We start from the raw sequence: 57671 nt of genomic DNA on the forward strand, positions 1-57671 counted from the left end.
ATCCATGCATTGAACGGGCTCAGGGTCGGGCCGGCCGTGCGCAGGAAACCCACCACTTCTTTCATCTGCTCGCTACGCCCCGCCACCACACCGCCCATGCAACGGCCTTGGCCGTCGATGAACTTGGTCGCCGAATGCACGACAACATCCGCACCCAGCTTCAACGGCTGTTGCAACGCCGGCGTGCAGAAGCAGTTGTCGACCACCAGCATGGCGCCTTTGGCATGCGCGACTTGCGACAGCGCGGCGATGTCTACCAACTCGGCCAGCGGGTTGGACGGCGACTCGACGAACAGCAGCTTGGTATTGGCTTTGATTGCTGCATCCCAGCCGGAAAGATCCGCCAAAGGCACGTAGTCCACTTCAATACCGAAGCGCTTGAAATACTTTTCGAACAGGCTGATGGTCGAACCGAACACGCTGCGTGACACCAGCACATGGTCGCCGGCGCTGCACAAGCTCATGACCACCGCCAGGATCGCCGCCATGCCGGTCGCCGTGGCGACCGCCTGCTCAGCGCCTTCCAGTGCGGCGATACGCTCTTCGAACGCGCGCACGGTCGGGTTGGTGTAACGGGAATAGACGTTGCCCGGCACTTCACCGGCAAAACGCGCAGCGGCGTCGGCAGCGGTGCGGAACACATAGCTGGAGGTGAAGAACATCGGATCACCGTGCTCGCCTTCCGGCGTGCGGTGCTGACCGGCGCGCACAGCCAGGGTATCGAAAGCTACGCCATCGAGGTCGCTGTCCAACCGACCGGCATCCCATTCCTGACTCATGCTGCGACTCCTTACTCAATGCTTTGTTTAAGATACAAAACCGGCCCCTCAGGGCCGGTGTTTACTCAATTGTTGTACAGATCGATGATCGCACTGACCGCCTGGGTCTTGATCTTCGACGAGTCGTTACGCGCCTGCTCGATCTTGTTCAGGTAAGCCTCATCGACATCACCGGTCACGTATTTGCCGTCGAACACCGCGCAGTCGAACTGCTCGATCTTGATCTTGCCACCGCCGACCGCTTCGATCAGGTCGGAAAGGTCCTGATAGATCAGCCAATCGGCACCGATCAGGTCGGCTACGTCCTGGGTCGTGCGGTTGTGGGCGATCAGCTCGTGGGCACTCGGCATGTCGATGCCGTACACGTTCGGGTAACGCACGGCAGGCGCGGCGGAGCAGAAGTACACGTTCTTCGCGCCAGCTTCGCGGGCCATCTGGATGATCTGCTTGCAGGTGGTGCCACGCACGATGGAGTCATCCACCAGCATCACATTCTTGCCGCGGAATTCCAGTTCGATGGCGTTGAGCTTCTGACGTACCGACTTCTTGCGCGCCGCCTGGCCAGGCATGATGAACGTGCGGCCGATGTAGCGGTTCTTGACGAAGCCTTCACGGAACTTGACGCCCAAGTGGTTGGCCAGCTCCAGCGCAGCGGTACGGCTGGTGTCCGGGATCGGGATCACCACGTCGATATCGTGCTGAGGGCGCTCGCGCAGGATCTTGTCGGCCAGCTTCTCGCCCATGCGCAGGCGCGCCTTGTACACCGAAACGCCGTCGATGATCGAATCCGGACGCGCCAGGTAGACGTGTTCGAAGATGCACGGAGTGAGTTTCGGCGCAACAGCGCACTGACGGGTGTGCAACTTGCCATCTTCGGTGATGTACACCGCTTCGCCCGGTGCCAGGTCGCGGATCAGGGTGAAGCCCAGCACGTCCAGGGACACGCTTTCGGAGGCGATCATGTACTCGACGCCTTCATCGGTGTGACGCTGGCCGAACACGATCGGACGGATGCCGTGCGGGTCACGGAAACCGACGATGCCATAACCGGTGACCATCGCCACTACCGCGTAACCACCGACGCAACGGTTATGCACGTCGGTGACGGCGGCAAACACATCTTCTTCGGTCGGCTGCAGCTTGCCGCGCTGGGCCAGCTCGTGAGCGAACACGTTGAGCAGCACTTCCGAGTCAGAGTTGGTGTTGACGTGGCGCAGGTCAGATTCGTAAATCTCCTTGGCCAGCTGTTCAACGTTGGTCAGGTTACCGTTATGCGCCAGGGTGATGCCGTAAGGCGAGTTGACGTAAAACGGTTGAGCTTCGGCCGAGGTCGAGCTACCGGCAGTCGGGTAACGCACATGGCCAATGCCCATGTGCCCGACGAGGCGCTGCATGTGACGCTGATGGAACACGTCACGTACCAGACCATTGTCCTTGCGCAGGAATAACCGGCCGTCGTGGCTGGTCACAATACCGGCAGCGTCCTGGCCGCGGTGCTGGAGGACGGTTAGCGCGTCATACAGCGCCTGATTGACGTTCGACTTACCGACGATACCGACGATGCCACACATGCGACGCAACCCCTACTTAATGAATCTTGACTGAACACTGCTTACTGAGGCGTTTTGGCCGGTAAGAGGTGCTCCTTGAACGGAAGATCAGCGGGTATGCTGATCCCGCTGGCCAGCCACTGACTGCTCCACCCCAAAATGAGGTTCTTGGACCAATCTGCAACCAATAGAAATTTTGGCACGAGTACCGACTCCTGCCACCACGAATCCTGCTGTACTGGCCCCAGGCTCAACAGCCCGACCGCCACGACCACCAGCAACGCGCCACGCGCAGCGCCGAAGGCCATGCCAAGAAATCGATCGGTCCCGGAGAGGCCGGTGACACGTATCAACTCGCCAATAAGATAATTGACCATTGCTCCCACCAGCAGCGTGGCGATGAACATGATGGCGCAGCCCGCGATGACGCGAGCCGAAGGTGTCTCGATGTACCCGCTCAAGTAGACCGACAGCGAACCGCCGAACATCCAGGCGACGACTCCTGCAATGATCCAGGTCAGCAACGACAGTGCTTCTTTTACGAAGCCGCGGCTTAGACTGATCAAAGCGGAGATGGCGACGATTGCGACGATCGCCCAATCAACCCAGGTAAATGGCACGGTGCAGCCTACAGACGGATAAGGCGGCGCATTTTAGCAGAGCGCCGGGCTATCGGTAAGCTGTGATTGCGGGTGCTTTGCAAAACAATAGTTTGTGACGAGTTAAGCGCATTTCAAGGCCCGCACAAAACCAAAGTGGGAGGGGGCTAGCTCCCGATGGCGGTGGGTCAGTCAGCACAACCGATACTGATCGACCGCCATCGGGGGCAAGCCCCCTCCCACATTTGACTGCATTCCAAGCTGAAAGCGGCGTGAACTCAGCCGCGTTCAGGCTGGAAACGCACCACAAAACCGTTGAGATTCTGCTGACGCCCCAACAAATCGCGCAGGCGGTCCGCCTCGGCACGCTCGATCAACGGCCCGATAAACACGCGGTTCTTGCCATCGGCGCTGCGGATGTAAGCGTTGTAGCCCTGACTGCGCAGTTTTTTCTGCAAGGCCTCGGCGCTTTCGCGATTGGCCAGGCTGGCCAACTGGATCGACCAACTGATCGGCAGGCCATTCGGGTCGATGCGGCTCTGACCCACGTCCGGTTTGCCCGGCGCGGCAGGCTGCGGCACGACCGGCTTGGGGGCAGGCGCTGGCGTGGCAGGCTTGGCAGCGACGGCAGGCGCCGGCTTGACCACAGGCACACTCGGCTGCACCGGCATCGAAGGGGCCGGCTGCGCGGCCAGCTCCTCATCGGCCGGCACCGGCTCTTCTTCAGGCAATGCCTGCGGCTCAGGCACCACCACCGGCTCAACCTGCACCTGAGGCACGACCGGCGCCTGGGGCGCTGCCGGGGCCTCAACGACCACCTGGCGCTGTTCGTCCTGACGGGAAAACAGCATCGGCAGGAAAATCACCGCCAAGGCCACCAGCACCAGGGCTCCGACCATCCGCTGCTTGTATGCGCTATCCAGTAATGCCATGTGCAGCTTCCTCCGTGGAGCGCCGGGCCAACCATTCGAGCGCCTCGGCAACACAATAAAATGACCCGAACAACAGAATCTCATCCTCGGGCGTGGCAACCGCACACTGCGCTTCAAGGGCCGCAGTGACACTTGCATACGACGCCACGCGCGCACCAAGGTTCTGCAGGGCCGCCTCAAGCTCCGCGGCCGGACGGCTGCGCGGCGTGTCCAGGGGCGCCACGGCCCAGGCCTGGACATTCCCCAGCAACGGCGTCACTACGCCCTCCAGATCCTTGTCGGCCAGCAAGCCGAACACCGCCAGGCGGCGACCGACCGGCGCTATACGCGACAGGCGTTGCGCGAGGTATTCGGCGGCGTGGGGGTTGTGCCCCACATCCAGCAGCAGGTTCAGGCGCTTGCCCTGCCAATCGAAGGCACGGCGATCGAGACGCCCGACGATCCGCGTCGCCAGCAATGTACGAGCAATCTGCGCAGGATTCCACGGCAGATCCAATAGCAGATAGGCTTGCAGGGCGAGCGCGGCGTTTTCCATCGGCAGGTTCAGCAGCGGCAGGTCATGCAACGCCACGAGCTGGCCGCGCGCATCACGCCCGCGCCACTGCCAATGCTCAGCACCGACCTCAAGATTGAACTCACGCCCGCGCAGGAAGAATGGGCAATCCAGCTCCCGCACCCGGTCGAGCAACGTCTGCGGCGGGTCCAGATCACCGCACAGCGCAGGCTTGCCCTGGCGGAAGATGCCGGCCTTTTCATAGGCCACGGATTCACGGGTATCGCCCAGGTAGTCGACATGGTCGACACCGATGCTGGTGACCAGCGCCAGGTCGGCATCCACCACGTTGACCGTATCCAGGCGCCCGCCCAGGCCCACTTCAAGCACGACCACGTCCAGGCGCGCCCGTTCGAACAGCCAGAGCGCCGCCAGAGTACCCATCTCGAAGTACGTCAGGGAAATCTCACCGCGCCCGGCATCGAGCGCGGCGAAGGCTTCGCAGAGCTGCTCGTCAGTGGCTTCCACACCATTGAGTTGCACCCGCTCGTTGTAGCGCAGCAGGTGCGGCGAGCTGTACACGCCGACCTTCAGGCCTTGGGCCTGCAGCAGCGCTGCGACAAAGGCACAGGTCGAGCCCTTGCCGTTGGTCCCCGTCACCGTGATCACTCGCGGCGCCGGGCGGCCCAACCCGAGGCGGGCCGCTACCTGTTGCGAGCGCTCCAGGCCCATGTCGATGGCGGACGGATGCAACTGCTCAAGGTAGGCGAGCCATTCGCCCAGGGTACGTTGGGTCATAGGTTTGCAGGCACCGGCGGCACGACGATCGGCTCAACCTTCGGCGCGATGTAGACCGGCGTCGGCAGGCCCATCATTTGCGCGAGCAGGCTACCCAGGCGTGGACGCAACTCGCCACGGGCGATGATCATGTCGATCGCACCGTGCTCCAGCAGGAATTCGCTGCGTTGGAAGCCTTCCGGCAGTTTTTCGCGAACGGTCTGCTCGATCACACGCGGGCCGGCAAAGCCGATCAGGGCCTTGGGCTCGCCGACGATCACGTCGCCCAGCATCGCCAGGCTGGCGGAAACACCGCCGTACACCGGATCGGTCAGCACGGAGATGAACGGAATGCCCTCTTCCCGCAGACGCGCCAGCACCGCGGAGGTCTTGGCCATTTGCATCAGGGAGATCAGGGCTTCCTGCATGCGCGCACCACCGGAGGCTGCGAAGCAGATCATCGGGCAGCGGTTTTCCAGGGCATAGTTGGCGGCGCGCACGAAACGCTCGCCGACGATGGCACCCATGGAACCGCCCATGAAGGAGAACTCAAACGCCGACACCACGACCGGCATGCCCAGCAGCTTGCCGCTGACCGAAATCAGCGCGTCTTTCTCACCGGTCTGCTTCTGTGCAGCGGTCAGGCGGTCCTTGTACTTCTTGCCGTCGCGGAACTTGAGGCGGTCAACCGGCTCCAGGTCCGCGCCCAGCTCGTTACGGCCGTCGGCGTCGAGGAAAATGTCGATGCGCGCGCGAGCGCCGATACGCATGTGGTGGTTGCACTTAGGGCAAACGTCCAGGGTCTTTTCCAGCTCCGGGCGGTACAACACCGCGTCGCAGGATGGGCATTTGTGCCACAGACCTTCAGGAACCGAGCTTTTTTTCACCTCGGAACGCATGATCGAAGGGATCAGTTTGTCTACTAACCAGTTGCTCATGCTTTCTTTCTCCAGTACCGGTGGCTTGAACACAGCCCCGCGTATGCCCTTGAGCTAAATTCATATGTGGCGATGACACATGCAGGACGGGGTCAGACGTTCGACCAGCCATTTCCCGCATGTTTCCTCAGCCTTCCAGACAACCTGCCCGTGCAGGGTTGCCACTTCATTTCCGGGCCTCCCGCAGGTGGCACCGGGCTGTTTTACACAGTGGTAGTTATGGACGGCGGCAGACTGCCAGCCGTCACATCACGCCATCGCTGTTGCGCACAGCCTGCATGAATGCGCGAATCTTGCCGTGGTCCTTGATGCCCTTGCCCTGCTCTACCCCACCGCTGACATCCACGGCATACGGCCGGACCTGCTCGATCGCCGCCGCGACATTGGCGGGGGTAAGCCCGCCGGCCAGGATGATCGGTTTGCTCAACCCCTCGGGGATCAGCGACCAATCGAAGGCTTCGCCGGTGCCGCCGGGTACGCCTTCGACGTAGGTGTCCAGCAGTATCCCGCGCGCGCCGGTGTAGGCGGCGCAAGCGCTGGCGATGTCATCCCCAGCCTTGACTCTCAACGCCTTGATATACGGACGCTGGTAGCTTTCGCATTCGTCAGGGCTTTCATCGCCGTGAAACTGCAACATGTCCAGTTGCACGGCATCCAGGGTTTCGTTGAGTTCGCAGCGGCTGGCATTGACGAACAAGCCCACGGTGGTCACGAACGGCGGCAGTGCGGCGATGATCGCCCGCGCCTGCAGCACATTCACCGCCCGCGGGCTCTTGGCATAAAACACGAAACCGATGGCATCCGCCCCCGCTTCGACTGCCGCCAGCGCGTCTTCTATGCGGGTAATCCCACAAATCTTGCTGCGAACGGCTGACATGTCGTGGAAACCTCAGGGGTTGAACCGAGAAAGTCCCGGATGGTAACAAAAGCTTTTCCGGGCGTCAGCCGCCAAGTTCGCTGAAACCTGTGAGGAAGTGTGGCCCGATGAAGCGCTGCGGCAGCTCGAACTCGTCGCGGTACTCCACTTCCACCAGATACAGGCCAAACGGATGCGCCGTGACGCCGCCGGTCCGCCGAATACGGCTTTCCAGTACTTCCCTGGCCCACTCCACCGGGCGCTCGCCGGTGCCGATGGTCATCAACACACCGGCAATGTTGCGCACCATATGGTGCAGGAACGCTCCGGCGCGGATATCCAGCACGATCATCTTGCCGTGACGCGTCACCCGCAAGTGATGGACTTCCTTGATCGGTGACTTGGCCTGGCACTGGCCGGCACGGAACGCGCTGAAATCGTGGACGCCAACCAGATGCTGCGCGGCTTCGGCCATGCGCTCGGCATCCAGCGGGCGGTGGTTCCAGGTGATTTCTTCGTTGAGGTGCGCCGGGCGGATCTGATCGTTGTAGATCACATAGCGGTAACGCCGGGCGATCGCCTTGAAGCGCGCATGAAAGTGCGCCGGCATGACCTTGGCCCAACTGACACTGACGTCATGGGGCAAATTGATATTAGCGCCCATCACCCACGCTTTCATCGAGCGCTCGGCCTGGGTGTCGAAGTGAACCACCTGGCCGCAGGCGTGGACGCCCGCGTCGGTACGCCCGGCGCACATCAGCGATACCGGCGAGTCGGCGACTCTGGACAGGGCCTTTTCCAGGGTTTCCTGCACCGTCAGCACGCCGGACGCCTGGCGCTGCCAGCCGCAATAGCGCGAACCTTTGTATTCCACGCCCAGGGCGATGCGGTAAAAGCCTGCAGCCGCCATTTCGGCAGCCGGGTTATCTATATTTGCCAAGAACTGAGAGCCTGATGAGTTGCGCAAAGGCGGGCATTATAAGGCGCTGCGCCCCAGACGCCATGTGTTTGGTACCGGCAATGCAAAACGGCGGCCCGAAGGCCGCCGTCTGGGTCATCCCGTGGCGATTACACCAGTCGGCCAAGCATTTCCTTGGCCTCGCCGCGCTGGGTTTCATCGCCCTCGGTCAGCACTTCGGAAAGGATATCCCGCGCGCCGTCCGTATCGCCCATGTCGATATAGGCCTGGGCCAAATCCAGCTTGGTTGCGACCTCATCGGTGCCGGAGAGGAAGTCGACCTCCGGTTCGTCACCGCCCAGCGCCGCATCTTCGGCGGTGAAGGACGGCTCGATCGGCGGGTTTTCCAGGCTCTGGGACAGACGATCGAGCTCGGCGTTGACGTCATCCAGCTCCGAGGCGAACGCATCGGGTTTGGCCGCCGGGGCGTCCGGCTCGTCAGCCAGGGACAGGTCGAAGTCTTCCGGCAGGTCGAGGTCGTCCAGGGCGGCCGGGGTCAGGGTCGGCGGTTCGACCGGCGACACGTCCTTCATCTGATCTTCAAGCCCCGAAAGGAAGTCGTCATCGGACTGGGACGCCGGCGGGTCCAGTTGCAGGTCGAGGTCAAAGTCCGACAGATCTTCCGGGCTTGGCTTGGCATCGGTCTGTTGCTGCAGCAGCGCTTCGAAGGTCTGCTGATCGGTCTTGTCCAACGCCGCTGGCGAAGCCGCCTCCAGCTCGTCCAGACTCAGATCGAAATCAGTATCGAACGGCTCCGCTTCTGCCGTCGCTTGCGGCGCGGCGGCCGGCTTGTCTTCCAGCAGATCCTTGACGTATTGAGCGTCCATCGCGGCGGCGGCCACGGCGGCACTCACTCCCGCCGCCAACACGGCCATGGCCGGGAAGCGCGACTTGAGCTGCTCGACCTGGGCATGGTTTTCACCATTGGCCACCAACTGACGCTCCTGGACGACAAAACCGTCCTTGTCGTTCTGCAGGCCGTAGACTTCCATCAGCTTCAAGCGCAGGTCGCTGCGCTTGGGTTCGTACTTGATGGCTTGTTCCAGCACATCGGCCGCCTGGTTCAAGTGACCGCGGTCGATATGGGATTGGGCCTGGACCAGCGCATCATTGGTGTTTTCCGGCGCTACGGCGCCAGCCAGTGGCGCAAGCACCGAGGCCGCGCTTGGTGCCGCTGCCGGCGCGACCACAGGTGCCGGCGCAGGCGCAGGCGCGGCGGTCAACGTCACGTTCGGTGCCGGTACTTCCAGGCCAGCGAAGCTGTCCGGTGGCAGATCAAGGTCGATGTTCGAAGCGAATTCCGGCTCTTCGGACAGGGCCCGCGCCATGCGCAGGTGCTTTTCTTCTGCGCGACGGGCATTGCGATGACGCGCCCACAGCAACAGGAGCAACAACGCCACCACGCCGGCCGCGCCGCCGATGACGCCAAGCACAATCGGGTTGGTCAGCAGTTCGTTGAATTTGTCTTCGCTGGTCGCAGGCACGGCGTCGGGCTTGATCGGCTCGGCCACCGGGGTCGCGGTGGCGGCCGGCTCAGCGGGCGCGACTGCAGCGGCCGGCGGCTCACCTGCCAACTGCGCGGGCATGACCGCAGTCGCCGGGGTTGCCGGGGCGCCTTTTTCAGCCTGCAACCTGGCCAGTTGATCGTTTTTCAGCTGGATCAGCTTTTGCAGCTTGTCCAATTGGCTCTGTAGGTCTGCGGCGCGGCTTTTCAGTTCTTCGTTGTCACGGCGGGTGGTGTCGAGCTGTTCCCGGGCCATCGCCAGCTTGTCGCTCAGGGCCTGGCCATCACCCGCCTTGCCCTTCGCGCCCTTCTTGGCGGAGTCGGCCGAAACCAGACTCAAGTTGTCCTTGGCGTTGGTGCTCGCCGGTGCATTGCCAGCCTGGGTGCGCTTGGTGGCGTCCAGTTGTTGCTTACCGGCCGTCTGATGGGGCGCGGCACGGCGGCCCTGGCGCCAGGCGACGTTCTGCGCGGTCACTTCGGCAATGGCCTTGGGCTGCGGTAACGCCGTGCTTTGTACGGTATCCGGCAGGCGCAGCACATGGCCGGTTTTCAGACGGTTGATGTTGCCGCCGATAAAAGCGTCAGGGTTGAGTGCCTGGATCGCCAGCATGGTCTGCTGCACAGAAGCGCCATTACGGTGCTTCTCGGCGATTTCCCACAGCGTGTCACGGGCCGTGGTGGTGTGCTGGGCCGGCACGCTCAACGCGGGCGCGCTCAAACGCGGCGTGGCTGCGCTGTTGGTCGGCGTCGACTGGTCGAACTTGGCCGGGTCGAGCAGCACGCTGTAGTCACGCATCAAGCGGCCATTGGGCCATTGCACTTGCAGCAGGAACCGCACGTAGGCATCAGGCAACGGCTTGCTGGACGTGACACGCACCACACTGCGCCCGGCCGGGTTGATCACCGGGGTGAACGTCAGGTCATTGAGGAACGCCTGGCGATCGACGCCGGCATCGACAAACGCCTGGGACGACGCCAGGCTCGGGGTGATCTCGGAGGCCGTGAGGCCGCCGACGTCGAGCAATTCGATTTCCACCGACAACGGCTGGTTCAACTTCGACTTGAGGGTCATCTCCCCCAGCTGCAGCGCCTGCGCCATACCGGAGGACAGCGCCGAGGCGGCCGCTATTGCTAACACCAGTTTGCGAACTTGAACCATAGCCTCATCCTTTGTTTGAACACTCCCCGGCCTGCGAGAAGGTTGGTAACCGTTGCCATAAGGCACGGCGAGCCGATAGGTCACCGACACGCAACTGTTCCTGCTTGGGGCCAAGCATAGCGCCTGGTTAGAATCAATCTACAAATTGCCGCCAAGTATCTTTTACACAAGGCCTTTTATCAACAACTGCGCCAGCTGCACCGCATTCAGCGCGGCGCCTTTACGCACGTTATCTGACGTCAACCACAGATTTAGTTCCGCCGGATCGTCCACCCCCGCACGCACTCGTCCGACGTAGACTACATCCTGGCCGACGGCATCACCCACGGCTGTCGGGTAATCCCCCTCCTCCACCCGCTCGATACCCGCTGCGGCGTCGAGCGCACGGTTGACGGCGGCAAGGTCGACCGGCGAACCCAATTGCAATGACACAGTCAAGCTATCGCCAAAAAACACCGGGGCTTGAACGCAAGTCGCAGAAATCTTTAGTAAAGGAGTTTCCAGCACAGCGCGCAGTTCGTGTACGAGACGTTTCTCCAGCGCTGTATGACCTTGGGCGTCCGGCGTGCCGACTTGTGCCAACAGGTTGAATGCCATCTGCCGATCAAAGAACTTGGGCTCCAGCGGGCGCACATTCAACAACTCGGCGGTTTGGCGCGCCAGCTCGCTGACCGCTTCACGGCCCTGGGCAGACACCGCCAGATTGGCGGTAACGCTGACACGCTGGATATCCAGAATCCCACGCAGCGGCGCCAGCACCACCGCGAGGTTGGTCGCGGACGGGCTCGGGCTGCCGAGCTGGAACGGCTTTTTCAAGCCCTCCAGCACATGGGCATTGGCTTCCGGCACCACCTGAGGCGCTTGCGCGGCCGGCAATGCGCCCGACAAATCGATCACCGAACAGCCGGCCGCCGTGGCGCGTGGGGCGAAGCTCAGGGTCACCGCCGGGCCGGCGGCGAAAAACGCCAGCTGCGCCTTGCTGAAGTCAAACTCATCGACTTCCCGCACGCGCACGTTCTTGCCACGGAACGGCACCGACGCGCCCGCGGAGTTGCTGCCCGCCAGCAGGTACAGGGTGCCCACCGGGAAAGCCAGCTCTTCGAGGATCTGCACCAGGGTTTCACCGACGGTGCCGGTGGCGCCGATCACGGCGATATCAAAGGTCTGGGTCATGGGAGCTGCCTCGGGCATTGCGGGGGGAGCGGCACTTTACCGGGTGGTGGGGGGTGAGGCAATTGGGCTGGGCCTTGCGGTGCGACGATTCGACTTGCTCCCGATGCCTTCCTGAAAGCCAACAAAAAACCCGCGCCTGTCACCAGTCGCGGGTTTTTCTTAGTGCCTCAAGCGATCAACGCTCCAGCAGAATCCGCAGCATGCGCCGCAGCGGTTCGGCCGCGCCCCACAGCAACTGGTCGCCGACGGTGAACGCGCCCAGGTACTGGGTGCCCATGTTCAGCTTGCGCAGACGCCCCACCGGAACATTCAGGGTGCCGGTAACCTTGGTCGGGCTCAGCTCCTGCATGCTGATTTCGCGGCTGTTCGGCACCAGCTTGACCCAAGGATTGTGCTGGCTGATCAGCCCTTCGATATCGGCGATCGGCACGTCTTTGTTCAGCTTGATGGTCAGCGCCTGGCTGTGGCAGCGCATGGCGCCGATACGCACGCAGATGCCGTCCACCGGGATCGGGCTCTTGAAGCGACCGAGGATCTTGTTGGTCTCGGCCTGGGCCTTCCACTCTTCACGGCTCTGCCCGTTCGGCAGTTCCTTGTCGATCCACGGGATCAGGCTACCGGCCAACGGCACGCCGAAGTTCTCGGTCGGGTAAGCGTCGCTGCGCATGGCTTCGGCCACACGGCGGTCGATGTCGAGGATCGCGCTGGCCGGGTCGGCCAGTTGATCGGCGACCGCCGCGTGGGTCGCGCCCATCTGCTTGATCAGTTCGCGCATGTTCTGCGCGCCGGCGCCGGACGCCGCCTGATAAGTCATGGCGCTCATCCACTCGACCAGGCCGGCTTCGAACAAGCCGCCCAGGCCCATCAGCATCAGGCTGACGGTGCAGTTGCCGCCGATATAGTTCTTGGTGCCAGCGTCGAGTTGCTGGTCGATGACCTTGCGGTTGACCGGGTCGAGCACGATCACCGCATCGTCCTGCATGCGCAGGCTGGACGCGGCATCGATCCAGTAACCCTGCCAGCCGGCTTCGCGCAGCTTGGGGAACACTTCGCTGGTGTAGTCGCCGCCCTGGCAGGTCAGAATCACATCGAGGGTTTTCAGCTCTTCAATGCTGTAGGCGTCCTTGAGCGGCGCAATATCCTTGCCCACGGACGGCCCTTGGCCACCCACGTTCGAAGTGGTGAAAAACACCGGCTCAATAAGATCGAAATCCTGCTCTTCCAGCATCCGCTGCATGAGCACGGAACCGACCATACCGCGCCAACCGATCAGACCTACACGTTTCATCGCAACTACACCTTGTTAAAAAGTGGGCCGACTTGCAGCAACAACTGCAAGCGGGCCCGAGAGATTACAGATTCCGCAACGCGGCGACTACTGCGTCGCCCATTTCTTGCGTACCGACTTTGGTGCAACCCTGCGACCAGATGTCTCCGGTGCGCAAGCCCTGGTCCAACACCAGGCTCACGGCCTTCTCGATGGCATCCGCCGCGTCGCCCAGGTTGAAGCTGTAACGCAGCATCATCGACACCGACAAAATGGTCGCCAGCGGGTTGGCGATGCCAAGGCCTGCGATGTCTGGCGCCGAACCGTGGCACGGCTCGTACATGCCCTTGTTGTTAGTGTCCAGGGACGCCGACGGCAGCATGCCGATGGAACCGGTGAGCATCGACGCCTGGTCGGACAGGATGTCGCCGAACAGGTTGTCGGTGACGATCACGTCGAACTGCTTCGGCGCGCGCACCAGTTGCATGGCGGCGTTGTCGACGTACATGTGGCTGAGTTCGACGTCCGGGTAGTCCTTGGCGACTTCTTCGACGATTTCGCGCCACAGCTGGCTGGAGGCCAGGACGTTGGCCTTATCGACCGAGCAGATCTTCTTGCTACGCACGCGGGCCATGTCGAAACCGACCCGGGCGATACGGCGGATTTCGCTCTCGCTGTACGGCAGGGTGTCGTAGGCCTGGCGCTCGCCATTCGGCAGTTCGCGCACACCGCGCGGCGAGCCGAAGTAGATACCGCCGGTCAGCTCGCGAACGATCAGGATATCCAGGCCCGCCACCACTTCCGGCTTGAGGCTCGACGCGTCGGCCAGTTGCGGGTAGAGGATTGCCGGGCGCAGGTTGCCGAACAGGCCCAGTTGCGCGCGAATCTTCAGCAGGCCGCGCTCAGGGCGGATGTCACGCTCGATCTTGTCCCATTTCGGGCCACCCACGGCGCCGAGCAACACGGCGTCGGCCGCACGGGCGCGGTCCAGGGTCTCGTCGGCCAGGGGCACGCCGTGCTTGTCGATGGCCGCGCCGCCGATCACGTCGTGGCTCAATTCGAAGCCCAGGTTGTACTTGGTGTTGGCCAGTTCCAGGACTTTGACCGCTTCGGCCATGATTTCCGGACCAATACCGTCGCCTGGGAGAATCAGAATCTGCTTGCTCATGCGTTCCTCATTTCATCATGCGACCCGCCCTGGGGCAGGTCGGGAAAAATACTCAGCGTTCGGCCCAAACCACCAGCACGTCGGTGCTGAAGGTGCCGTCGGCTTGAATTTCGTAATAATCGCGGACTTCCTGGCCCATTGCCTGTTGCAGCTCAAGGATCGCCGCACGCAAAGGCGCTGGCGTACGCATGCGCTCGACCCACGAGGTGTATTCCAGGCGCAGGCGCTGGCGGCTGCTGTTGCGCACATGCAGACCGGCTTCGCTGAGCTGGCGCATCCATTCGGCGGCGGAGTAATCGCGCACGTGGCTGGTGTCGCGCAGCACTTCGACGGTTTGCAGGTAAGTGTCCAACAGCGGGCTGCCCGGTGACAAGACATCGACAAACGCCGCCACGCCACCCGGCTTGAGCACCCGGCGCACTTCGCGCAGGGCCAGGCCGAGGTCGCTCCAATGGTGCGCCGAATAGCGGCTGAACACGAAGTCGAATTCGCCATCGGCGAACGGCAAGCGCTCAGCAGCGCCGTGGACCGTGCGGATATTGCCCAGGCCACGGTCTGCGGCAGCGGCGGCGACCACGTCGAGCATCTGCTGCGACAGGTCGTAGGCCACCACTTCTTTTACCAGCGGCGCCACATGGAAACTGACATGACCGGCGCCGCAGCCCAGATCCAGCAGTCGCGCAGCGCCGTGCCCGGCCAGTTCGGCCTGGAGCAGCGCAAATTCAGTACCTTGGGCGTGTACGGCACTGCTCAGGTAGGCCGAGGCCTGTTCACCGAATTGTTTTTGCACGACTTGGGTGTGGGCGGTGTGGGTCATGGGAGTTTCCTCAATGGGCCTCGCGGTGTTTGTTCTGGCCCCATCGGGGGCAAGTCGAATCGTCGCACCGCCCCTCCCACATTTGAAGGTGTTCACACATCAAAATGTGGGAGGGGCTTGCTCCCGATGGCGGCGGTCCTGCCTACATCACATCAAGCGTCGCGAAACAACCAAGGCTGGCTGGCCCGGTGCTTGGTTTCAAACGCGGCAATCGCATCGCCGTCCTGCAAGGTCAGGCCGATGTCGTCCAGGCCGTTGAGCAGGCAGTGCTTGCGGAAGGCATCCACTTCAAAGTGGTACACCTTGCCGTCCGGACGGGTCACGGTCTGCGCGGCGAGGTCGACGGTCAGTTCGTAGCCGGGGTTGGCTTCCACTTGCTTGAACAGTTCATCCACTTCGGCATCGCTCAAGATGATCGGCAGCAAGCCGTTCTTGAAGCTGTTGTTGAAGAAGATGTCGGCGTAGCTCGGCGCGATGATGCTGCGAAAGCCATATTCTTCCAGGGCCCACGGCGCGTGTTCGCGGCTGGAGCCGCAGCCGAAGTTTTCCCGCGCCAGCAGCACGCTGGCACCCTGGTAACGTTCGGCGTTGAGCACGAAGTCCTTGTTCAGCGGGCGCTTGGAGTTGTCCTGGTAGGCGTAGCCCACGTCCAGGTAGCGCCACTCGTCGAACAGGTTGGGGCCGAAACCGGTGCGCTTGATCGACTTCAAGAACTGCTTGGGGATGATCTGGTCAGTGTCCACGTTGGCACGGTCCAACGGCGCGACAAGACCAGTGTGTTGGGTAAAAGCTCTCATCGGGTATTCCTCAGATCAATTCGCGAACGTCGATGAAACGACCGTTGACGGCAGCGGCGGCGGCCATGGCCGGGCTCACCAGGTGAGTACGCCCACCGGCGCCCTGACGCCCTTCGAAGTTACGGTTGGAGGTCGACGCGCAATGCTCGCCGGACTCCAAGCGGTCCGGGTTCATCGCCAGGCACATGGAGCAGCCCGGTTCACGCCATTCAAAACCGGCTTCGAGGAAGATCTTGTCCAGGCCTTCCGCTTCGGCCTGGGCCTTCACCAGGCCCGAACCCGGCACCACGATGGCCTGCTTGATGGTCGAGGCGACTTTGCGGCCCTTGGCGATCACTGCCGCGGCGCGCAGGTCTTCGATCCGCGAGTTGGTGCAGGAACCGATGAACACGCGATCCAACTGAATGTCGGTGATCGCCTGGTTGGCTTTCAAGCCCATGTACTTCAAGGCGCGCTCGATGGAACCGCGCTTGACCAGGTCGGCTTCCTTGGCCGGGTCCGGCACGTTCTGGTCGACGGCCAAGACCATTTCCGGCGAGGTGCCCCAACTGACTTGCGGCTTGATCTGGCTGGCGTCCAGTTCCACCACGGTGTCGAACACGGCATCGGCGTCGGAGACCAGGTCTTTCCAGGCCTCAACGGCGGCATCCCAGTCGGCGCCTTTGGGGGCGAACGGACGGCCTTTGACGTACTCGACGGTTTTTTCGTCCGCCGCCACCATGCCCACGCGGGCACCGGCTTCGATGGACATGTTGCAGATGGTCATGCGGCCTTCGATGGACAGGTCGCGAATGGCGCTGCCGGCGAATTCGATGGCATGGCCGTTACCGCCGGCGGTGCCGATCTTGCCGATCACGGCGAGCACGATGTCCTTGGCGGTCACACCGAAAGGCAATTGGCCTTCGACGCGCACCAGCATGTTCTTCATTTTCTTGGCGACCAGGCACTGGGTGGCGAACACATGTTCCACCTCCGAGGTGCCGATGCCATGGGCCAGGGCGCCGAACGCGCCGTGGGTGGAGGTGTGGGAGTCACCGCAGACCACGGTCATGCCGGGCAAGGTCGCGCCCTGCTCCGGGCCGATCACGTGGACGATGCCTTGGCGCACGTCATTCATCTTGAATTCGGTGATGCCGTATTCGTCGCAGTAGTCGTCGAGAGTCTGCACCTGCAAACGCGACACGGTGTCGACAATGGCGTCGATCCCGCCCTTGCGCTCCGGGGTGGTCGGCACGTTGTGATCCGGGGTGGCGATGATCGAGTCGACGCGCCAAGGCTTGCGCCCGGCCAGCCGCAGGCCTTCGAACGCTTGGGGCGAGGTCACTTCATGGATGATGTGACGGTCGATATAGATCAGCGACGAGCCATCGTCGCGCCGTTTCACTTCATGGGAATCCCAAAGCTTGTCGTAAAGCGTTTTGCCGGCCATCAGTCGGTCCTCATCAGCGGTCTTTCTATGCCCCGGGTCTTGAGACATTCAATAACCCTTTGGCTTGTGAGGCTGATGGTATGGCGCTACATTAAATAACTCAAATTCATATTTTTTATGCTTTGGATTACCAACTGGAATACCACAATGGACCTGGCCAACCTCAATGCTTTTATTGCCATCGCCGAGACCGGCAGCTTCTCCGGCGCCGGTGAGCGCCTGCACCTGACCCAACCGGCCATCAGCAAACGCATTGCCGGCCTCGAGCAGCAACTGAAGGTGCGCCTGTTCGATCGCCTGGGCCGTGAAGTCGGCTTGACCGAAGCCGGGCGCGCCCTGCTGCCGCGCGCCTATCAGATTCTCAACGTCCTGGACGACACCCGGCGCGCCCTCACCAACCTCACCGGTGAAGTCAGCGGGCGCCTCACATTGGCCACCAGCCACCACATCGGCCTGCATCGCCTGCCGCCGATCCTGCGCACCTTTACCCGGCAATACCCCAACGTGGCGCTGGATATTCAGTTTCTCGACTCGGAAGTGGCCTACGAAGAGATCCTGCATGGCCGCGCCGAAGTGGCGGTGATCACTCTGGCGCCCGAGCCGCACAACCTGGTGCGCGCCACCCCGGTGTGGGACGACCCGCTGGATTTCGTGGTGGCGCCGGAGCACAGCCTGACCCGCAACGGCTCGGTCACCCTGGCGGACATCGCCGGGCACCCGGCGGTTTTCCCCGGCGGCAACACCTTTACCCATCACATTGTCAGCCGTCTGTTCGAGGCCCAGGGCCTCACGCCGAACATCGCGATGAGCACGAACTATCTGGAAACCATCAAAATGATGGTGTCCATCGGCTTGGCGTGGAGCGTATTACCGCGCACCATGCTCGACGATCAGGTGACAAGTATCGCTTTGCCGGGCATACAACTCAGTCGCCAGCTAGGCTATATCGTGCATACCGAAAGGACGCTGTCGAACGCTGCGCGGGCTTTTATGAGCCTCTTGGATGCACAGGTCGAGCTGCCAGGGACACCGGCATGAAGCTGTGCGGCCTCAAGGCCTGAATAAAACCGCGCCGAACGCCCATCGAGCCAAGGCTTTTTGATAATGCGCAATCCCATCGACCCTATGCCACCCCTGCCCCGCATTTACGCCCTGGACCCTGAAGAGGCGGAACAAAGCTGGGACAGCGCCCCGCAACTGCTGGCAGCGCTTAACGCTGCACGGCTGGGTGCATGGTGCTGGGAAATCGATACCGGGCGTATCAGTTGGTCGCGGGGCACCCAGGCGCTGTTCGGCTTCGACCCGCGCCAACCGTTGCCCAAGGATCTGGAGTACCTGGACCTGCTCGCGCCGCAAGACCGCGCCCGGGTGATACGCGCGTTTCACGCGGTGCTGGCCGGCGAGCCGTTCGAGCAGGCCATGCACCACCACATCCAGTGGCCGGATGGCAGCCAGCACTGGCTGGAAATCAACGGCAGCCTGGCGCCGGACAAAACCGGCCGGCGCCGCATGATCGGCGTGATCCGCGAGACCACCCGCCAGCGCGAGCGGGAACACGCCCTCAGCCACTCCGAAAAGCGCTTCGCCACGCTGTTTCACCTGTGCCCGAACATGGTCCTGCTCACCCGCCAGTCCGACGGCTTGATCAGCGAAGCCAACCAGTATTTCCAGATCCTCTTCGGCTGGCCGGTCGCCGACGCCATCGGTCGCACCACCCTGGACCTCGGCCTGTGGCTCCACCCTGAACAGCGTGCGCAGTTGGTCAGGGCCACCCAGCGCAAGGGCGAACCCATCACCATGGAAGTGCAATTCTGTGCCAGCAACGGGCAGATCCACGATGGCACGCTCTGCGCGCAGAAGGTCGAGCTGGACGGCGAGGCCTACCTGATCAGCACCTTTCTCGACACCACCGAGCGCAAAAACGCCGAGCAAGCCTTGAAAGACAGCCAGGAGCGCCTGGACCTGGCCCTGGACTCCGCGCAATTGGGCACCTGGGACTGGCACATTCCCACCGGCATGCTCTACGGCTCGGCCCGCGCCGCCCAACTGCACGGCCTGCCGGCGGAAGCGTTCCATGAATCGTTCGAGGCGTTTTTCGAGGGCATGCCCAAGGAAGAGCGCGAGAGTATGCGCAACGCCTATCGCACCCTGCGCGAAGGCCCGGCCGGCAACTATCAGCTGACTTACCGTGTACAACTGGAAGACGGCAGCCCGCGCTACCTGGAAAGCCGCGCACGCCTGTACCGCGACGAAAAAGGCGCGCCACTGCGCATGGCCGGCACCCTGCTGGACATCACCGACCAGGTCGAGCGCGAACAACGCCTGAGCGCCTCCGAAGAAAAATTCGCCAGCCTGTTCCAGGCCAGCCCCGACCCGATCTGCGTCACCCGCCTGGACAACGGCGAGTTCATCGAGATCAACCCCGCGTTCACCCAGACCTTTGGCTGGACGGCCGCCGAAGTGATCAACATGAGCGCCGAACAGATCGGCCTGTGGGACGAGTCGAGCCAGCGCCTGCAACGCATCGAACAGGTGATTCGCGACCAGGCGCTGAACAACGTGGCCATCATCGCGCACCACAAAAGCGGCCAGGCCCTGACCTGCGTGATTTCCAGCCGGATGATCAAGGTCGGCGACCAGCCGTGCATCGTCACCACCCTGCGCGACATTACCCAGCAGCAACGCTCCGAGGCCGCGCTGAAGGCCAGCGAAGAAAAATTCGCCAAAGCCTTCCATTCCAGCCCCGACGCGATTTCCATCACCGAACACGACACCGGCCGCTATGTGGAGGTGAACGACGGGTTCTGCCGCTTGACCGGTTTTCGTGCCGAAGACGTCATCGGCCTGACGCTGTACCAGGTCGGCATCTGGGCCGATGAAAACCAGCGCGCGGTGCTGCTGGCCGAACTGCAACTCAAAGGCCGTATCCGCCATTTGGAAATGCTCTGGCACAACAAGCGCGGCGATGTGCTTGCGGTGGAGGTTTCAGTCGAGCCGATCACCCTCAACGAAACCCCTTGCCTGTTGCTGACCGCGCGGGATGTGAGCCTGTTGAAAAACGCCCAGGCGCAGATCCGCCACCTGGCCTACCACGACCCGCTGACCAACCTGCCCAACCGCGCACTGCTGATGGACCGCCTGAGCCAGCAGATCGCCCTGCTCAAGCGCCATAACCTGCGCGGTGCATTGCTGTTTCTCGACCTCGACCACTTCAAGCACATCAATGATTCCCTCGGTCACCCGGTGGGCGACACCGTGCTGAAAATCGTCACCGCGCGCCTCGAAGCCAGCGTGCGTATGGAAGATACCGTGGCGCGCCTGGGCGGCGATGAGTTCGTGGTGCTGCTCAGCGGCCTGGATGGCACGCGCACCGAAGTCAGCGCCCAGGTTCAGGAACTGGCCGACACCCTGCGTGAATTGCTCTCCGAACCGATGTTCCTCGACGGCCAACGCCTGCAAGTCACGCCGAGCATCGGTGTGGCGCTGATCCCCGATCATGGCTCGACCCCGGCCGACCTGCTCAAACGTGCCGACATCGCGCTGTACCGCGCCAAGGATTCGGGGCGCAACGCCACGCAGATGTTCCACAACAGCATGCAGAAAACCGCCAGCGAACGCCTGCGCATGGAAACCGACCTGCGCCTGGCCCTGTCACGCGGCGAATTCAGCGTGCATTACCAACCCCAGGTGGACGCGCGCGGCAATAAGATCGTCGGCGCCGAGGCCCTGGTGCGCTGGCAGCATCCGCAACTGGGCGCGCAGGCGCCGTCCGAATTCATCAAGGTGCTGGAAGACAGCGGCCTGATCCTCGAAGTCGGTACCTGGATACTCGACGAAGCGTGCGCCGCCTTCGAGCAATTGATCAAAGAAGGCAAGGTGGACCCGCTGAATTTCAGCCTGTGCGTGAACATCAGCCCCCGGCAGTTCCGCCAGAACGACTTTGTCGAACGCGTCGAGCACAGCCTCAAGCGGCATTCACTGCCTTACTGCCTGCTGAAACTGGAAATCACTGAAGGCATCGTGATCCAGAACCTGGATGACACCATCAGCAAAATGCGTCGCCTGAAAAAACTCGGTGTGAGTTTTGCGATGGACGACTTCGGCACCGGTTACTCATCGCTCACCTACCTCAAGCGCTTGCCGGTGGATGCGCTGAAGATCGACCAGTCATTCGTGCGCGATGCCACCCACGACCCCAACGACGCCGAAATCATCCGCGCCATTGTGGCCATGGCGCGCAGCTTGAACCTGGAAGTGATCGCCGAAGGCGTCGAAACCCCGGAGCAACTGGCGTTCCTGCAAAAGCTGGGCTGCCACTTGTTCCAGGGCTATTTGCACAGCCGGCCCTTACCGATAGAAGGGTTCAGGCTCTTGCTGGATTGAGGCTCAGACCAGCTTCAGGGCCCGGAACCCCGAACTCATCCAGCGCGATGAGGCCAGGTCCTGCTTTTTTCCATAGAAATCCAGCGCCCCATCGATCACCGCCACCGAATGCCAGTTGTCTGCCAGGGTGCCGATCGCCCCGTTGGCCAACTCTGCGACCGTGCTTTCACGCACGTAGCCAAACAACCCCAGGCGGCGCAGCGCTTCGCCAGGGTACTCGCCATCGTTGAGGGTTTGCAGAGCCGTCGTGTAACTCTGGCGGGCACGAAAATCGTTGTTCTCGATCTGCGCGCGCTTGGCACTGACTGCGTACAAAAAGTGCGCGGCATTCAGCAACTGTCGATTATTGCCATGAAAGTTCGACTCGGCGGCAGCCTGGCGCACTTCCTCGTGGGTCAGTTGCAACCGGAAGGCATCTCGCATGACCACGTCAAACCCCGTCGGCGTGATTTGAACCTGCTTATAGATCGCCCTCGGGTCTTGCCCGAACCGGATCATCGCCGCCTTGATCGCCGAGACCGTGACGCAATTGCCTTCGACCCCCTGGTAAAACCCGCTCCAGATGTCCGCGGGCCGGACGCTCGCGACCACAGGGGCGGCGCCGCGATTGCTCGGCGGCGGCAGTTGATCATCGAACAAGACATACCCATAGCCCCGATCAGCCGTTCGTGGTGTCCCGCCATCATGCCTGACCCCCTCGCGCACCAGCGCCGACCCGCGGTTATGGGTCTCCAGCACCCCTACCGCGCCCTTGCCCGCCATATCGCTCACCGGGACGAACTGCGACAGGCCGAACACCCCCATGCCTTGCAGACAACGCTGGGTGGTCTCGCCCTCGAGCGTCTTCGCCAAGGCGGCTTCGAACGTGGCATAGCCCCCGGTCAGTTGCTTGCGTTTGACAAAGGCGGCAAACATGAAATTGGCATCCTTTACCACGCCGCTGTCCGCCCCCGTGAAGCGGGAAGCCTGCGACGCCTGCTGCAACTCCTGGCGGGACAGGTGCAGCTTGAATTCATCCTTCATCGTGACGTCGTACCCATCGCCCGAGGGTAGCAACTCGTTAAACATCGCGGCTGGACGCTGACCGAACGTCATCATCATCAACTTGATCACCGCCGCGTGGCTGCTGCAATCAAAACTCTCGCCGAAGCGCCGCTCGCTCGTGTGGAATGCCGAAGCGATATCAGCCGGCCTTTCACCTGCGGGTTTCACCGGAAATACGGGAGAAGCCCCGCGCTGCTGGGCCGTTTCGATCATCGAACGGCTAGCTGTGGAGATATACATGCACTGGGTTCCTGACGCTTGTAAAAAATAAGCAGCCGAACGGGCAGCCAGGTTTGGGCTGACTGCCCCGTTCGCAGCCCTTCAATTCAACGGATTCACCAATAGGGCTATGGCACCAGAGCTATGGCATCGCCGTGCGTGGGCGCTTTTCCCTGTCGCCCCCATAGCTCTTCGCGACCGTTGATGACCGCCACCGAATGCCGGGCCCGATTGCACATGCCCAACTGCCCCTTGGCGAGCTCACGCACGGGGACCCTCTTCATGTGCTTGCTCAGCCCCAGCCGCTTCAACCCCTCCCCCGGCCCTCGCTCATCCTCGCCATCATTCAGGCTGCGGATCGCCGCACCGAAACTGCGTGCCGCCCTGCCATCGTTGTTTTCGTCCTGGGCACGCTTGGCGCTGATCGCGAAAAGAAATTGCGCGTCTTTGAGCATCTCTTTGTCAGCCCCGACAAATTTTGCCCCACGCGCACCTTCGGCGAGCTCCCGGTCCGTCAGGTTGACAGTTACGTCATCGCGCATGACCACGTGATAACCACGCTCGGTTTTTTTCACCTCCTTGAAAATATCCGTAGGGCTTTGGCCAAACTGGTACATCGCCGCCTTGATGGCCGATACCGTCACGCAGTTGCCATCCGGCCCTTGGCGAAAGCCGCTCCAGATATTGTCGGGCTTCGCGCCGTTGCGCTTCTTCGAAAGGCCCGCGATCATCGCCGCAGGCTCGGGTTTTGGCGGCGCAGGCGCAGGCACCACAGGCGTAGTGACCTCCGGCCGCGATGGGGATATTCCCGGCAGCGGCTTCTCTTTGTTATCAGAGACCAAGTTAATCAGCTGAGTCAAAAACGAAGTAAACAGCGTCATTAACTTATCGAGCGGCTCTGAATTATTCGCCACGCCATGAGTGTTTTCCCGCACGTGCTCCAGTACCCCCTGGCTCGCCGGAGACGGCACACTCAAGAAACCGCTTAATTGCGCAAACTGTTCATTTTTTGCTTTCATGGAATCGACAGGAAGTACCTGACGAACATCCACAACACGCGCAATATTATTAATTGAACAACATGACATACGGGCCTCCACTTGCAGGCACTTCCCGGAACATCAGCCCCAAAGAAGTGCACATCCAGTTCAATACGTATAAAGGAAGTTGCTGACGTCAGGCTCTGAATGCAGGCCGGCGGCTGGTCCGCCAGTCGCGCATATCAGATTGAGGTTCAGCCGGGCCGGGACTGGTTATATCCGGGGTAGGCGTATCTGGTTGTGGCTGTGGCTGTGGTTGTGGCGTGATCGCCGGTACTTCCGGGGTGGCCGGTCGCGGCTTGACCTCAAGCGCATGCACACCCGGCTTGGGTGCCGGCATGACCTCCGGCGTAGGTGTGTGCTTGTGCGTAGGCGTGGGCGTAGGCGTGGGCGTGTGCGTAGGCATGGGCGTAGGCATGGGCGTAGGCGTGTGCGTGTGCGTAGGCATGGGCATAGGCGTAGGCATGGGCGTAGGCGCAGGCGTGTGCGTGTGCGTAGGCATGGGCATGGGCGTAGGCGTGTGCGTAGGCGTAGGCATGGGCGTAGGCGTGTGCGTGTGCGTAGGCGTGTGCACAGGCACCACTTCAACCTTGCGAGCGGCTTCCGGCATCGGCATGACGCGAGGTAAAACCGCTGCCGCATTCGGTTTCGTTTCGCCGCTCAGCGCCTTCGTATCGGGGCAATGACAATGACCGACGTTAACGTTCACTTGCACCTGATTGTCGGCATCCTTGATCACGGAGGCAGCGGATTGATGCATGTGGGGTGACACCGGAAGAGCCGGCTGGCCTCGCCGATCAGCCGTCAATGCGAGGTGTCCAGGCTTCTCCGGCAGCTTGCTCGCATCCACTGGAATGGCGGGCGTTTTATCCGCCCCAGGCAACATGCCGGACACCATGTTCCTCCCCGAAAACATCTCACGCACGGTTTTGACAACCTGCTCCAGCATGTCAAGCAAGCGTGCAAGCCCGCCTGTCTCGATTGTCATGTTGCTGTTCGAAACCTTGAAAGGGTCATGAGGCACGCCAGGGTGAGCCACAGTCGTATTGGCCCCCAATGTGCCGGTTTGCGTGAAGGTTTTCGACATGGATGGCGACAACCGCTCCATGGATGTTGTATCGCCGTTGAACAAAGGTGAATGATTAATCGATAGCGACATCAGTAAGTTCCTTATTGGCACGGCCCGGCTCGGTTAATCAGCGGGGCAGGCGAGAGTTTTTTATCGACTGGAAACAACCCTTGCTGCTTCACAGTCGATACTTTCGTGGAATACGAGGCTATCGAGTTCCAGAAATCGCGACTCATATAAGGAAACCAAATCAAACTTTCGGACTTTTCCCCCTGTTAATTTTTAAAAGACCGCAAACCAAGTAGCCTTAGCCAGATCCGACTGGACACACACGCTAATAAACCACCCTCGGGGCAACTTACCGACACAACCCCAAAACCTGCACGGCATCCGGCTGTGTTATTTCGCCCCGACTTCCTCGCGCAAAAACGCAAAATGCCCCGCATCTTTCGATACGGGGCATTTTCCTCAAACAAACGAGCGGCGCATTCAAGCGCAACGGGTCACCCCTCAGACGCGGCAGGATGGGCCATCCCCAACAACCGGCTCACCTGCTCCAAATCCGTCTCCCGACGCATGGCGGTGAACAGCTCGACGGCCTCCGGGTAATTGCGCGTCAGCATCGCCAACCACTGCTTCAGCCGCCCGGGCGCCTGGCGTTCGGTCAGTTGGGCCACCGACTGGGTCCAGAAATCCTGGAGCATCGGCTGCATCTGCGCCCAGGTCATTGCCACGACGTCTTCGCCGGCGCGTGCCGCCGCGATCTGCCGCGCAAGATCCGGACGCGCAACCAGCCCGCGACCCAGCATGATGTCTTCGGCGCCGCTGACTTCGCGGCAACGCTTCCAGTCTTCGACGCTCCAGATATCGCCATTGGCGAACACTGGCACCTTGACCACATCCTGCACGCGTGGAATCCACTCCCAGTGAGCCGGCGGTTTGTAGCCATCGGTCTTGGTCCGCGCATGCACGACGATATGCGCCGCGCCGCCCTCGGCCAGCGCCGTCGCGCATACCAGCGCGCCATCCGGGCTGTCGAAGCCCAGGCGCATCTTGGCGGTCACCGGGATATGCGCCGGCACTGCGCGACGCACATGCTCGACGATGCGGTTGAGCAGCTCCGGCTCCTTGAGCAGCACCGCGCCGCCACGGGACTTGTTGACGGTCTTGGCCGGGCAGCCGAAATTCAGGTCGATCACCTCGGAGCCCAACTCGCAGGCCAGGGCCGCGTTCTCTGCCAGGCACACCGGGTCGGAACCGAGCAACTGCACACGCAGCGGCACGCCAGCGGCGGTGTGGGCACCGTGCAGCAGTTCGGGGGCGAGCTTGTGGAAATAGGCCGGGGTAAGCAGGCGGTCGTTGACACGGATGAACTCGGTCACGCACCAGTCAATACCGCCCACGCGGGTCAACACGTCCCGCAGGATGTTGTCGACCAACCCCTCCATGGGCGCCAAAGCAATTTGCATGGAAAACACTCAACAAAAATCGTGGCGCAGTTTACTGGGTTTCCCGCCGCGACCGTTAACCCCCTGTCAGGGCGGCGCCGTAGCCGTCGAGAAACTCCGCCGGCATGCGCTTGGGCTTGCCGCTGGACAGTTCGATGCAGACAAAGGTGGTTTGTGCGCGCAGCAGGGTCGCGCCGTCGCGAGGGCGTACCAGCTGGAAACGCCGGGTCATTTTCAGGCGCTGGTCCCAGTCGACGATCCAGGTCGCCAGTTGCAGCTCGTCGCCTTCATAGGCCGCCGCCAGGTAGTCGATCTCATGGCGCACCACGGCCATGGCGCGGTCCAGTCGCCGGTACTCGGTGAGGTCCAGCCCCAGGCGCTGGGAATGGCGCCAGGCGCAACGCTCCAGCCAGGACACGTACACCGCGTTATTGGCGTGCCCCAGGCCGTCGATGTCCTCGGCGACGACCTGCAGATCGATGATAAACGGCGTTGCCAAATCCCAGCCCATGCCTTGCTCCTGTCGATTGATGTCGGCAGGGCAGTGTATCAGGCAGTTTGGCGCGCCTGTAAACAGCTGCCCGCCAGCAGCGCCAGCACCGCCTCGACCACCCGCGGATCGGCCAGCACGCGCTGGTGCCCGCCCTGCTCCAGGCGCAACAGGCGACTGTCGAACCAGGCGTCGTGGATAACCTGGGAAGCGCTGACCGGCACGAAGGTATCGTCTTCGGCATGCACGATCAGGCCGGGGAGGTCCATCTGGTAATGGGCCACGTCCAAGTGCTTGAGCGGCATGCCCAGGGTCAGCTCGACTTCCTGGATAAACGCTGAGCGCGCCCGCGACGGCAAACCGACCATCCCGGCAAACCCGCCGAGCACATCAAGGAAGCGCGACGGCGCGGCAATGCTCACCAGCGCTTCGGTACGCAGCCCCAATTGCACCGCCAGCATCGCACTGGCGCCGCCCATGGAGTGGCCGACCACCGCATGCAACGGCGGCAGCTCGGCCGCCGCTTCAAGCATCGCGCGGGCAAACAGCAGTACGTGGGCTTCACGCCCCGGCGAACGGCCATGGGCCGGGCCATCGAGGGCGAATACCGAATAGCCGTTCTGCACCAGCGCAGTGATCAGGCTGGCGAACTGGGTGGGCCGGCCTTCCCAACCGTGCATCAGCAGCACCGCCGGGCCCTGGCCCCAGCGCAACGCCGACAGGCCGAAACGCAAGGTGACGCGCTCTGCGTGCGCCAGCAGCGGCAACTCCCAATCCCGCGGCGGCAGATCCCGCGGGGTCATGAAGACCCGCCGCATGCTGTTGGCCACCGTGTGCGGCGCCAGGCGCCCCAAGGTGCCGTTGACGCCACGAATCCAGGTCAATGCGCCCATTTTTATAACCCCTCTTAACGTATGGCCGACTTGGCGGCACGCAACACACGATCGGACAATTCACCCGGCCCCAGGGCACGCGCCAATGCCAGCCCACCGACCATCAAGGCCATGTCCGCCAGGGCCTTGTCAGTGTCTTCCGGGCTGGCGGCCAGTTGTGCGGCCATCAGTTCCACATGTTCGTTGAGGACATCGCGAAAGGCGTCCGGCAGGCGGCCCATCTCACCCACGGTTGCCGGAATCGGGCAAGCCTTGGCCGTGGAGTCGCGGTGCTTGCGCGACAGGTAGAACGCCGCAACCAGGGCACGACGCTCTTCGCCGGTGAGTTGGGCATCCATGTCGTCGATCGATGCACGGCGCTGGGCCAGCAATTGGCTGAAGGCTTCCAGCATCAGCGCATCCTTGCTTTCAAAGTGCGCGTAGAAGCCGCCGACAGTCAGCCCCGCCGCCCCCATGACCTCGCCAACGCTCGGCTCGGCCGGGCCACGCTGGACCAACGCGGCACTGGCGGCTTGCAGGATACGTTCGCGGGTTTGCGCTTTTTTATCGCTCATCGTGTGCCTCCGACTCTCATGGGTTAAATATTATAACCATAATAATATTTCGCAAGCGAGCGGCACGACCATTGGTCAGAAGCCCGGAGGGGCAAGGGAAGGGAGAATTGGCCAAACGCCAGACAAACAAAAGGGCCATTCAATAATTGAATGACCCTTAAAAATCCCGCAGAGCGGGTAATCGTGGCGTCCCCTAGGGGACTCGAACCCCTGTTACCGCCGTGAAAGGGCGGTGTCCTAGGCCACTAGACGAAGGGGACACAAACCTTCTATACAACTGATCAGGCTGAGACTGATCGATCCAAGGGCGGCGTGGCCAAAACCTTGAACCTGTAAATTGGTGGAGCTAAACGGGATCGAACCGTTGACCTCTTGCATGCCATGCAAGCGCTCTCCCAGCTGAGCTATAGCCCCGGATTTTTCGCCTCGCGGCGCAGCAGGCCTTGCGAACTGCTTGTTGAAACTGGCGTCCCCTAGGGGACTCGAACCCCTGTTACCGCCGTGAAAGGGCGGTGTCCTAGGCCACTAGACGAAGGGGACAAAACCTTCTGTACAACCTGATCAAGCTAGGCCTGATCGATTCAAGGACGGTGTGGCCAGACCTTGAACCTGTAAATTGGTGGAGCTAAACGGGATCGAACCGTTGACCTCTTGCATGCCATGCAAGCGCTCTCCCAGCTGAGCTATAGCCCCTCATCGGTGAGGACGGGGCGAATCTTAATGGCGCTTTGGGAACGTGTCAAATTTATTTTCAACAATTTCCAAAATTTTTTGCCGGGATAACAATCACTTACCAACCAAACCCCGAAAAACCGGGGTTTGGCCGCCACAAGTGCTGACTCAGGCGATCGCGCCCAGCAGCTTCTCCCACTCTTTGTTTTCTTTCTTCGACACACCACCAAGCAAATCAAGGGCTTGGCGCAGACGGAAACGCGTAAGGTCCGGGCCGAGAATTTCCATCGCGTCGAGTACCGACACCGAACTGGCCTGCCCGGTGATCGCGGCAAACATCAACGGCATGGCATCGCGCAATTTCAGCTCGAGGGATTCGACCACGGCCTGGATCGTCGCGGTGATGGCGTCCTTCTCCCACTGGCGCAGGCTTTCGAGCTTCCACAGGATCAGTTGCATCAACTGGCGCACCTGATCGGCGGAGAGTTTCTTCGACTCAAACAGTTTGACGTCCGGGTTCACGCCACCGGCGAAGAAGAAACTGGCCAACGGTGCGACCTGGCTGAACGTCTCCACCCTGCCCTGCACCAGCGGCGCGATCTTCATCATGTACTCGGGGTTCAACGCCCACTGCTGCACGCGGCTGGCGAACTCTTCCACCGGCAGGTCACGCAGCCACTGGCCATTGAGCCACGACAGCTTCTCGATATCGAAGATCGGTCCGCCCAGCGACACGCGGGACAGGTCGAAGTTATCGACCATTTCCTGCAGCGAGAACTTCTCGCGCTCGTCCGGCATCGACCAACCCATGCGGCCCAGGTAGTTGAGCATCGCTTCGGGCATGAAGCCCATGCGCTCGTAGAAGGTCACCGAGGTCGGGTTCTTGCGCTTGGACAGCTTGCTCTTGTCCGGGTTGCGCAGCAGCGGCATGTAGCACAGCTGCGGTTGTTCCCAGCCGAAGTACTCGTAGAGCAGGATCAGCTTCGGCGCCGAGGGCAGCCATTCTTCCCCGCGCAGCACATGGGTGATGCCCATCAGGTGGTCATCGACCACGTTGGCCAGGAAGTACGTCGGCAGGCCGTCGGTCTTCATCAGCACTTGCATGTCCATGCGGTCCCACGGGATCTCGACGTCGCCGCGCAACATGTCCGGCACCACGCACACGCCTTCGCTCGGCACCTTCATGCGGATCACATGGGGCTCGCCGGCCGCCAGGCGCGCGGCCACTTCTTCTTTCGACAGCAGCAGCGCACGGCCGTCGTAGCGCGGGGTTTCGCCACGGGCCTGTTGTTCGGCGCGCATCTGGTCCAGTTCTTCGGCAGTGCAGAAGCAGGGGAACGCATGCCCCATGTCGACCAACTGCTGGGTGTACTGCTTGTAGATGTCGCTGCGCTCGCTCTGGCGATACGGGCCGTGCGGGCCGCCGACGTCCGGGCCTTCCGACCAGGTGATGCCCAACCAGCGCAGGGCATCGAAAATCTGCTGTTCGGACTCGCGGGTCGAACGCAGTTGATCGGTGTCTTCGATCCGCAGGATGAATTCACCGCCGTGCTGCTTGGCAAAGCAGTAGTTGAACAAGGCGATGTAGGCAGTGCCGACGTGGGGGTCCCCGGTAGGCGATGGCGCGATGCGCGTGCGGACGGTGGTCATGGCTGGTCTCGAATGGGCGATATAACTGAAATTGAAACAAGGGGCGAATGGTAACAGCCATGGGCACTTAGGCTCCAGCGTCCTCCGTACCGAGCATGGCATATAGGCCAAGTTTGAGCCTGGAGACTCGCCATAGCTATTTGCCAGCTGGCTGGCTGGTTATATTCCATTACCTCTTGTTACAGACTCCGCGCCCATGCCTGCCCCACTGAAACGCCGCCTGCTTATCTTCGTATTGATCGTGAGCCTGATCGCCCTGGGTTTCTTCGCCCATTGGTTCCTCAGGGGCCGCTTCTACGAAAGCACCGACAACGCCTACGTGCAGGGTGAGATCACCCGTGTCTCCAGCCAGCTCGGCGCGCGGATTGTCGAGGTGCTGGTGGGCGACAACGAACACGTGCAACAAGGCCAGTTGCTGGTGAGGCTTGAAGACGACGACTTCCACCTCGCCGTGGACCGCGCCAACGCCGCCCTCGCCATGCGCGAAGCCGAGCGCACCCAGGCGCAGAGCAAGTTGACCCAGCAAGCCAGCCTGATCGCCGCCGGCGAAGCCAAAGTCGCGTCCAGCCAGGCCAGCCTGGGCCGCTCGCAGATCGACCTGTCCCGCGCCCAAACCCTGCGCAAACCCGGCTACGTCTCGGAAGAACGGGTGACCACCCTCTCCGCCGACAACCATATCGCCCGCTCCCAAGTGGTCATGGCCCAGGCCGACCTGCAGGGGCAGCGCCAGCAGGTCAACGCGCTGAATGCCGAGATCAAGCGCCTCGACGCGCTGATCGCCAACGCCAGAACCGACCTGGCCCAGGCCGAGCTGAACCTGACCCGCAGCGAAATCCACGCGCCCATCAGCGGCCTGGTCGGCCAACGCGCCGCGCGCAACGGCCAATACGTACAGGCCGGTGCCTACCTGCTGTCGATCGTCCCCGACCAGGACATCTGGATTCAGGCCAACTTCAAGGAAACCCAGATCGGCCACATGCAGCCTGGGCAAAAGGCCGAGCTGACGTTCGATGCTTACGGCGATACGCCGATCGAGGCGCGGGTCGACAGCCTGTTCGCGGCCTCCGGGGCGCAGTTCAGCCTATTGCCGCCGGACAATGCCACCGGCAACTTCACCAAAGTCGTTCAACGGATTCCGGTGAAACTTACGTTTGCTGCGGATAACCCGCTGAAGGGCAAGATCCGCCCCGGCATGTCCGTCACCGTCAAAGTGAACATCAAAGATCAGCCTGATGGCCGGTGATCAACTGCTGCGCCCGGTCGGCGAACCGACCCGGCGCGACTGGATCGCGGTGATGAGCGTGATGCTCGGCGCCTTCATGGCGGTGCTCGACATCCAGATCACCAACTCGTCCCTCAAGGACATCCAGGGCGCACTGTCGGCCACCCTGGAAGAAGGCTCGTGGATTTCCACCTCCTACCTTGTGGCCGAAATCATCATGATCCCCCTCACCGCCTGGCTGGTGCAGTTGCTCTCGGCACGGCGCCTGGCGGTGTGGGTATCGGTGGGGTTCCTGATCGCCTCGCTGATGTGCTCCATGGCCTGGAGCCTGGAAAGCATGATCGTGTTCCGCGCCCTGCAGGGGTTTACCGGCGGCGCGCTGATCCCGCTGGCGTTCACCCTGACCCTGATCAAGCTGCCCGAGCACCACCGCGCCAAAGGCATGGCGATGTTTGCCATGACCGCCACCTTCGCGCCGTCCATCGGCCCGACCATCGGCGGCTGGCTCACGGAAAACTGGGGCTGGGAATACATCTTCTACATCAACGTGCCGCCCGGGCTGCTGATGATCGCCGGGCTGCTCTACGGCCTGGAAAAAAAGGCGCCCCACTGGGAGTTGCTCAAAAGCACCGACTACGCCGGCATCGTCAGCCTCGCCATCGGCTTGGGCTGTTTGCAGGTGTTTCTGGAAGAAGGCCACCGCAAGGACTGGCTCGAATCGAACCTGATCGTCAGCCTGGGCAGCATCGCCCTGCTGAGCCTGATCACCTTCGTGATTGTGCAGCTGTCCAAACCCAACCCGCTGATCAACCTTGGCATCCTGGCCAATCGCAACTTCGGCCTGTCGAGTATTTCCAGCCTGGGGATGGGTGTCGGCTTGTATGGCTCGATCTATCTGTTGCCGTTGTACCTGGCGCAGATCCAGAACTACAACGCGCTGCAGATCGGCGAAGTGATCATGTGGATGGGCATTCCGCAGCTGTTCCTGATCCCGCTGGTGCCCAAGCTGATGAAATACGTGTCGCCCAAATGGCTGTGCGCCGTAGGCTTCGGGCTGTTCGGCCTGGCGAGTTTTTCCTCGGGGGTACTCAACCCGGACTTTGCCGGCAGCCAGTTCAACCAGATCCAGATCATCCGCGCCCTCGGGCAGCCGTTGATCATGGTGACCATCTCGCTGATCGCCACGGCCTACATCCTGCCGCAGGACGCCGGGTCGGCTTCCAGCCTGTTCAACATCCTGCGCAACCTCGGCGGCGCCATCGGTATCGCACTGCTGGCGACCTTGCTGGATGCGCGCACCAAGACCTATTTCGATTATTTACGCGAAGCGATCGTGCCGACCAACCCGCAGGTGGCGGAGCGGCTGGCAACGCTGACGGAACAGTTCGGCAACCCGACGGCGGCGCTGGGCAAACTCAGTGAGATTACGCACCAGCAGGCGCAGATCATGGCCTACAACGATGCGTTTCACTGCGTGGGGTTCGCGTTGGGGGTAAGCATGCTCGCGATCTTGTTGACCAAGACGTTGCCGGCGGGGCTTAAGGCTGGGGGGAGTCATTGAGACCGTGTCGCGCCTATCGGGAGCAAGCTCCCTCCCACATTTGATCGGGTTCCAACGTTGAAATGCAGTCAAATGTGGGAGGGGGCTTGCCCCCGATGAGGCCAGTACCGCCACCACCGATCAAACCGCCAACAGGCGCTCACGTAACTTGCCGATTTCATCGCGGGTTTGCGCCGCCGCTTCGAACTCCAGATCCCGCGCCAGCTGGTACATTTTCTCGCCTATCGGGAGCAAGCTCCCTCCCACATTTGACGGCATTTCAAAGTTGGAACCCGGTCAAATGTGGGAGGGGGCTTGCCCCCGATGAGGCCAGTACCGCCACTACCAATCAAACCGCCAACAGGCGCTCACGCAACTTGCCGATTTCATCGCGGGTTTGCGCCGCCGCTTCGAACTCCAGATCCCGCGCCAGTTGGTACATTTTCTCGCCTATCGGGAGCAAGCTCCCTCCCACATTTGATCGGGTTCCAACGTTGAAATGCGGTCAAATGTGGGAGGGGGCTTGCCCCCGATGAGGCCAGTACCGCCACCACCGATCAAACCGCCAACAGGCGCTCACGCAACTTGCCGATTTCATCGCGGGTTTGCGCCGCCGCTTCGAACTCCAGATCCCGCGCCAGCTGGTACATTTTCTCTTCCAACTGGCGGATACGCTTGGCGATCTCGCTCGGCGAGCGCAGTTCGTTTTCGTACTTGGCGCTTTCCTCGGCGGCCTTGGCCATGCCTTTGCGCTTCTTGCTGCGCGAGCCGGGCACGGTGGCGCCTTCCATGATATCGGCGACGTCCTTGAACACGCCTTTGGGCGTGATGCCGTTCGCCAGGTTGAAGGCGATCTGCTTGTCGCGACGGCGCTCGGTCTCGCCAATCGCCCGCTCCATGGAGCCGGTGATGCGGTCGGCGTAGAGAATCGCCCGGCCATTGAGGTTACGCGCCGCACGGCCGATGGTCTGGATCAGCGAACGCTCGGAGCGCAGGAAGCCCTCCTTGTCCGCGTCCAGAATCGCCACCAGCGACACTTCCGGCATGTCCAGGCCTTCGCGCAGCAGGTTGATCCCCACCAGCACATCGAAGGTGCCCAGGCGCAGGTCGCGGATGATCTCCACGCGCTCCACGGTGTCGATGTCCGAGTGCAGGTAGCGCACGCGCACGCCGTGGTCGGCCAGGTAGTCGGTCAAGTCTTCGGACATGCGCTTGGTCAGCGTGGTGACCAGCACCCGCTCTTCCAGGGCCACGCGCTTGCTGATTTCCGAGAGCAGGTCGTCGACCTGGGTCAACGCCGGGCGGATTTCGATCTGCGGGTCGACCAGGCCGGTCGGGCGCACCAGTTGCTCGATCACGCGCCCCGCATGCTCAGCCTCATAATTGCCGGGCGTCGCCGAGACGAAGATGGTCTGCGGGCTGATGCGTTCCCATTCGTCGAAGCGCATCGGCCGGTTGTCCAGCGCCGACGGCAGGCGAAAGCCGTATTCCACCAGGGTTTCCTTGTGCGAACGGTCGCCCTTATACATTGCGCCGACTTGCGGCACGCTGACGTGGGATTCGTCGATCACCAGCAGCGCGTCGTCCGGCAGGTAGTCGTAGAGCGTCGGCGGCGGCGCTCCGGATTCACGGCCCGAGAGGTAGCGCGAGTAGTTTTCGATGCCGTTGCAGTAACCCAGTTCCAGGATCATCTCCAGGTCGAAACGGGTGCGTTGTTCCAGGCGCTGGGCTTCCACCAGCTTGTTGTTGGCGCGCAGGTATTCCAGGCGCTCGGCCAGCTCGACCTTGATGCCCTCGACGGCGCCCATCAGGGTTTCGCGCGGCGTGACGTAGTGGCTTTTGGGGTAGAAGGTGAAACGCGGCAGTTTGCGGATCACTTCGCCGGTCAACGGGTCGAACGCCGACAGGCTCTCGACTTCATCGTCGAACAGCTCGATGCGGATCGCTTCCAGGTCGGACTCCGCCGGGTAGATGTCGATCACATCGCCGCGCACGCGGAAGGTGGCGCGGGCGAAGTCCATGTCGTTGCGCGTGTATTGCAAGCTCGTCAGCCGACGCAGCAGTTCGCGCTGGTCGAGTTTGTCGCCACGGTCGACGTGCAGCACCATCTTCAGATAGGTTTCCGGGCTGCCGAGACCGTAGATGCACGACACCGTGGTGACGATGATCGCGTCCTTGCGCTCCAGCAGCGCCTTGGTCGCTGACAGACGCATCTGCTCGATGTGGTCGTTGATCGATGCGTCCTTCTCGATAAAGGTATCGGAGGACGGCACATAGGCTTCGGGCTGGTAATAGTCGTAGTAGGAAACGAAGTACTCCACCGCGTTGTTCGGGAAGAACGCCTTGAACTCGCCATACAACTGCGCGGCCAGGGTTTTGTTCGGTGCCAGTACCAGGGTCGGGCGGTTGATCTGCGCGATCACGTTGGCGATGCTGAACGTCTTGCCCGAACCGGTCACCCCGAGCAGCGTCTGGTGCGACAGGCCCGCTTCGATGCCTTCGACCATCTGGCGAATCGCTTCGGGTTGATCGCCGGCGGGTTCAAAGCGGGTGACGAGCTGGAAATCCGACATAACGTACCTCTTTCAAGTCACCCCCGGCTGCACTCCACCAAGGACGAAAAAAGCTCAGCGACCCGCGAATTTTCATCGCAGGTTGCAGGAAAAAACCATGATAGCTGTAGAAGTGGTGACGAATGTGCCGGGTTTCAAGGCAATCGTCCGACCTGCCGTCTACGCTCAAGGTTGGATTAAGACTGACGGTCGGTAAATAAACCGAAAAACTTGGCCGAAAAGCCGTTTCGGTTGTCGCCCTTGACCGTGATGGCCTCTATACTAGCTCCCCGTTTGTGCACCGCTCTAGTGCATTCGGCTGGAGCGCGACACGTCCCTCCTTTCCCCCAAAGAGCTGCCGCAAAAATGAGCCTGTTCTCCGCTGTCGAAATGGCACCACGCGATCCAATCCTGGGCCTCAACGAAGCATTCAACGCCGATACACGAACCACCAAGGTCAACCTTGGCGTGGGCGTTTACTGCAACGAGGAGGGGAAGATTCCACTCTTGCGTGCCGTTGCCGAAGCGGAAGCCATTCGCGTGGCGCAACACGCCGCCCGTGGCTACCTGCCGATCGACGGGATCGTGGCCTACGACCAGGCTGTGCAAAAGCTGCTGTTTGGCGCTGACTCGCCGCTGCTGAGCGCTGGCCGTGTGATTACCGCACAAGCGGTCGGCGGCACCGGCGCGCTGAAGATCGGTGCAGACTTCCTCAAGCAACTGCTGCCCAATGCCGTGGTTGCCATCAGCGACCCAAGCTGGGAAAACCACCAGGCGCTGTTCGAAAAAGCCGGCTTCCCGGTGCAGACCTACCGCTACTACGACGCCGCCACCCACGACGTGAACCGTGCTGGCCTGCTCGCCGACCTCAACGCCCTGCCGCCGCAATCGATCGTGGTGCTGCACGCCTGCTGCCATAACCCGACCGGCGTCGACCTGAGCCCGGCCGACTGGCAACAAGTTCTGGACGTGGTCAAGGCGAAAAACCTGGTGCCGTTCCTCGACATGGCCTACCAGGGTTTTGGTGATGGCATTTACGAAGACGCCGCCGCGGTGCGCCTGTTCGCGGAATCGGGCCTGACGTTCTTTGTATCGAGCTCGTTCTCCAAGTCGTTCTCCCTGTACGGCGAACGCGTGGGCGCGCTGTCGATCGTCAGCGAATCCAAGGAAGAAAGCGCGCGCATCCTGTCCCAGGTCAAGCGTGTGATCCGCACCAACTACTCCAACCCGCCGACCCACGGCGCGGCGGTCGTGGCCGCAGTGCTGAACAACCCTGAGCTGCGCGCCCAGTGGGAAGCCGAGCTGGCGGAGATGCGCCTGCGCATCCGTGGCATGCGCGAGCAGATGGTCGCCGAACTGGCCAAGGCTGCGCCGGGCCACGACTTCAGCTTCGTCGGTCGCCAGCGTGGGATGTTCTCCTACTCCGGCCTCACCGTTGAGCAAGTCACCCGTCTGCGCACCGAGTTTGGCATCTACGCGCTGGACACCGGACGTATCTGTGTGGCCGCGCTGAACCAATCGAACATTGGTGCGGTAACGAAGGCGATTGTTCAGGTTCTATAAACCTGGCGGCGCTGAACGAAGGGAAGCTACGGCTTCCCTTTTTAATGCCTGTCAGAAAACGCCCTGCTCCCCTAGACTGAACCCCGACTGCCCCTTTGCTGTGAGAGCCCTATGAGAAACGACGACCTGGACCTGCGTGCCGACCGCGACGAACTGGACCACTTCACCCCGCGCGCGCCGCAAGCCAAGCGCCAGAAAAGCCTGGTCTTGCAAGTGGCCCTCGGCGTATTCCTCGGCGGGTTGGCCCTGTGGCTCGTGCAATTGGGTGCGACAGCGATAATGGCCAAATTGGCGATGGGTACCCTGCAATTCGGCGGCTGATGATGATTGAAAGGTGGGAGGGGCCTTGCTCCCGATCGCGGGGTATCAGTGATGGGTGTATTGGCTGACCCAGCGCTTTCGCGGGCAAGCCCCCTCCTACATTGGTTTATGGGGTTGCCAGGACGCGTTCCTCCAGTAACCTTACGAAGCTGTTCAGGCTCTGCGACACCGTGCCTCGGCGCCAGATCAACCAAGTGTGCAAGACGCGGAAACTGTCCGTCAGCGGCCACACACTCACCGTGGTAAACCCCGGCATGCTTTCCAACATGCTGCGCGGCATCAGCGCTAGGCCGGCCCCGGCGCTGACGCAGGCAAGCATGCCGTGGTAGGACTCCATCTCGAAAATCCGCCCCGGCACCGCGCCGTCCTGTGCGAACCAGCGCTCGAAGTGGTGGCGGTACGAACAGTTGGAGCGAAAGGTATAGATGCTTTCCCCGTTCACATCCTGCCCGCGGGTGATCGGCGCGTGATGCAGCGGTGCAATCACCACCATCTCCTCCTCGAACACCGCCAGGCCCTCCAGGGTGGCATGCAACACCGGCCCATCGACGAATGCCGCCGCCAGACGCCCCGACAACACGCCTTCGATCATCGTGCCTGAGGGCCCGGTACTCAGGTCCAGCTCGACCTTGGCGTGCTTCTGGTTATATGCCGCCAGCAGTGCGGGAATACGCACCGCTGCGGTGCTTTCCAGCGAACCGAGGGCAAACGCGCCCTGGGGCTCCTCCCCCGCCACCGTCGCACGGGCTTCCTGTACCAGGTCGAGAATACGCCGCGCATAGCCGAGGAAATTCCACCCGGCCGGTGACAGACGCAGGCGGCTCTTCTCGCGGATAAACAGCGCCACGCCAAGATCCTGCTCCAGTTGCTTGATGCGTGTGGTCAGGTTGGACGGCACCCGATGAATCAACTGCGCGGCGGCGCTGATGCTGCCTTGCTCGGCAACGGCCTTGAAGATTTCCAGCTGCACCAAGTCCAAATCATTCTCCAATCGTGAACGTATTGCTTAATATTATTCACTTTCCAGAAAAGATATAGCCCCTTACGCTGATTCCAATCCAAACCTTCAGCAGGACGGTGCCATGAACGCTATCGCTCACCAGACCCACGCCCTCTCGATCAACCCCGCCACCGGCGAAACGGTCGGCAGTTACCCGTATGAAAACGAGAGCCAGCTGGACGCCACCCTCAACCGTGCGACCGCCGCTTTCCGCACCTGGCGCCGCCAGCCGCTCAGCCAGCGCGCAGAGCGGTTACAGGCCCTGGCCGGCGCGCTGCGTGAGCAAGCCGAAGCCATGGCGCAGATGATCACCCTGGAAATGGGCAAACCCATCGTCCAGGCCCGCGCCGAAATCGAGAAATGTGCGCAACTCAGCGAATGGTACGCCGCCCACGGTCCAGCCATGCTCGCCGCGGAACCGACGTTGGTGGACAACGGCAGCGCGCACATCGAATACCGCCCGCTGGGCCCGATCCTCGCGGTGATGCCGTGGAACTTCCCGGTCTGGCAAGTCCTGCGCGGCGCCGTGCCGACGCTGCTCGCCGGCAACACTTACGTGCTCAAACACGCACCGAACGTGATGGGCAGCGCCTACCTGATGAAAGCGGCGTTCCACAAAGCCGGCTTTGCCGAAGGCCTGTTCGAAGTGCTCAACGTGACCCAGGACGGCGTTTCCAAAGCCATCGCCGACCCACGCATCGCCGCCGTCACCCTCACCGGCAGCGTGCGCGCCGGTATGGCCATCGGCGCCCAGGCCGGTGCCGCGCTGAAGAAATGCGTGCTCGAACTGGGCGGCTGCGACCCGTTCATCGTGCTCAACGACGCCGACCTCAACGCCGCCGTCCAGGCCGCGGTGATCGGCCGCTTCCAGAACAGCGGCCAAGTCTGCGCCGCAGCCAAGCGCCTGATCATCGAAGCCGGCGTGGTGGACGCCTTCACCGCCAAGTTCGTCGAAGCCAGCCGCCAACTGGTGATGGGCGACCCGACCTCGACCCACACCTACGTCGGCCCGATGGCCCGCTTCGACCTGCGCGACGAACTGCACGGCCAGGTCCAGGCGACCCTGGCAGAAGGCGCGACCCTGCTGCTGGGCGGCGACAAAGTGCCCGGCGCCGGCAACTACTACGCACCGACCGTACTGGCCGACGTCACCGACCAGATGACCTCGTTCAAACAAGAGCTGTTCGGCCCCGTCGCCTCCATCATCAGCGCCCGCGACGCCGATCACGCCGTGGCCCTGGCCAACGACAGCGAGTTCGGCCTGACCGCGAGCATCTTCACCCGCGACTCGGCGAAAGCACGCGAGATCGCCGACCAGCTGGAAACCGGCGGGATCTTCGTCAACGCCTTCAGCGTGTCCGACCCGCGGGTGGCGTTTGGCGGCGTGAAGAAAAGCGGCTTTGGGCGGGAGTTGTCGCACTTTGGCGTGCGGGAATTCTGCAATGCGCAGACGGTGTGGCTGGATCGCAAATAATCCACAGCAACCCCTGTGGCAAGGGAGCGTGATCCCGCGGGCTGCGCAGCAGGCTCAGCAGCGGATATGCCGGCGCACGCACTGCACCAGCCCGTCCAGCGCCTCTGACTTCACTGGCGCGAGCACACAGACAGTGTGCTCGCGTTCACCTTCGGTCACGGTCAGGGTGTAATGCACCTGGCCTGGATTACCGGGTTCCGGCGCGGTGCTTTGCGGCAACTGAAAGAAGTGTGAAGCCTCGATCAGTTGCCGCAACTCTTGCTGGTCAGCCTCGGGCAGCGTCTCCAGTTCCACGGTGTTCGGTCGGGCCAGGCCCGGGAAAAACGCGGGTCCCCCAATTTCCTTGATCGAAATTTGCATGGCTGTTCCTCACCGCCCAGGCGGGTTGTCAGACGTTAATGCCCACTGCTTTCCAGCCTTCCTTCACCGCCTTGTGCTCGGCCTTGCCAGCACCGTACAGCCGACCGGCAATGTCGTAGGTGATGCGCGCGAAACGCAGGAACCCCGCGTTCGGCCGCAACCGCGCATCGCGTAGCGCGTCATACCAGATACGCCCTGCGCGCTCCCAGGCAAACCCGCCGATCTTCGTGGCTACCTGATAGAACGCATGGTTGGGAATACCGGAATTGATATGCACCCCGCCGTTGTCCTCATAGGTCTGCACGAAATCGTCCATATGCCCCGGCTGAGGGTCCTTGCCCAGCAGCTTGTCATCGAACGCGGTGCCCGGCGCTTTCATCGAGCGCAACGCAGTGCCTTTGATTTTCTTGGTAAACAACCCTTTGCCGATCAACCAATCCGCATCTTGCGCCGTTTGCTGCAGCGCGTACTGCTTGATCAGTGAGCCGAACACGTCGGACAGCGACTCGTTCAACGCACCGGATTGATTGAAATACATCAGCTTGGCCTCATCCTCGGTCACACCGTGGGCCAACTCATGGCCAATGACATCAAGGGCTATCGTGAAACGGTTGAATAGTTGCTGATCGCCATCACCAAACACCATCTGGCTCGAGTTCCAGAATGCATTGTTGTAGTTCTGGCCAAAATGAACGGTCGCGTCCAACGCCATACCGGCGTCGTCAATCGAGTTGCGGTCGAAGACCTGATCGAAAAAATCGAATGTGGCGCCCAACCCATCGTAGGCCTCGTCCACCGCCACATCACCACTGACGGGCTGCCCTTCGCCACGGATCAACTTGCCCGGCAGGCTATCGGCGCCCTCGGCGCTGTAGATCGAACGCCGTTTTTCGGCGCCCATGGGCAGGGCCATGTGGGCAGCCCCTTTGGCGGGTACGGCAACCATGCGCAACGAACGGAACGTGCTGTCTTTGGCGCGTGTGCGTAACGCGACTTCCCGTTGCGCTTTATCGCCGTTGCGGGCGATCTGGTCGAGCATGTATGGCGGGATCAGGCAGAAAATCGGGTTGCGATGCTGGCGAACACACATTGGCTGGCTCCATTTTGGCGTGGGGTGAACGTCCGGGTAACCGTTCAAGAATAGTCCTGCCGTGGCGGCTTGGGCCAAATTGTCATGAAGCTATGCTGCAGTAGTGTTAATCCGAGGACTGCGAGGAACTTACAATGCCCCCACGCGCCACCAAAATCGACCTTTCGCACCGCCCTCGGCTCGCCGATCTGCGCCCGTTGCTCGCGGCCGGCCCCAGCCTCATGGAGGCCAGGGCGGCGACTGCGCGTGTCACCGCGGCCAAGGACCTGCAGGACCGGCGCGGCTACGCTGAAGCGTTTCTCGACCGCTTCGTGGTGCCATGGCCCACGGTGGATGAAGCCCTGCTGGCTGACGTACAGCCGCTGCGCCTGGACTACACGCATTTCTCAGTGACCATGTCGCGCTCGAGGCGACTGGCACTCTACGTGGGCGCCAATATCGATGGCGCACAGCATGTGGATATCATCCGCAGCAACGACGCCTGGGCCTACGACGGCCGCCTGCCCATCAGCGCACAGGTGGGCGACGCGCTCTACACCGACAATGGCCTGGACCGCGGTCACCTGGTGCGCCGACAGGACCCCAACTGGGGCGACGCGGCCAACACCGCCAATGCCGACACCTTCCACTTCACCAACTGCTCACCGCAGATGAGCGGGTTCAACCAGAAGACCTGGCTGGAACTCGAGGACTACATTCTCGATAACACACAACGCTGGAAAGCCCGGGCCACGGTGTTTACCGGCCCGGTGTTGGCGGACGACGACCGCGTCTACCGGGGCGTTAAAATCCCCAAAGCGTTCTGGAAAGTGGTCGCCTACCTCAGCGACGACGGCAAGCCCTGCGCCAGTGCCTACATGATCGACCAAAGCCGCGAGCTGGGTCAGCTCGACCTCATGTTCGGCCAGCTCAGAACCTACCAGCGCAGCGTGATTCAGATCGAACGCTTGACCGGTATCCGCTTCGCCAACCTGGCCGACTACGATGGTTTCAGCAATGAAGAGCGCGCCACGGGGACGCGAATTGAAGCGCTGATCCAGGGCCCTGAAGATATTCGTCTGTAACCGGGCGACCTAAGGCTATATCGCCCCGCCGTGATCGACTACCATACCGCGCCGGTTCCCAAACGGGACTAATAGGGAATCCGAAGCGCGGTACACCGCGCCAATCGGAACTGCCCCCGCAACTGTAGATGCCGAGCCCGCTCCCCCACTGCCACTGGACCCCGTCCGGGAAGGCCGGAGCGTGGCGACGACGCATCAGTCAGGAGACCTGCCGGCCCAGCAAAATCACTAACCGGCGGGGTGTCCGGGAAGGACATCCTTGCCTGCCTCACCCGCAGCGGTCGAGGGCGTGTTTCCGAACCGTACACCCCCTGTTCCAGGTACGGCTCCAAGGAGATTGCCCAATGCTGCCACGCGTTACCGCCCTGCTCACCGGCCTGGGCCTGTGTGCCCTGGCCCAAGCGGCCCCCACTCAGTACCCGCTGACAGTGGAGAACTGCGGCAGCAGCCTGACCTTCGCGCAAGCGCCCGCCCGCGCCGTGACCATCGGCCAGGCCGCCACCGAAATGCTCTATGCCCTCGGCGTGGGCGATAGAGTGGTCGGCACGTCGCTGTGGTTCAACAACGTGCTGCCACAGTTCAAGGCGCTGAACGACGGCATCGAACGCCTGGCCAATAACGAACCGAGCTTCGAGTCGGTGATCGCCAAGCGCCCGCAACTGGTGGCGGCCGAGCTGGAATGGGTGGTCGGCCCGCAAGGCGTGGTGGGCACCCGCGAGCAGTTTCATGAGTTGAAGATCCCCACCTACCTGCTGCCCTCCGACTGCGAAGCCAAGAACAACCGGGTGGGCGCCGACGGCACGCGGCTGGAGCCGTTCCGCATCGACACGATCTACAAGGGCATCCGCCAGTTGGCGGAGATTTTCGACGTGCAGGATCGCGGCCAGCAACTCAACGATGAACTCAAGGCACGCCTGGCCAAGTCCGTCGCCACCGTGCAAGGCAAGGGGCTCAAGCAGGCCAGCGCGCTGGTGTGGTTTTCCAGCGCCGAGATGGCCAGCGATCCCTACGTGGCCGGTCACAAGGGTGTCCCCGAATTCATGCTGCAAACGCTCGGCCTGCGCAACGTGGTGCAGTCCGATGAGGAATGGCCCGCCGTCGGCTGGGAAACCATCGCCAAGGCCAACCCCACCGTGCTGGTGATCGCCCGCATGGACCGCCGCCGCTACCCGGCCGACGATCATGCACAGAAGCTCGCCTTCCTGCGCAGCGACCCGGTGACGCGCAACATGGACGCGGTGAAACACAACCGCATCATCATCCTCGACGCCATGGCCCTGCAGGCCAGCGTGCGGACCTTCGAGGGTCTTGAACAACTGGCTGCGGCCATCGACGGCTACGACCTGCCGAGATGATACGAACCCTACTCGCCCTGGCATTGCTACTGATCGCCGTGCTCGCCGGCGTGGCCATCGGCGAAACCGCCATCGCGCCGCAGGTGGTGTTGCAGGTACTCGCCAACAAACTGTGGGCGGCCGGCTACGTACTGGACCCGATCGATGAAGGCGTGGTGTGGAACTACCGCCTGACCCGCGCCCTGGTCGCCGCCGCATGCGGGGCCGGGCTGGCCACCTGCGGGGTGATTTTGCAGTCGTTGTTGCGCAACCCCCTGGCCGATCCTTACCTGCTGGGCATCAGCGCCGGCGCTTCGACCGGCGCAGTCCTGGTGGTGCTGATGGGCGTCGGCGGCGGCTTGGTTTCGCTGTCGGTCGGTGCGTTCGGCGGGGCGATGGCGGCGTTTGCGCTGGTGGTATTGCTCGCACGGGCCAGCGGTTCGTCCAGCGGCACCGGGCAGATCATCCTCGCAGGCATTGCCGGCTCGCAGTTGTTCAATGCGCTCACCGCGTTCCTGATCACCAAGTCGGCCAGCTCCGAACAGGCGCGCGGCATTCTGTTCTGGCTGCTGGGCAACCTCAGCGGCGTGCGTTGGCCGTCGGTGTGGCTGGCGGTGCCGGTGGCGGTCGCCGGGTTGGCGGTGTGCCTGTGGCATCGTCGGGCGCTGGATGCGTTCACCTTCGGGCGCGACTCGGCGGCCTCCCTCGGCATCCCGGTACGCCGCGTGCAATGGGTGCTGGTGGGCTGCGCGGCATTGGTCACGGCGGTGATGGTGTCGATTGTCGGCTCCATTGGTTTTGTCGGGCTGGTGATTCCCCATGCCGCGCGCCTGCTGCTCGGCACCGGGCACTCGCGCCTGTTGCCGGCCAGCGCATTGGGCGGCGCGCTGTTTTTGATTGCAGCGGATGTACTGTCGCGCACCTTGATCAAGGGCCAGGTGATTCCGGTGGGCGTGGTCACTGCGCTGGTCGGCGCGCCGGTGTTTGCACTGATTCTGATCGGCCGGAGAAACCCTCGATGAGTGCGCCGGTATTGAGCTGCAGCGGGCTGGGCTTCAAGGTGCGGGAAGCCGAGTTGCTGCGGGATATCCACCTGGAGGTGGCGCCCGGCGAAACCCTCGGGATCGTCGGCCCGAACGGCTCGGGTAAATCCACCTTGCTCAAACTGTTGGCCGGGTTGCGTACCCCCGCTCATGGCGAAGTACGCCTGGGTGGCGAGCGCCTGGGCGAACTGCCCCGCCGCACCGTGGCACAACGTCTGGCCGTGGTGGAACAACAGGCCGACACCGACGATGCCATTCGGGTGTTCGACGCTGTCGCATTGGGCCGCACCCCGTGGCTGTCAGCGCTGAGCCCGTGGTCCGAGGCAGACGATCGCATCGTGCGCCAGGCGCTGCACGACGTGGACGCCATGCACTTGAGCAACCGCGCCTGGCGCAGCCTCTCCGGCGGTGAGCGCCAACGCGTACACATCGCCCGCGCCCTGGCGCAACGGCCACAGATTCTGGTGTTGGATGAGCCGACCAACCACCTGGATATTCAGCATCAACTGTCGATTCTCAAGGGCGTGCAGGCGTTACCCGTGACGACCCTGATCGCCCTGCACGATCTCAACCAGGCACTGACCTGTGATCGCCTGGCCGTGCTGGACCGCGGGCGTTTGGTGGCGCTGGGCAAGCCGCAGGACGTGCTGACGCCGCAGCGGCTGCAGGACACCTTCGGGGTGCAGGCGCACTACCTGACGGACCCGTTTGACGGGGCGCAGATTCTGCGACTGCGCGCTTAACGGCAACACCGTTCAAATGTCGGCGCTGTCGAGCCCGGCGAGGCGGCGATGGGATCAGCGCGCAGCACCTGCCGAACTGCCGCGTGCGCTGGGCTAATCCTCGACAATCCTCAGCCAAGGCCACCGCGCCTGATAGCTGCGCGCCTTCTGCGCAAACAACTCCGGCTCAGGATTGATCGGGTTGATCCTGAGCAGGCCCTGCTCCATATCAGTCAAACCAAACGGCGCATACACCTCGCCCGTCGCCACATCCAGCCCAATGCACGTCCCGGCCACCAGGTAACGATCAATCCCGGCGCGCGCGGAGTGCAGCTGCGGATACGGTCGGCCAAACCGCTGGCCATACCAAAGGTGAACGCGCGCCTGATTCTTCACTTCAATTTCTACATCCAAATCCTCGAACAGCCGCTGTGCAGCGCGAATGACCGCGTCTTCGGCCTCCCAGGAAAGGTCCGGGTCGAAGTAAAAAACGTCGTAGTCCTTTACCCCCTGGTCAGCAGGCAGATTCGACTGATGATTCCAAACAGCCTGGAACAGACAGCCCGCGGTCAGCATGCACTGGTTCACACCAAGGGCCGGCAGGCGCGCGGTGATCTCGGCGTTGATGGGGTTGGCCATGGCCAACTCGAGAAAGGTTTCGACGGTCAATGTCATGTTCAATCCTTTGCAGTGGGCACCTGTCCTGGGGAGCCAACAGTACAACAACGCGGGTTACGCTTTCACGTAACGGCCTCTTCTTCACGTCATCAAAATTCGCTAAGGTGCCTCGACACACCGCTCCCCTATTGCCCTCACCGAGACGCCGACCTTGGCCCATTCCCCGACTGATCGCCCCGCCAGCTCCTGGTCGGTGTTTCTGATTTTCCTGCGCTTGGGGCTCACCTCCTTCGGCGGCCCCGTCGCACACCTGGGTTACTTTCGCGACGAGTTCGTCACCCGGCGCCGCTGGCTGAGCGAGCGCAGTTATGGGGATTTGGTCGCGCTGTGCCAATTCCTGCCCGGCCCGGCCAGCAGCCAGGTAGGTATCGCGCTGGGCCTGTCGCGGGCTGGCTACGGTGGGGCGCTGGCGGCATGGTTGGGGTTTACGCTGCCGTCGGCCGTTGTGCTGATCCTGTTCGCCTTGGGCATTGCCCAGCACAGCACGGCGCTCCCGCCGGGTGCGCTGCATGGCCTTAAGGTGGTGGCCGTCGCCGTGGTCGCCCAAGCCGTGTGGGGCATGGCGCGCAATCTGTGTAGCGACGCCGCGCGCATCACCGTGATGCTGATCGCGGCGTGCGTGGCCCTGCTGCAAACCTCGGCGTGGGGCCAGGTCGCCGTGATTAGCGCGGCGGCGCTGGCGGGCCTGCTGCTGTTCAAGCCCACGCCACCGGCCGCGCACGATGCATTACCCGTGACGCTCAGCCGCCGCGCGGGGGCGATGTGGTTGTCGCTGTTTGTGCTGGTGTTGGCCGGCCTGCCGATCCTGGCCCAACTGATCCCCAATCAGGGCCTGGCGATGACCGACGCGTTCTACCGCAGCGGTTCGCTGGTGTTCGGCGGCGGCCACGTGGTGCTGCCACTGCTGCAGGCCGAAGTCGTGCCCACCGGCTGGGTGAGCAACGATGTCTTCCTCGCCGGCTATGGCGCCGCCCAGGCCATGCCCGGCCCCTTGTTCACCTTCGCCGCGTTCCTCGGCGCGTCGATGAGCCAGGCCCCGAGCGGCTGGCTCGGTGGCCTGCTCTGCCTGCTGGCCATCTTCGCCCCGTCGTTTTTACTGGTGCTGGGCGCACTGCCCTTCTGGGAAAGCCTGCGCCGCAGCCCGCGCACCCAGGCCGCCCTTGCGGGCGTGAACGCAGCGGTGGTGGGGCTGTTGCTGGCGGCGCTGTACCAGCCGGTATGGACCAGTGCGATCTTCAGCGCACGGGATTTCGGCCTGGCCCTGGTCGGCCTGGTGGCGTTGATGGTGTGGAAGCTGCCACCGTGGCTGGTGGTTGTCGGAAGCGGCGCGCTCGGATGGTTATTGAGTCTTGCCCTGTAACACGTCCACCGCGCCTTGCTGCTTGACCTGTCCGAAGACCTCGGCGGCTGACGACTAGCCCTTCAACTCACTCGCGCGATTGCTCGCCGCGTCGTCGTAAGCCACATACAACGACTCGGCGATTTGGCTCTTGATGGCTTTGGTGGACTCAAGGCCCAAGACAAAACCTTCGGCTTTGCCGCCGGCACGGTTGAGTTCTTCGTGGGTGGAGGCACCGGTGATGGCGTCGAGGAGTTTGGAGGCGTGAGGGCCGACACCTTTGGGAAGGGAGATTTGGTCGATGGTCATTGCGAAGCCTTTATGAAAAATGGACGGTAGCGCGTGGACCACTGCCGGGCTGGCATGGTAGACCTGTTTGTCGAGAAAGGGGCTGCTTTCGGCCCAAAACCGGACATCGAGTGTCTACAGATTCAGTGGCCCTTTCCGACCGCCCAAAACAAAACCCCTGTCTGCGCGAGCAAACAGGGGTTCTGGAATTTAATCTTGACGATGACCTACTCTCACATGGGGAAACCCCACACTACCATCGGCGATGCATCGTTTCACTGCTGAGTTCGGGATGGGATCAGGTGGTTCCAATGCTCTATGGTCGTCAAGAAATTCGGGTACTGAGTCGTGGCCAGCTGGCCTCGCTTCAGCAAATTGGGTATGTGATAGTTTTCGGTGTTTTGTAAGAGTCGAACTTTCGGTTCGTTTCGTCTTCACACACCGCAATCTGGCCTCTTTCGAGTTCGCAAATTGCTTGGGTGTTATATGGTCAAGCCTCACGGGCAATTAGTATTGGTTAGCTCAACGCCTCACAGCGCTTACACACCCAACCTATCAACGTCGTAGTCTTCGACGGCCCTTCAGGGGACTCAAGGTCCCAGTGAGATCTCATCTTGAGGCTAGTTTCCCGCTTAGATGCTTTCAGCGGTTATCTATTCCGAACATAGCTACCCGGCAATGCCACTGGCGTGACAACCGGAACACCAGAGGTTCGTCCACTCCGGTCCTCTCGTACTAGGAGCAGCCCCTCTCAAATCTCAAACGTCCACGGCAGATAGGGACCGAACTGTCTCACGACGTTCTAAACCCAGCTCGCGTACCACTTTAAATGGCGAACAGCCATACCCTTGGGACCGGCTTCAGCCCCAGGATGTGATGAGCCGACATCGAGGTGCCAAACACCGCCGTCGATATGAACTCTTGGGCGGTATCAGCCTGTTATCCCCGGAGTACCTTTTATCCGTTGAGCGATGGCCCTTCCATACAGAACCACCGGATCACTAAGACCTACTTTCGTACCTGCTCGACGTGTCTGTCTCGCAGTCAAGCGCGCTTTTGCCTTTATACTCTACGACCGATTTCCGACCGGTCTGAGCGCACCTTCGTACTCCTCCGTTACTCTTTAGGAGGAGACCGCCCCAGTCAAACTACCCACCATACACTGTCCTCGATCCGGATAACGGACCTGAGTTAGAACCTCAAAGTTGCCAGGGTGGTATTTCAAGGTTGGCTCCACGCGAACTGGCGTCCACGCTTCAAAGCCTCCCACCTATCCTACACAAGCAAATTCAAAGTCCAGTGCAAAGCTATAGTAAAGGTTCACGGGGTCTTTCCGTCTAGCCGCGGATACACTGCATCTTCACAGCGATTTCAATTTCACTGAGTCTCGGGTGGAGACAGCGCCGCCATCGTTACGCCATTCGTGCAGGTCGGAACTTACCCGACAAGGAATTTCGCTACCTTAGGACCGTTATAGTTACGGCCGCCGTTTACCGGGGCTTCGATCAAGAGCTTCGCGTTAGCTAACCCCATCAATTAACCTTCCGGCACCGGGCAGGCGTCACACCCTATACGTCCACTTTCGTGTTTGCAGAGTGCTGTGTTTTTAATAAACAGTCGCAGCGGCCTGGTATCTTCGACCGGCATGAGCTTACGGAGCAAGTCCTTCACCCTCACCGGCGCACCTTCTCCCGAAGTTACGGTGCCATTTTGCCTAGTTCCTTCACCCGAGTTCTCTCAAGCGCCTTGGTATTCTCTACCCAACCACCTGTGTCGGTTTGGGGTACGGTTCCTGGTTACCTGAAGCTTAGAAGCTTTTCTTGGAAGCATGGCATCAACCACTTCGTCATCTAAAAGATGACTCGTCATCAGCTCTCGGCCTTAGAATCCCGGATTTACCTAAGATTCCAGCCTACCACCTTAAACTTGGACAACCAACGCCAAGCTGGCCTAGCCTTCTCCGTCCCTCCATCGCAATAACCAGAAGTACAGGAATATTAACCTGTTTTCCATCGACTACGCTTTTCAGCCTCGCCTTAGGGACCGACTAACCCTGCGTCGATTAACGTTGCGCAGGAAACCTTGGTCTTTCGGCGTGGGTGTTTTTCACACCCATTATCGTTACTCATGTCAGCATTCGCACTTCTGATACCTCCAGCAAGCTTCTCAACTCACCTTCACAGGCTTACAGAACGCTCCTCTACCGCATCACTTACGTGATACCCGTAGCTTCGGTGTATGGTTTGAGCCCCGTTACATCTTCCGCGCAGGCCGACTCGACTAGTGAGCTATTACGCTTTCTTTAAAGGGTGGCTGCTTCTAAGCCAACCTCCTAGCTGTCTAAGCCTTCCCACATCGTTTCCCACTTAACCATAACTTTGGGACCTTAGCTGACGGTCTGGGTTGTTTCCCTTTTCACGACGGACGTTAGCACCCGCCGTGTGTCTCCCATGCTCGGCACTTGTAGGTATTCGGAGTTTGCATCGGTTTGGTAAGTCGGGATGACCCCCTAGCCGAAACAGTGCTCTACCCCCTACAGTGATACATGAGGCGCTACCTAAATAGCTTTCGAGGAGAACCAGCTATCTCCGAGCTTGATTAGCCTTTCACTCCGATCCACAGGTCATCCGCTAACTTTTCAACGGTAGTCGGTTCGGTCCTCCAGTTAGTGTTACCCAACCTTCAACCTGCCCATGGATAGATCGCCCGGTTTCGGGTCTATTCCCAGCGACTAGACGCCCTATTAAGACTCGCTTTCGCTACGCCTCCCCTATTCGGTTAAGCTCGCCACTGAAAATAAGTCGCTGACCCATTATACAAAAGGTACGCAGTCACCTAACAAAGTAGGCTCCCACTGCTTGTACGCATACGGTTTCAGGATCTATTTCACTCCCCTCTCCGGGGTTCTTTTCGCCTTTCCCTCACGGTACTAGTTCACTATCGGTCAGTCAGTAGTATTTAGCCTTGGAGGATGGTCCCCCCATATTCAGACAAAGTTTCTCGTGCTCCGTCCTACTCGATTTCATGACTAAGAGATTTTCGCGTACAGGGCTATCACCCACTATGGCCGCACTTTCCAGAGCGTTCCGCTAATCTCAAAGCCACTTAAGGGCTAGTCCCCGTTCGCTCGCCACTACTAAGGGAATCTCGGTTGATTTCTTTTCCTCAGGGTACTTAGATGTTTCAGTTCCCCTGGTTCGCCCCTTACACCTATGTATTCAGTGTAAGGTAACCATCTTATGATGGCTGGGTTCCCCCATTCAGACATCTCCGGATCAAAGTCTGTTTGCCGACTCCCCGAAGCTTTTCGCAGGCTACCACGTCTTTCATCGCCTCTGACTGCCAAGGCATCCACCGTATGCGCTTCTTCACTTGACCATATAACCCCAAGCAATCTGGTTATACTGTGAAGACGACATTCGCCGAAAATTCGAATTTCTCAATTAAGAGAACTCACAAATTTTACCTTAGCCTGATCCGTTACCAGTGAAAGTAACGTTCAGTCTATCTTTCTATCACATACCCAAATTTTTAAAGAACGGTTCTGAAAAAGATCAGAGCTAACTATTCGATTCGAATATTTAGCTCTGCACTTTGACAAACGCATGAATCAAGCAATTCGTGTGGGAACTTATGGAGCAGCTGATGTCGTCGATTAAGGAGGTGATCCAGCCGCAGGTTCCCCTACGGCTACCTTGTTACGACTTCACCCCAGTCATGAATCACACCGTGGTAACCGTCCCCCCGAAGGTTAGACTAGCTACTTCTGGTGCAACCCACTCCCATGGTGTGACGGGCGGTGTGTACAAGGCCCGGGAACGTATTCACCGCGACATTCTGATTCGCGATTACTAGCGATTCCGACTTCACGCAGTCGAGTTGCAGACTGCGATCCGGACTACGATCGGTTTTCTGGGATTAGCTCCACCTCGCGGCTTGGCAACCCTCTGTACCGACCATTGTAGCACGTGTGTAGCCCAGGCCGTAAGGGCCATGATGACTTGACGTCATCCCCACCTTCCTCCGGTTTGTCACCGGCAGTCTCCTTAGAGTGCCCACCATTACGTGCTGGTAACTAAGGACAAGGGTTGCGCTCGTTACGGGACTTAACCCAACATCTCACGACACGAGCTGACGACAGCCATGCAGCACCTGTCTCAATGTTCCCGAAGGCACCAATCTATCTCTAGAAAGTTCATTGGATGTCAAGGCCTGGTAAGGTTCTTCGCGTTGCTTCGAATTAAACCACATGCTCCACCGCTTGTGCGGGCCCCCGTCAATTCATTTGAGTTTTAACCTTGCGGCCGTACTCCCCAGGCGGTCAACTTAATGCGTTAGCTGCGCCACTAAGAGCTCAAGGCTCCCAACGGCTAGTTGACATCGTTTACGGCGTGGACTACCAGGGTATCTAATCCTGTTTGCTCCCCACGCTTTCGCACCTCAGTGTCAGTATCAGTCCAGGTGGTCGCCTTCGCCACTGGTGTTCCTTCCTATATCTACGCATTTCACCGCTACACAGGAAATTCCACCACCCTCTACCATACTCTAGTCAGTCAGTTTTGAATGCAGTTCCCAGGTTGAGCCCGGGGATTTCACATCCAACTTAACTAACCACCTACGCGCGCTTTACGCCCAGTAATTCCGATTAACGCTTGCACCCTCTGTATTACCGCGGCTGCTGGCACAGAGTTAGCCGGTGCTTATTCTGTCGGTAACGTCAAAACAATCACGTATTAGGTAACTGCCCTTCCTCCCAACTTAAAGTGCTTTACAATCCGAAGACCTTCTTCACACACGCGGCATGGCTGGATCAGGCTTTCGCCCATTGTCCAATATTCCCCACTGCTGCCTCCCGTAGGAGTCTGGACCGTGTCTCAGTTCCAGTGTGACTGATCATCCTCTCAGACCAGTTACGGATCGTCGCCTTGGTGAGCCATTACCTCACCAACTAGCTAATCCGACCTAGGCTCATCTGATAGCGCAAGGCCCGAAGGTCCCCTGCTTTCTCCCGTAGGACGTATGCGGTATTAGCGTCCGTTTCCGAACGTTATCCCCCACTACCAGGCAGATTCCTAGGCATTACTCACCCGTCCGCCGCTCTCAAGAGAAGCAAGCTTCTCTCTACCGCTCGACTTGCATGTGTTAGGCCTGCCGCCAGCGTTCAATCTGAGCCATGATCAAACTCTTCAGTTCAAACATCTTTGGGTTTTTAAGAAACCCTAAACTTGGCTCAGCAATCGTTGGTTACATCTTTGATTTCTCGCGGAGTAACTTGTGATGCTGATAATCTTGTTGACTATCAGTCTGACTCCACAAGCACCCACACGAATTGCTTGATTCAGTTGTTAAAGAGCGGTTGGTTAAGATCTTTCGTCTCAACCGAGGAGCGCACTCTACAGCACACTCTTCGAAGTAGCAACCCTAAAAGTTTTTAATTTTATCAACAAAATCAATTACTTAAGCCAGACCAGCAGCGAACTGCTCGTTAGCGGGAGGCAAATAATACAGGATTAAATTACGTGGTCAACCCCCGCCTGAAAATTCTTTTCCCTACTCAGGCTCGGGAGTCTGAGTAGGGCAAGTAGCTGTCCAGCGGCGCGGCCCCAAGCCTAGCCTGGCTGATCGGCCGTCATGCGGCCCGCGCCCGACGCTGCTGCGCCGTAGAGTTCATGCGCCTTGTACCAGAGGTCATAAAGGTCGTCTGCCATGCGCTCTGCCGCTTGCGCTCGCGTCCCCGATGCAAGCAGTGTCATCAGGTGCTCGTCGCTGGGGTGTTTCATATTGAGTTCGGTGGTGAAGCGCCAGAGCAAGCCATTTTCGCTGACGCCATCGTTCTCCAACAACAGCGTCAACATTTCCAGTTGCCCGAAATCGCGAGGATGGGATTCGGCATCGCAGCAATAGCCACAATAGAAGCGATGATTGAGCTCGATGTAGACCGAGCCCGCCATAAAGCCCAGCTCGTAGTGAAGGCCGTAATAACGGTTATCCCTGGCCGCGCTGTAGTAACGGTCGATAACCGCCGCAGTGGGCGCTTCAGAGGGCTTGGGCAGCGTGGGGTATTTATCTTCGACGCACTTGGCAACGGCTTGCCAGAGTTCCAGTTGCAGGTCTTTGAGCGTCTCGGTGAAGGCTCTCTGCAGGTCCTTGACCACGAGCAGGTTGTTGTCCTGGCGTAACGTCTGCTTGAGCGCGTCCATGTAGGCGTGTCCTTGGTTCTGGAAAGTCAGTTTTGCGATGAGGTCGATGTACTGCAGCAGGCTTTCTCGCACGCCCGCTTCGCGGATCACCCAAGGTTGGCATTGCGCAAGCCAGGGCAGGATGTCGGCGGCGTAGCTGATACGTTGGTAGTCGATCCCCAGGCAACTGCGCGTGTCGGCGTCGCGCCCGTCCAGGGTGAGGTACAACGGCGGGAACGTCTGGTAGCCCTCGCCCTGGAGCGCTTCCAGGTAACGGTGCAACTGGGCGTCCTGGTCCTCGGCGTTGAGCTTGTTCTCAATGATGATCGCCTGGCGCTTGCCGTTGCGGATCAGGATGTCGACATTGCGGTACTCGACATCCACCGTGACAGCGCGACAATCGAAGCCTTCTATATTCAACGCCGCGAGCCACAGCTCCAGCAGTTTCCCGCCCGCGGCGTGGGCGCCCTTGGGGTTGAGCAAAAAAGCCAGGTAGCGAGAGTGCAGGCGGACCTCGTCCGAAGCACTGCGCAACAGCGTGAACAGGTTGAAGGGTTCAGGGCGATGAAGCGTGGCCCTGAGTGAGGCGGCGCGAGTGATCAATAGGTGCAAGGCTCATCTCCTTGTGCTTGCGATGCCTGAGAATGAGGCATTGTGCCACTATTTTATGACACCGCACCGTCAAAATCGGGCCCATTGTTTTTAGCTGATATCATTCGAGAATTGACCAGGTGGGTGAGACCAACATGAACCGTCGTAAAAAGATCAATCAGCTATTAAAGGCCAACGCGAAAAAGGCCAGTGCCAAATTGGCGCCGAAAGCCAAGGACAAATACATCAGCAAGGCTGACCGATTGAAACTCGAGGTAGAGTCCAGTCAGGACACAAACTAGACCGGCTTACACCCAGCGGCCTATTCAGCTCAGGCGGAAACGTGCGGTGTTGTCACTCAGCGCACGACTGCCCTTGCTCAACGTATCCGCTGCCTGATTCACCGCCCGCGCGCCATCGAGCAAGCGCCCTGCCGCCTGATCCACTTGCTGGATATTGCCGCTCACCTCGTCCGCCGTCGTCGCTTGTTCTTCCACCGCCGCCGCGATATGCGCCAGAGTGTCGGTGACGTTCTGCACGGCTCCGGCGATCTCGCCCAGCCGCGCGCCCAGCCCGGTAACGGATTCGGCGTCGGTCAGCGCCTGGGCACAGGCGACGCTCATCAGTGTGACGGCCTGACTGACCGTGGCGCGCAGGCTGTCGACGGTGCCGGCGATTTGCGCGGTGGAGGCCTGGGTGCGTTGCGACAGGCTGCGCACTTCATCGGCGACCACGGCAAACCCCCTGCCCTGTTCGCCAGCTCGCGCGGCTTCGATGGCGGCGTTGAGTGCCAACAGGTTGGTTTGCTCGGCGATGCCTCGAATGGTGTCGACCACCGACTGAATCTGCTGGCCCTGTTGACTCACTTGCTCCAGGGCGTTGGCGGTGTCGGTCAGGCGCTGGTTGAGTTGCTGGATGCTCGCCGTAGTACGCTGGCTGTCGCGGCTGCTGTCTTCAGCGATGCGGCGGGTGTGTTGGGCGCTGCCGGAGGCTTGCTCACAACTTTTGGCGACGCCCATGGAGGTGGCGGCCAATTGCGTCGCCGCCGCAGCGATCTGGCTGATCTGGTGTTGCTGGTCTTCGACGTCGCTGAGGGTACTGCCCGACTGCGAATTGAGCGTAAGCACCGCCGACCCGAGTTGCTGAGTCTCGTGATTGACCCCCAGCAGGCTGGTACGCAGTTGCACCACCGCCACGTTGAGCGCCGCGCTGATCGCCGCCAGCTCATCGCGACCGTCCACCGCCACTTCCACACACAGGTTGCCGTCGCGCAACGACTCAGCCAGCGTGGTGATACCGCTGGCACTGCGGCGGATCGACGCTTGCAGGCACATGAACAGGTACAGCGCCGCCAGGGCCAGCAGGCTGAAAATGGCCGCTACGGGGATGAATTGCTGCAAGGAGCGGTCGTGGTAATGGGTCAGGCGCGCATCCAGCGAGCCGAGCGATTGCTTGCGCAACGCGCCCAGGCTGCCGAGCATGGTGTCGACACTGCGCTCGAAACTGGCAGGGTCAAGCTTGATGGTGCCGCCAAACACGCCGTCGTCGAGCACTTTGAGCTCGCTGTCCAGTTGTTGCAGGCTGTTGTCGTACTGCGCGGTCCAGGGTTCCAGGCCGGCGTATGGCTTGGCCTTGAGCGATGCCGCAGCCTTGATCAACTGGTCCCGCGCATCGCCGATACGGCCGCGCAGGTCGCGCATCTGCAAGCGGCTTTGCAAGGTGAACTGGCCCGAGGCGATGGACGACTGACCAATACTGGCCATGCGCCCGATACGCTCGATCAGGTCCGGCGTGTGCTGGCTGGAAATCTGCATCAGCAGGTAAGTCTCCAGCCAGGGGTCGAGGATCAGGCCGGCGTCGAGGGTGATCTGTTCACGCAGGGTTTGCATGGCGCTCAGCGCCGAGGTGAAGCGGTCGTAGCCGTCTGGCCACCAGCCGACGGTGCGCAGGGATTGCACATCCATCCCCTTGACCGCTGCCTGCAATGCATCGAAGCGGGCCAGGGTATCGCCGCTCGCGCCCTGTTTCTTGAGCGCGTCGCCCAGGGCTTGCAGGCTTTGCAGGATGAGCGGGTTGTTCGCATCCACCTGGTCCATCGCCGCCTTGGCTGCGGGAGTCGGTTCACGCAGCAGGTCCAGCGCTTTCCAGCGCGACGCCAGGTTGCGTTGGGCCGTTAATTGGCCATCTAGCGCGTCCAGGGTCAGCAGTTGAGAAACGCCGGACTTTTCGCTGGAAATCACCGCGAGTTTGTCGCGATAGTCCAGCCCGATCATCCAGAGGCTCCCGGCCAAGGGCAGAATGAACAGAATGAACAGAATCTGGAATTTGCGTGCGAAGCCGAAACGTCCGAGCAGGCGGATACCGGGTGACAAAAGACTGTGCATGGCCGACTACTCCCTAAAACCACCCACACGCGGCAACGATGGGTGACGCCTTGAAATGACTAACGGCAAAGTGCCATGTCATTGATTGGGAAGGCTCAAGCAAGATACGGGCCGCAGAGAGCGCCCCCCTGAACAGGCGGTGCGACACCCGAAAAATCGTGTGCCGTGCGCGAAGATGGGGCGAAAGCACTCAGCGTCGGGAACGACCGCGTAGCGAGTGGGTTCGATCAACCCGCTGCGGTCACGCCAGCAACGCGGTGATCCACTGC

The 57671-nt window shown here is 61.3% G+C and carries 45 protein-coding genes, 4 tRNA genes, 3 rRNA genes, 2 pseudogenes and 1 riboswitch (2 of these 55 cut by a window edge); of the genes and pseudogenes, 14 read left to right on the forward strand and 40 right to left on the reverse strand.

What is annotated here, in order from left to right; all coding sequences use genetic code 11:
* The 15 genes from JN756_RS21790 to leuC form a co-directional block, all read right to left on the reverse strand.
* Nucleotides 1–779: the 5' portion of an O-succinylhomoserine sulfhydrylase gene (locus JN756_RS21790; RefSeq protein WP_017847689.1), read on the reverse strand. It extends 433 nt beyond the left edge of the window; the window shows 779 of its 1212 coding nt (coding positions 1–779); the start codon lies at nucleotides 777–779; the stop codon falls past the left edge of the window.
* Between the two features lie 65 nt (nucleotides 780–844).
* On the reverse strand, nucleotides 845–2350 hold the full coding sequence (purF, locus tag JN756_RS21795; RefSeq protein WP_017847690.1) for an amidophosphoribosyltransferase: 1506 nt from the start codon (nucleotides 2348–2350) through the stop codon (nucleotides 845–847).
* 41 nt (nucleotides 2351–2391) lie between these two features.
* Nucleotides 2392–2949, reverse strand: coding sequence for a CvpA family protein (locus JN756_RS21800; protein ID WP_057005681.1), 558 nt, complete (start codon nucleotides 2947–2949; stop codon nucleotides 2392–2394).
* Between the two features lie 257 nt (nucleotides 2950–3206).
* The gene (locus JN756_RS21805) at nucleotides 3207–3860 is read right to left on the reverse strand and encodes an SPOR domain-containing protein (RefSeq protein WP_169864893.1); all 654 of its coding nucleotides are present in this window, start codon (nucleotides 3858–3860) and stop codon (nucleotides 3207–3209) included.
* A complete protein-coding gene (gene folC / locus JN756_RS21810; protein ID WP_108526337.1) occupies nucleotides 3844–5151 on the reverse strand; it encodes a bifunctional tetrahydrofolate synthase/dihydrofolate synthase in 1308 nt (435 codons plus the stop codon). The genes JN756_RS21805 and folC overlap by 17 nt, the downstream gene beginning before the upstream one ends.
* Complete coding sequence (gene accD, locus JN756_RS21815; RefSeq protein ID WP_046382640.1) at nucleotides 5148–6068, reverse strand: acetyl-CoA carboxylase, carboxyltransferase subunit beta; 921 nt, start codon at nucleotides 6066–6068, stop codon at nucleotides 5148–5150. The genes folC and accD overlap by 4 nt, the downstream gene beginning before the upstream one ends.
* A gap of 244 nt (nucleotides 6069–6312) precedes the next feature.
* Complete coding sequence (locus JN756_RS21820; protein WP_126589558.1) at nucleotides 6313–6945, reverse strand: phosphoribosylanthranilate isomerase; 633 nt, start codon at nucleotides 6943–6945, stop codon at nucleotides 6313–6315.
* Nucleotides 6946–7009: 64 nt separating this feature from the next.
* Entirely contained in the window at nucleotides 7010–7834 is an 825-nt protein-coding gene (truA, locus tag JN756_RS21825; protein ID WP_046382638.1) for a tRNA pseudouridine(38-40) synthase TruA, read from the reverse strand.
* A gap of 158 nt (nucleotides 7835–7992) precedes the next feature.
* Complete coding sequence (locus tag JN756_RS21830; protein ID WP_057005684.1) at nucleotides 7993–10545, reverse strand: FimV/HubP family polar landmark protein; 2553 nt, start codon at nucleotides 10543–10545, stop codon at nucleotides 7993–7995.
* A 162-nt stretch (nucleotides 10546–10707) separates the two neighbouring features.
* Nucleotides 10708–11718: an aspartate-semialdehyde dehydrogenase gene (locus JN756_RS21835; RefSeq protein WP_017847699.1), complete on the reverse strand. Its 1011-nt coding sequence runs from the start codon at nucleotides 11716–11718 to the stop codon at nucleotides 10708–10710.
* Between the two features lie 175 nt (nucleotides 11719–11893).
* Nucleotides 11894–13006 carry an aspartate-semialdehyde dehydrogenase gene (asd, locus tag JN756_RS21840; protein ID WP_017847701.1) on the reverse strand — a complete coding sequence of 371 codons (1113 nt, stop codon included), beginning with the start codon at nucleotides 13004–13006 and terminating at the stop codon, nucleotides 11894–11896.
* Nucleotides 13007–13070: 64 nt separating this feature from the next.
* Entirely contained in the window at nucleotides 13071–14153 is a 1083-nt protein-coding gene (gene leuB, locus JN756_RS21845) for a 3-isopropylmalate dehydrogenase (RefSeq protein ID WP_017847702.1), read from the reverse strand.
* A gap of 52 nt (nucleotides 14154–14205) precedes the next feature.
* Nucleotides 14206–14970 (reverse strand): class I SAM-dependent methyltransferase, encoded by a 765-nt coding sequence (locus tag JN756_RS21850; RefSeq protein ID WP_017847703.1) that lies wholly within the window; start codon nucleotides 14968–14970, stop codon nucleotides 14206–14208.
* A 152-nt stretch (nucleotides 14971–15122) separates the two neighbouring features.
* Nucleotides 15123–15767, reverse strand: a complete 645-nt coding sequence (gene leuD / locus JN756_RS21855; protein WP_046382635.1) for a 3-isopropylmalate dehydratase small subunit — start codon at nucleotides 15765–15767, stop codon at nucleotides 15123–15125.
* Between the two features lie 10 nt (nucleotides 15768–15777).
* The gene (leuC, locus tag JN756_RS21860) at nucleotides 15778–17196 is read right to left on the reverse strand and encodes a 3-isopropylmalate dehydratase large subunit (RefSeq protein WP_046382634.1); all 1419 of its coding nucleotides are present in this window, start codon (nucleotides 17194–17196) and stop codon (nucleotides 15778–15780) included.
* A 147-nt stretch (nucleotides 17197–17343) separates the two neighbouring features.
* Between leuC and JN756_RS21865 the strand changes: the two genes are divergently transcribed.
* Together JN756_RS21865 and JN756_RS21870 are read left to right on the forward strand one after the other, a co-directional pair.
* The gene (locus JN756_RS21865; protein WP_017847706.1) at nucleotides 17344–18234 is read left to right on the forward strand and encodes a LysR family transcriptional regulator; all 891 of its coding nucleotides are present in this window, start codon (nucleotides 17344–17346) and stop codon (nucleotides 18232–18234) included.
* A 66-nt stretch (nucleotides 18235–18300) separates the two neighbouring features.
* Nucleotides 18301–21579, forward strand: coding sequence for an EAL domain-containing protein (locus JN756_RS21870; protein ID WP_201021345.1), 3279 nt, complete (start codon nucleotides 18301–18303; stop codon nucleotides 21577–21579).
* 3 nt (nucleotides 21580–21582) lie between these two features.
* On the opposite strand, the gene JN756_RS21875 is transcribed toward JN756_RS21870, so the two are convergent.
* Nucleotides 21583–22863, reverse strand: a complete 1281-nt coding sequence (locus JN756_RS21875) for a hypothetical protein (protein ID WP_057005686.1) — start codon at nucleotides 22861–22863, stop codon at nucleotides 21583–21585.
* A gap of 107 nt (nucleotides 22864–22970) precedes the next feature.
* The gene (locus tag JN756_RS21880; protein WP_057005687.1) at nucleotides 22971–23861 is read right to left on the reverse strand and encodes a hypothetical protein; all 891 of its coding nucleotides are present in this window, start codon (nucleotides 23859–23861) and stop codon (nucleotides 22971–22973) included.
* Nucleotides 23862–24145: 284 nt separating this feature from the next.
* Between JN756_RS21880 and JN756_RS21885 the strand changes: the two genes are divergently transcribed.
* Entirely contained in the window at nucleotides 24146–24568 is a 423-nt protein-coding gene (locus JN756_RS21885; protein ID WP_177029600.1) for a hypothetical protein, read from the forward strand.
* An 886-nt stretch (nucleotides 24569–25454) separates the two neighbouring features.
* Here the strand turns inward: JN756_RS21885 and JN756_RS21890 are convergent.
* The 9 genes from JN756_RS21890 to gltX all read right to left on the reverse strand — a co-directional run bounded on the left by JN756_RS21890 (nucleotide 25455) and on the right by gltX (nucleotide 30658).
* A complete protein-coding gene (locus JN756_RS21890) occupies nucleotides 25455–26420 on the reverse strand; it encodes a tRNA dihydrouridine synthase (protein ID WP_017847710.1) in 966 nt (321 codons plus the stop codon).
* A 55-nt stretch (nucleotides 26421–26475) separates the two neighbouring features.
* Nucleotides 26476–26910 (reverse strand): acyl-CoA thioesterase, encoded by a 435-nt coding sequence (locus JN756_RS21895; RefSeq protein WP_017847711.1) that lies wholly within the window; start codon nucleotides 26908–26910, stop codon nucleotides 26476–26478.
* A gap of 38 nt (nucleotides 26911–26948) precedes the next feature.
* On the reverse strand, nucleotides 26949–27782 hold the full coding sequence (locus JN756_RS21900; RefSeq protein ID WP_057005688.1) for an alpha/beta hydrolase: 834 nt from the start codon (nucleotides 27780–27782) through the stop codon (nucleotides 26949–26951).
* Between the two features lie 14 nt (nucleotides 27783–27796).
* Entirely contained in the window at nucleotides 27797–28336 is a 540-nt protein-coding gene (locus tag JN756_RS21905; protein WP_046382629.1) for a TetR/AcrR family transcriptional regulator, read from the reverse strand.
* Nucleotides 28337–28520: 184 nt separating this feature from the next.
* A tRNA-Glu gene (locus tag JN756_RS21910) sits at nucleotides 28521–28596 on the reverse strand.
* 78 nt (nucleotides 28597–28674) lie between these two features.
* Nucleotides 28675–28750, reverse strand: a tRNA-Ala gene (locus tag JN756_RS21915).
* Nucleotides 28751–28800: 50 nt separating this feature from the next.
* Nucleotides 28801–28876: transfer RNA gene (locus JN756_RS21920), tRNA-Glu, on the reverse strand.
* A 77-nt stretch (nucleotides 28877–28953) separates the two neighbouring features.
* Nucleotides 28954–29029: transfer RNA gene (locus JN756_RS21925), tRNA-Ala, on the reverse strand.
* A gap of 147 nt (nucleotides 29030–29176) precedes the next feature.
* Nucleotides 29177–30658, reverse strand: coding sequence for a glutamate--tRNA ligase (gltX, locus tag JN756_RS21930; protein WP_017847714.1), 1482 nt, complete (start codon nucleotides 30656–30658; stop codon nucleotides 29177–29179).
* Between the two features lie 196 nt (nucleotides 30659–30854).
* Between gltX and JN756_RS21935 the strand changes: the two genes are divergently transcribed.
* A complete protein-coding gene (locus tag JN756_RS21935; RefSeq protein ID WP_128192434.1) occupies nucleotides 30855–31901 on the forward strand; it encodes an HlyD family secretion protein in 1047 nt (348 codons plus the stop codon).
* Nucleotides 31891–33441 carry an MDR family MFS transporter gene (locus JN756_RS21940; protein WP_046382627.1) on the forward strand — a complete coding sequence of 517 codons (1551 nt, stop codon included), beginning with the start codon at nucleotides 31891–31893 and terminating at the stop codon, nucleotides 33439–33441. Before JN756_RS21935 ends, JN756_RS21940 begins: the two co-directional genes overlap by 11 nt.
* 120 nt (nucleotides 33442–33561) lie before the next feature.
* Here the strand turns inward: JN756_RS21940 and JN756_RS21945 are convergent.
* The 3 genes and pseudogenes from JN756_RS21945 to uvrB form a co-directional block, all read right to left on the reverse strand.
* Nucleotides 33562–33663, reverse strand: a pseudogene (locus tag JN756_RS21945) (UvrB/UvrC motif-containing protein); the annotation flags it as partial.
* 106 nt (nucleotides 33664–33769) lie between these two features.
* Nucleotides 33770–33871: pseudogene (locus tag JN756_RS21950) on the reverse strand (UvrB/UvrC motif-containing protein); the annotation flags it as partial.
* A gap of 106 nt (nucleotides 33872–33977) precedes the next feature.
* Nucleotides 33978–35993 carry an excinuclease ABC subunit UvrB gene (gene uvrB, locus JN756_RS21955; RefSeq protein ID WP_201021346.1) on the reverse strand — a complete coding sequence of 672 codons (2016 nt, stop codon included), beginning with the start codon at nucleotides 35991–35993 and terminating at the stop codon, nucleotides 33978–33980.
* A 345-nt stretch (nucleotides 35994–36338) separates the two neighbouring features.
* Between uvrB and JN756_RS21960 the strand changes: the two genes are divergently transcribed.
* Nucleotides 36339–37535 (forward strand): amino acid aminotransferase, encoded by a 1197-nt coding sequence (locus tag JN756_RS21960; protein WP_017847719.1) that lies wholly within the window; start codon nucleotides 36339–36341, stop codon nucleotides 37533–37535.
* 111 nt (nucleotides 37536–37646) lie between these two features.
* Nucleotides 37647–37856 carry a hypothetical protein gene (locus tag JN756_RS21965; RefSeq protein ID WP_017847720.1) on the forward strand — a complete coding sequence of 70 codons (210 nt, stop codon included), beginning with the start codon at nucleotides 37647–37649 and terminating at the stop codon, nucleotides 37854–37856.
* 106 nt (nucleotides 37857–37962) lie between these two features.
* Here JN756_RS21965 and ptrR read toward each other — a convergent pair whose 3' ends face one another.
* On the reverse strand, nucleotides 37963–38835 hold the full coding sequence (ptrR, locus tag JN756_RS21970; RefSeq protein WP_046382626.1) for a putrescine utilization regulator PtrR: 873 nt from the start codon (nucleotides 38833–38835) through the stop codon (nucleotides 37963–37965).
* A gap of 103 nt (nucleotides 38836–38938) precedes the next feature.
* Between ptrR and JN756_RS21975 the strand changes: the two genes are divergently transcribed.
* Entirely contained in the window at nucleotides 38939–40330 is a 1392-nt protein-coding gene (locus JN756_RS21975; protein ID WP_201021347.1) for an aldehyde dehydrogenase family protein, read from the forward strand.
* 54 nt (nucleotides 40331–40384) lie between these two features.
* Here JN756_RS21975 and JN756_RS21980 read toward each other — a convergent pair whose 3' ends face one another.
* Together JN756_RS21980 and JN756_RS21985 are read right to left on the reverse strand one after the other, a co-directional pair.
* Nucleotides 40385–40690: a protealysin inhibitor emfourin gene (locus JN756_RS21980; RefSeq protein ID WP_017847723.1), complete on the reverse strand. Its 306-nt coding sequence runs from the start codon at nucleotides 40688–40690 to the stop codon at nucleotides 40385–40387.
* 28 nt (nucleotides 40691–40718) lie between these two features.
* The gene (locus JN756_RS21985) at nucleotides 40719–41780 is read right to left on the reverse strand and encodes a M4 family metallopeptidase (protein ID WP_057005690.1); all 1062 of its coding nucleotides are present in this window, start codon (nucleotides 41778–41780) and stop codon (nucleotides 40719–40721) included.
* Nucleotides 41781–41914: 134 nt separating this feature from the next.
* Between JN756_RS21985 and JN756_RS21990 the strand changes: the two genes are divergently transcribed.
* The 4 genes from JN756_RS21990 to JN756_RS22005 all read left to right on the forward strand — a co-directional run bounded on the left by JN756_RS21990 (nucleotide 41915) and on the right by JN756_RS22005 (nucleotide 45964).
* Nucleotides 41915–42844, forward strand: coding sequence for a DNA/RNA non-specific endonuclease (locus JN756_RS21990; RefSeq protein WP_201021348.1), 930 nt, complete (start codon nucleotides 41915–41917; stop codon nucleotides 42842–42844).
* A 35-nt stretch (nucleotides 42845–42879) separates the two neighbouring features.
* Nucleotides 42880–43074: riboswitch (cobalamin riboswitch) on the forward strand.
* 114 nt (nucleotides 43075–43188) lie between these two features.
* Nucleotides 43189–44199, forward strand: coding sequence for an ABC transporter substrate-binding protein (locus tag JN756_RS21995; RefSeq protein WP_128192436.1), 1011 nt, complete (start codon nucleotides 43189–43191; stop codon nucleotides 44197–44199).
* Nucleotides 44196–45200, forward strand: a complete 1005-nt coding sequence (locus JN756_RS22000; RefSeq protein ID WP_046382622.1) for a FecCD family ABC transporter permease — start codon at nucleotides 44196–44198, stop codon at nucleotides 45198–45200. Before JN756_RS21995 ends, JN756_RS22000 begins: the two co-directional genes overlap by 4 nt.
* Nucleotides 45197–45964, forward strand: coding sequence for an ABC transporter ATP-binding protein (locus JN756_RS22005; RefSeq protein ID WP_046382621.1), 768 nt, complete (start codon nucleotides 45197–45199; stop codon nucleotides 45962–45964). The genes JN756_RS22000 and JN756_RS22005 overlap by 4 nt, the downstream gene beginning before the upstream one ends.
* A 93-nt stretch (nucleotides 45965–46057) precedes the next feature.
* Here the strand turns inward: JN756_RS22005 and JN756_RS22010 are convergent, their stop codons facing one another.
* Complete coding sequence (locus JN756_RS22010; RefSeq protein WP_169864870.1) at nucleotides 46058–46618, reverse strand: nucleotidyltransferase family protein; 561 nt, start codon at nucleotides 46616–46618, stop codon at nucleotides 46058–46060.
* Nucleotides 46619–46772: 154 nt separating this feature from the next.
* Between JN756_RS22010 and chrA the strand changes: the two genes are divergently transcribed.
* Nucleotides 46773–47981 (forward strand): chromate efflux transporter, encoded by a 1209-nt coding sequence (chrA, locus tag JN756_RS22015; RefSeq protein WP_079444397.1) that lies wholly within the window; start codon nucleotides 46773–46775, stop codon nucleotides 47979–47981.
* A 54-nt stretch (nucleotides 47982–48035) separates the two neighbouring features.
* Here chrA and JN756_RS22020 read toward each other — a convergent pair whose 3' ends face one another.
* The 5 genes from JN756_RS22020 to JN756_RS22040 all read right to left on the reverse strand — a co-directional run bounded on the left by JN756_RS22020 (nucleotide 48036) and on the right by JN756_RS22040 (nucleotide 55039).
* Nucleotides 48036–48269: a hypothetical protein gene (locus JN756_RS22020; RefSeq protein WP_017847731.1), complete on the reverse strand. Its 234-nt coding sequence runs from the start codon at nucleotides 48267–48269 to the stop codon at nucleotides 48036–48038.
* 193 nt (nucleotides 48270–48462) lie between these two features.
* Nucleotides 48463–48578 (reverse strand): 5S ribosomal RNA (gene rrf, locus JN756_RS22025).
* A 156-nt stretch (nucleotides 48579–48734) separates the two neighbouring features.
* Nucleotides 48735–51626, reverse strand: a 23S ribosomal RNA gene (locus JN756_RS22030).
* 278 nt (nucleotides 51627–51904) lie between these two features.
* Nucleotides 51905–53441: ribosomal RNA gene (locus JN756_RS22035) — 16S ribosomal RNA — on the reverse strand.
* Together the 16S, 23S and 5S rRNA genes form the textbook arrangement of a ribosomal RNA operon.
* Nucleotides 53442–53857: 416 nt before the next feature.
* Nucleotides 53858–55039, reverse strand: coding sequence for a PDDEXK-like family protein (locus JN756_RS22040; protein WP_046382618.1), 1182 nt, complete (start codon nucleotides 55037–55039; stop codon nucleotides 53858–53860).
* Between the two features lie 134 nt (nucleotides 55040–55173).
* Here JN756_RS22040 and JN756_RS22045 point away from each other — a divergent pair, with 134 nt between their 5' ends.
* Complete coding sequence (locus JN756_RS22045; protein ID WP_082107721.1) at nucleotides 55174–55320, forward strand: DUF2986 domain-containing protein; 147 nt, start codon at nucleotides 55174–55176, stop codon at nucleotides 55318–55320.
* A 24-nt stretch (nucleotides 55321–55344) separates the two neighbouring features.
* Here the strand turns inward: JN756_RS22045 and JN756_RS22050 are convergent, their stop codons facing one another.
* Together JN756_RS22050 and JN756_RS22055 are read right to left on the reverse strand one after the other, a co-directional pair.
* On the reverse strand, nucleotides 55345–57402 hold the full coding sequence (locus JN756_RS22050; RefSeq protein WP_046382617.1) for a methyl-accepting chemotaxis protein: 2058 nt from the start codon (nucleotides 57400–57402) through the stop codon (nucleotides 55345–55347).
* Nucleotides 57403–57643: 241 nt separating this feature from the next.
* On the reverse strand, nucleotides 57644–57671 hold the 3' end of the coding sequence (locus tag JN756_RS22055) for a tRNA (adenine(22)-N(1))-methyltransferase (RefSeq protein ID WP_026140332.1). It continues 668 nt past the right edge of the window; only the last 28 of its 696 coding nucleotides appear in the window; its start codon lies off the right edge, out of view; its stop codon occupies nucleotides 57644–57646.

The organism is Pseudomonas sp. Y39-6 (assembly GCF_023651955.1).
Classification (GTDB): Bacteria; Pseudomonadota; Gammaproteobacteria; order Pseudomonadales; family Pseudomonadaceae; genus Aquipseudomonas; species Aquipseudomonas veronii.

Excerpts from the sequence above, each read along its gene's own strand:
- purF (WP_017847690.1), bottom strand. The coding sequence starts at position 2,350 with ATGTGTGGCATCGTCGGTATCGTCGGTAAGTCGAACGTCAATCAGGCG.
- JN756_RS21805 (WP_169864893.1), bottom strand. The coding sequence starts at position 3,860 with ATGGCATTACTGGATAGCGCATACAAGCAGCGGATGGTCGGAGCCCTG.
- folC (WP_108526337.1), bottom strand. The coding sequence starts at position 5,151 with ATGACCCAACGTACCCTGGGCGAATGGCTCGCCTACCTTGAGCAGTTG.
- accD (WP_046382640.1), bottom strand. The coding sequence starts at position 6,068 with ATGAGCAACTGGTTAGTAGACAAACTGATCCCTTCGATCATGCGTTCC.
- JN756_RS21820 (WP_126589558.1), bottom strand. The coding sequence starts at position 6,945 with ATGTCAGCCGTTCGCAGCAAGATTTGTGGGATTACCCGCATAGAAGAC.
- truA (WP_046382638.1), bottom strand. The coding sequence starts at position 7,834 with ATGGCGGCTGCAGGCTTTTACCGCATCGCCCTGGGCGTGGAATACAAA.
- JN756_RS21830 (WP_057005684.1), bottom strand. The coding sequence starts at position 10,545 with ATGGTTCAAGTTCGCAAACTGGTGTTAGCAATAGCGGCCGCCTCGGCG.
- JN756_RS21835 (WP_017847699.1), bottom strand. The coding sequence starts at position 11,718 with ATGACCCAGACCTTTGATATCGCCGTGATCGGCGCCACCGGCACCGTC.
- asd (WP_017847701.1), bottom strand. The coding sequence starts at position 13,006 with ATGAAACGTGTAGGTCTGATCGGTTGGCGCGGTATGGTCGGTTCCGTG.
- leuB (WP_017847702.1), bottom strand. The coding sequence starts at position 14,153 with ATGAGCAAGCAGATTCTGATTCTCCCAGGCGACGGTATTGGTCCGGAA.
- JN756_RS21850 (WP_017847703.1), bottom strand. The coding sequence starts at position 14,970 with ATGACCCACACCGCCCACACCCAAGTCGTGCAAAAACAATTCGGTGAA.
- leuD (WP_046382635.1), bottom strand. The coding sequence starts at position 15,767 with ATGAGAGCTTTTACCCAACACACTGGTCTTGTCGCGCCGTTGGACCGT.
- leuC (WP_046382634.1), bottom strand. The coding sequence starts at position 17,196 with ATGGCCGGCAAAACGCTTTACGACAAGCTTTGGGATTCCCATGAAGTG.
- JN756_RS21865 (WP_017847706.1), top strand. The coding sequence starts at position 17,344 with ATGGACCTGGCCAACCTCAATGCTTTTATTGCCATCGCCGAGACCGGC.
- JN756_RS21870 (WP_201021345.1), top strand. The coding sequence starts at position 18,301 with ATGCGCAATCCCATCGACCCTATGCCACCCCTGCCCCGCATTTACGCC.
- JN756_RS21875 (WP_057005686.1), bottom strand. The coding sequence starts at position 22,863 with ATGTATATCTCCACAGCTAGCCGTTCGATGATCGAAACGGCCCAGCAG.
- JN756_RS21880 (WP_057005687.1), bottom strand. The coding sequence starts at position 23,861 with ATGAAAGCAAAAAATGAACAGTTTGCGCAATTAAGCGGTTTCTTGAGT.
- JN756_RS21890 (WP_017847710.1), bottom strand. The coding sequence starts at position 26,420 with ATGCAAATTGCTTTGGCGCCCATGGAGGGGTTGGTCGACAACATCCTG.
- JN756_RS21895 (WP_017847711.1), bottom strand. The coding sequence starts at position 26,910 with ATGGGCTGGGATTTGGCAACGCCGTTTATCATCGATCTGCAGGTCGTC.
- JN756_RS21900 (WP_057005688.1), bottom strand. The coding sequence starts at position 27,782 with ATGGGCGCATTGACCTGGATTCGTGGCGTCAACGGCACCTTGGGGCGC.
- JN756_RS21905 (WP_046382629.1), bottom strand. The coding sequence starts at position 28,336 with ATGAGCGATAAAAAAGCGCAAACCCGCGAACGTATCCTGCAAGCCGCC.
- gltX (WP_017847714.1), bottom strand. The coding sequence starts at position 30,658 with ATGACCACCGTCCGCACGCGCATCGCGCCATCGCCTACCGGGGACCCC.
- JN756_RS21935 (WP_128192434.1), top strand. The coding sequence starts at position 30,855 with ATGCCTGCCCCACTGAAACGCCGCCTGCTTATCTTCGTATTGATCGTG.
- JN756_RS21940 (WP_046382627.1), top strand. The coding sequence starts at position 31,891 with ATGGCCGGTGATCAACTGCTGCGCCCGGTCGGCGAACCGACCCGGCGC.
- uvrB (WP_201021346.1), bottom strand. The coding sequence starts at position 35,993 with ATGTCGGATTTCCAGCTCGTCACCCGCTTTGAACCCGCCGGCGATCAA.
- JN756_RS21960 (WP_017847719.1), top strand. The coding sequence starts at position 36,339 with ATGAGCCTGTTCTCCGCTGTCGAAATGGCACCACGCGATCCAATCCTG.
- JN756_RS21965 (WP_017847720.1), top strand. The coding sequence starts at position 37,647 with ATGAGAAACGACGACCTGGACCTGCGTGCCGACCGCGACGAACTGGAC.
- JN756_RS21975 (WP_201021347.1), top strand. The coding sequence starts at position 38,939 with ATGAACGCTATCGCTCACCAGACCCACGCCCTCTCGATCAACCCCGCC.
- JN756_RS21980 (WP_017847723.1), bottom strand. The coding sequence starts at position 40,690 with ATGCAAATTTCGATCAAGGAAATTGGGGGACCCGCGTTTTTCCCGGGC.
- JN756_RS21985 (WP_057005690.1), bottom strand. The coding sequence starts at position 41,780 with ATGTGTGTTCGCCAGCATCGCAACCCGATTTTCTGCCTGATCCCGCCA.
- JN756_RS21990 (WP_201021348.1), top strand. The coding sequence starts at position 41,915 with ATGCCCCCACGCGCCACCAAAATCGACCTTTCGCACCGCCCTCGGCTC.
- JN756_RS21995 (WP_128192436.1), top strand. The coding sequence starts at position 43,189 with ATGCTGCCACGCGTTACCGCCCTGCTCACCGGCCTGGGCCTGTGTGCC.
- JN756_RS22000 (WP_046382622.1), top strand. The coding sequence starts at position 44,196 with ATGATACGAACCCTACTCGCCCTGGCATTGCTACTGATCGCCGTGCTC.
- JN756_RS22005 (WP_046382621.1), top strand. The coding sequence starts at position 45,197 with ATGAGTGCGCCGGTATTGAGCTGCAGCGGGCTGGGCTTCAAGGTGCGG.
- JN756_RS22010 (WP_169864870.1), bottom strand. The coding sequence starts at position 46,618 with ATGACATTGACCGTCGAAACCTTTCTCGAGTTGGCCATGGCCAACCCC.
- JN756_RS22020 (WP_017847731.1), bottom strand. The coding sequence starts at position 48,269 with ATGACCATCGACCAAATCTCCCTTCCCAAAGGTGTCGGCCCTCACGCC.
- JN756_RS22045 (WP_082107721.1), top strand. The coding sequence starts at position 55,174 with ATGAACCGTCGTAAAAAGATCAATCAGCTATTAAAGGCCAACGCGAAA.
- JN756_RS22050 (WP_046382617.1), bottom strand. The coding sequence starts at position 57,402 with ATGCACAGTCTTTTGTCACCCGGTATCCGCCTGCTCGGACGTTTCGGC.